Raw genomic sequence first — 42,737 nt, forward strand, 5'->3', positions numbered from 1 at the left:
CGACGACGACGCCGGCCGGGCGGGACGGAGGCGGGCGGGCGCNNNCACCGGAGAGATCCGCGGCGACCGGCGGGAGCGGGACGCGGCGCCGGGCGGTGACCTCCGCCCAGGGCTGCCCGCCGGCCGACAGGGCCAGCGCACCGGCGACCACGATCGCGAGGACGGCGGTCGTGAGCTCGCGCCGCGCGGAACCGCCGCTCACGGGAACTCCCGGAGCCCCTCCGCCGCGGCGATCGCCGAGAGCACCGCCCGCGCCTTGTGCCGCGTCTCGGCCTCCTCGGTGGCCGGGTCGCTGTCGGCGACGACGCCCGCACCCGCCTGCACGTAGGCGTGCCCGTCGTGCAGCACGGCGGTGCGGATCGCGATGGCCATGTCCATGTCGCCGCTGGCGTCGACGTAGCCGACCGTGCCCGCGTACAGCGCTCGCCGGGTGGGCTCGAGCGACTCGATGATCTCCATGGCCCGCGGCTTCGGGGCGCCGGAGACGGTGCCCGCCGGGAAGGTGGCGTCGAAGACGTCGAGGGCGTCGTGCTCCGGGGCGACCTCCCCGGAGACGGTCGACACCAGGTGCATGACGTGGCTGTAGTGCTCGACCCGCATGAAGTCCGGCACCTCGACCGAGCCGGGCAGGCAGACCCGCCCCAGGTCGTTGCGGGCCAGGTCGACCAGCATCACGTGCTCGGCGCGCTCCTTGGGATCGCCGAGCAGCCCCTCCGCCAGCCGGGCGTCCTCCTCGGGGGTGGCTCCGCGCGGGCGGGTGCCCGCGGGCGGGTGCACCACGGCCGAGGAGCCCGTCACCGTCACCAGCGCCTCGGGCGAGGAGCCGACGACGTCGAAGGGCGACTCCCGCCCCTCGAAGCGCAGCAGGTACATGTACGGCGAGGGGTTGGTGGCCCGGAGAACCCGATAGAGGTCCAGGGCGTCGGCAGTCGTCGGCACCGCGAAGCGCTGGGCGAGGACGACCTGGAAGGCGTCGCCGGCCCGGATGTGCTCGCGGATCCGCTCGACCCCCGCCTCGTACACCCCGGGCGCCATGTTGCTGGCGGCCGCCGGGACGACGGCCTCGTCCAGCACCGCGACGCCGGAGGGCACCGGCCGGGTGAGGTCCGTGGCCATCGCGTCGAGCCGGGCGACGGCGTCGTCGTAACCGTCGGGCCCCCCGCTCCCCCGTTCCCCGCCCACCACGTTGGCGATGAGCAGCACCGAGCCGTCGGCGTGGTCGAGCACGGCGAGGTCGGTGACCAGCATCATCGCGAGCTCGGGCATGCCGAGGTCGTCGCTGCTCGTCTCGGGGAGCCGCTCCAGGCGACGCACGACGTCGTACCCCAGGTAGCCGACCAGACCGCCGGTGAGCGGGGGCAGGCCGGGGGTGCGCGGCGAGCGCAGCCGGCGGGCCAGGGTGCGGACGGCGGCGAGCGGATCGGCCGGCAGGTCGTCGGTCAGGCCGGGGATCTCCTCCCCCAGCCACTGCGCGACCCCGCCGCGCTCGGTGAGGACGCCGGCGCTGCGGGCGCCCACGAAGCTGTAGCGGGCCCACCGCCGGCCCTGCTCGGCGGACTCGAGCAGCACGGTGCCGGGACGGTTGCCGGCCAGCTTGCGGTAGACGCCGACGGCGGTCTCGCTGTCGGCCAGGAGCTTGCGGACGACGGGCACCATCGGCCGGTCGAAGGCGAACTGCTCGCGGCTGGGGGAAGCGACGCCGGGCCTCATGCGCCCGTGCCCCCGTCCCCGTCGCGGGCACCCGGAACGGCCGGCAGCACGCGGTGGAAGCAGCTGCGCTCGCCGGTGTGGCAGGCGGGGCCCTCCTGGTCGACGAGCACCAGCAGCGCGTCGCCGTCGCAGTCCAGCCGGACCTCGCGGACCCACTGACGGTTCCCCGAGGTCTCGCCCTTGACCCAGTACTCCTGGCGGCTGCGCGACCAGTAGGTCCCGCGGCCCGTCGTCAGCGTGCGGCGCAGCGCCTCGTCGTCCATCCACGCGACGGTGAGCACCTCGCCGGTGTCGTGCTGCTGGACGACGGCGGCCACCAGGCCGGCCGGGTCGCGGCGGAGCAGCTCCGCGACCTCGGGGTCGAGCGCGGGCTCGGACGGGACAGCGGACATGCCCACCAGTCTGCCGTGCGGCCCGTTCAGGCCGGTGGGGCGGTGAACCAGTGCCGCGCCCTGGTGGTCAGCAGCAGCCCGAGGGCGACCGCCGGCCCGGCGAGGAAGAACAGCGAGAACGCCGCCAGCGCCCCCTCCCCGTTCTGACCGGGCAGGTCGCCGAGGACGTCGAGCAGGCGGCCGGCCCAGTACAGCGCGAGCAGAACCTGGACGATGTGCGCCCCCGCGAGCACCCGGTAGGAGGTGCTGGTGCGCTTGTTCAGGGCCAGCAGGCCTCCGGCGACCAGGAGGACGGCGGAGACCAGCTGGATGATCGCCAGGATCGTGCCCTCGGTCGCGAGCTGGCGCGCCGTCGCGGAGGTGTAGACGTCGGGCCGCCCGCTGGAGGCGATGTCCGCGATCGAGGCGAAGAACCAGACGTACAGGGAGGCGACGAGCACGACGACCGCCTGCACGAAGGCGAGCACGGCGGCGGCGATGACCTGGCCCGGCGTCCGGACCACCGCGCGTGGCGGGCCCCACGGTGCTCCGTACGGACCGGCACCCCACGCCGGCTGACCCCAGGGGGCCGGGGCGCCGTAGGGCTGCTGCCATCCGGGAGGCGGCCCACCGTACTGGGCCGGCGGGTACTGGGCCGGGTGCTGAGGCGGCGGGTACTGGGGCGGCGGGTACTGGGGCGGCGGTCCGGCGTACGGCTTGTCCGGGTCGGCCCAGGGGTCACGCCCCTGCCCCGGTGGCTGCTCCGTCACGGGACCCGTCGTCCGCTCACAGGGCCGCCGCGACGGCGCGGCCGGCCGTGCGGCCCGAGAAGAGGCACCCGCCCAGGAAGGTGCCCTCCAGCGAGCGGTACCCGTGCATGCCGCCGCCACCGAACCCGGCGACCTCGCCCGCGGCGTAGAGGCCCGGGAAGACGTCTCCGCCGGGGCGCAGCACCCGGCCGGAGAGGTCGGTCTCCAGCCCGCCCAGGGTCTTGCGCGTGATGATGTTCAGGCGGACGGCGATGAGCGGACCGGCCTCGGGGTCGAGGATGCGGTGCGGCTGGGCGACGCGGATCAGCTTGTCGCCCAGGTAGTTCCGGGCGCCGCGGATCGCGGTGATCTGCAGGTCCTTGGTGAACGGGTGGGCGATCTCCCGGTCCCGGGCGACGATCTCGCGCTCGAGCTGCGCGAGGTCCAGCGCGGGTGTGCCGCCGGTGATCCGGTTCATGCCGGCCACCAGCTCGGGCAGCGTGTCCGCGACGACGAAGTCCTCGCCCTTGTCGAGGAACGCCTGGACCGGGGCGGCGATGCCCGCGCGCGCCCGGTTGACCAGCAGTTTGACGTCCTTGCCGGTGAGGTCGGGGTTCTGCTCGGAACCGGAGAGCGCGAACTCCTTCTCGACGATCTTCTTCGTGGTGACGAACCAGGTGTGCTCGTACCCGGTGGTGCCGATGTGGGCGAGCGTGCCCAGGGTGTCGAAGCCCGGGAACAGCGGGACAGGCAAGCGCTGACCGGTCGCGTCGAACCACATCGAGGACGGGCCGGGGAGGATCCGGATCCCGTGCTGCGCCCAGACCGGCGAGTGGTTGGCGATGCCCTCGGTGTAGTGCCACATCCGGTCGTTGTTGACCACGCTGGCACCGGCCTCGGCCGTGGCCTCCAGCATGTGCCCGTCGACGTGGGCGGGCACCCCCGACAGCAGCCGCTCCGGCGCCGGACCGAGCCGTGCCGGCCAGTTCCGGCGGACCATCTCGTGGTTGCCCCCGATGCCACCGGAGGTGACGACGACGGCCTGGGCCCGGATCTCGAAGTCCCCGACCTCGGTGCGGGAGCTCGCCTCGCCCCGGGCGACGTCGCTCGGTTCCAGCACGGCACCGCGCACGCCGGTCACCGCGCCGTCGGTCACGACGAGCTCGGACACCCGGTGGCGGAACCGCAGCTCGACCGTGCCGGCCTCGACACCGGCACGCACGCGGCGCACGAACGGCTCGACGATGCCCGGGCCGGTGCCCCAGACGATGTGGAAGCGCGGCACGGAGTTGCCGTGACCGGTGGCCGTGTACCCACCCCGCTCGGCCCAGCCGACGACCGGGAAGAACCCGATGCCCTGTTCCTTGAGCCACGCCCGCTTCTCACCGGCGGCGAACTGCAGGTACGCCTCGGCCCACTGGCGCGGCCAGTGGTCCTCGGTGCGGTCGAAGGCAGCCGTGCCGAACCAGTCCTGGCGCGCCAGCTCCAGGGAGTCGTGCACCCGCAGCCGACGCTGCTCGGGCGAGTCGACGAGGAACAGCCCGCCGAAGGACCAGAACGCCTGCCCGCCCAGCGACGCCTCGGGCTCCTGGTCGACCAGCACGACCCGCTTGCCCGCGGAGGCCAGCTCGGCGGTGGCCACCAGCCCGGCGAGCCCCGCCCCCACGACGACGACGTCTGCCTCGGTGTTGTTCTCCACGATCGCGACGCTATCGGTCCACGGGCCTTCCGCGCCGCTGTCCCCGGCGCGACCCGCCCCGGACGGGTACCGGTCAGCCGAGGCAGCCGATGGGCTCCGCGGGATCCGCCGGGCCCTCCCGCTCGAACGCGTGCAGCACCCAACCGATCGCCTGCCGGTCCATCGGGATGAGGAGGTGCTCGGTGACCGCGAGCGGGCAGCGGTCCTGCAGCGTGATGTTCGTGCTGCGCGCGTCGGGCGCCAGGAACGCCGAGGTGTAGGGCACGACGACCTGGTCGTAGCGGGTGGTGACCTGGGTGTAGTCGACGTCGCCCGGGGTCTCGTCCGGCGAGTTGAGCGCGGTCAGGAACTCCGAGCCCGCCCGCTGCTGGTCGCACGAGACGCACCACGGCGAGCTGCTGAAGCCGTCGTTGATCGTGGTGCCGTGGTTGGAGGGCACGAGCCCGACCAGGTCCTCCACCAGGCCGTCGCCGCCGAGGTTCTTGATCCAGTACCGGGGCATCATGCCGCCCTGCGAGTGCCCGACGATCTGGACCCGGGCCGCCCCGGTCGAGGCCAGCACCTGGTCGACGAACGCGTCGAGCTGGGCGGCGGACTCCTCGATCGGCCCGGTGCCCCGGTTGCCGTAGTCCAGCGAGTAGACGCAGTAGCCGTCCTGCTTCAGCGCCCAGGACAGGGGGTCGAGCAGCGACTTCGAGTCCCCGAACGTGCCGTGCACGATCACGGCCGGGTGGGGGCGTTCCGCCGTCGGGAGGCAGGTCCAGTCGTTCGCGCCGGCCGGCGGCACGGGCCAGGTGAGCGAGGCACCCGACGTGCCCGACGACGCGGCGGGGGCCGTGGGCGCGGCGGCGGCCGTGCCACCGGTGAGGCAGACGACGGTCGCGACGACGGAGCTCACGAGCGCGGAACTGAGGAAGCGGCGGCGCATGACAGACCAACGAGCCGGCAGCCACGAGGTGACGCACGCCACATCACCCCGGCGCTCGGGCTCCTAGCCCGACGCCCGGCGCGCCGCGACCCAGCCGCGCACGCGGGGCAGCGACGCGAGCACCGCGCTCAGCGCCGGGAGCAGGCCGGTCGCCAGCCCGAAGCCCGCGGCACCCTCGGCCCACCCGCCGAAGAGGGTGCCGCCGATGATGCCCAGCCCCAGCAGGGCTGCCGGCACGGTGACGACGAGCCAGGACCGGCCGAGCACGAGCAGCACCGCCCCCACGAGCAGGCCGAGGGACAGCGCCAGCGGCACGAGCAGCACCAGCCACTCCTGCCCCGACGGCCGGCCCTCCGAGAACGCGAACGCGACCAGGAAGAACAACCCCGGCGCGAGTGCGCTGAGCACCGCCAGGAGCGCGGCCAGCACGGCCGGGAGCGGCGGCCGGAGCGATGCTCCGCCGGGTGCGGGAGAACTCACGCCGGGCAGCCTAGGGCCGCGGTCAGGACACCGGTTCCGGCTCGCCGGCCGAGGACCGGCGCCAGGAGGCGTGCAGCCGCGCGTAGGTGCCCTCGGCGTCGACCAGCTCGGCGTGCGAGCCCCGCTGCACCACGTGGCCGGCGTCGACGACGAGGATCTCGTCGGCCCGCTCGGCCGTGGAGAGGCGGTGGGCGATCGTCAGCGTCGTCCGTCCCGCGGTCAGGGTGTCCAGCGCCCGGGTCAGCCGCTGCTCGGTGGCCGGGTCGACGGCGCTGGTCGCCTCGTCGAGCACCAGCAGGTCGGGGTCCGCGACGTACGCGCGGGCCACCGCCACCAGCTGCCGCTCCCCCGCCGACAGCGAGTCGCCGCGCTGGCCGACGGCCGTGGCCACACCACGCTGCAGGCCCTGCACCCAGGCGGACAGCCCCAGCTCGTCGAAGGCGGCCGCGACCTCGTCGTCGGTCATCCCCGGCCGGCCGTAGCGCACGTTGTCGGCGACCGTGGCGTCGAAGAGGAACCCGTCCTGCGGCACCATCACCACTCGCTCCCGCAGGGAGTCGAAGGCGACGTCGGACAGCGGGACCCAGCCGGCGGCGTCGGAACCGAGCAGCACCTGACCCTCCACCGGGTCCATGAGCCGGGTGACCAGCTTGGCGAAGGTGGTCTTGCCCGAGCCGGTCTCGCCGACGATCGCCACCCGCCGGCGGGGCTCGATGGTGAGGTCGATGTCGTCGAGCGCCGCGCGGGCCCCCGGCGAGTAGCGGAACGTGACGTGCGCGAAGCGCACGCCGAGCACGCCCTCGGGCAGGTGCTGCACCCGGCCGGGGGTGGCGATGGCGGGGTCGCGCACGTCGGGCTCGGTGTCGAGGATGTCCAGCACGCGGCGGAACCCGGCGACGGCGTTCTGCGCCTCGTTGATCACCTCGCTCGCCATCTGGACCGGCGCGACGAAGAGCGTGACGAGGAAGAGGAACGCGATCAGCGTGCCGGCGGTGATGTCGCCGGCGAGCCCCAGGTAGACGCCGACGACGACGAGCGCGGCGTTGGCCAGGGCGGCGGCGAACTCGCCGCTGACGAACACCCCGACGGCCACCTTCTGGGCGTTCACGGCGGCCCGGTAGTGCCGGTCGATCGCCGCGTCGATCCGCTCGGCGGTGCGCGCCCGGATGCCGTAGGCGCGGACGGTCGGGGCCCCGACGACGGTCTCGGCGACGGCGGCCAGCAGGTCACCCACCCGCTCCCGCACCGTTCCGTAGGCCACCGCCAGCTTCTGCGCGAACCAGCGGAGTGCGATGCCGAGCGGCACGAAGCAGAGCAGCACGACCAGCGTCAGCTGCCAGGAGTAGTACGCCATGACCACGGTCGCGACGGCGAGCTGCCCCAGGCTGACCAGGCCGATGACCCCGCCCCACTGCATGAACTGGGACAGCTGGTCGACGTCGGCGGTGACCCGCGAGACCAGCGACCCGCGCCGCTCGCCCTGCTGGTGGAGGACCGAGAGGTCGTGCACGTGCCGGAAGGCCCGCACCCGGAGGTTCGCGAGCGCGGTCTCGGTCGTCTTGAACAGCCGCACGTTCATGCGGTAGACCGCCACGGCGGTGGCCAGCACGACGAGCGCGCAGATGATCACGGCCCAGGTGACCAGGTCGAGGTCCGGTCCGCCGGCGGCGTCCAGCCCGCGGTCGATGACCTGCTGGACGGCGATGGGCACGGCGACCCGGCCGAGCGTGGCCAGGAGCGCGAGCAGGACCGTCACGGGCAGCCCGCGGCGGAACTCCGGCATCATCCGCAGACCGCGGCGCATCGTCTGCAGCGCGCCCTCGCGCCGGTCCTCGTCGGGCAGCGTGACGGTCATGCCGGCACCCCCTCGGCCTGGGAGTAGGCGCGCACGAGCGCGACGTAGCCGGGCACCTCGGCGAGCAGTCGCTCGTGGCTGCCGCGGGCGACGGCGCGGCCCTGCTCGAACCAGACGACCTCGTCGGCCAGCGCGATGGTCGCCTGCCGGTAGGCCACCACGACGACCGTCGCCGGGGCCTCGCTGGCCCGCAGCGCGTCGAGGATCCGCGCCTCGACGGAGGGGTCGACGGCGCTGGTCGCGTCGTCGAGCACCAGCAGCCGGGGCCGGCGGACGATGGCGCGGGCCAGGGCCAGACGCTGCCGCTGGCCGCCGGAGAGCGAGGCGCCGCGCTCGCCGACCCGGGTGTCGAGCCCGTCCGGCAGCGCGCTGATGAAGTCGTCGGCCGCCGCCACGCGCAGCGCCGTCCAGACCTCGTCGTCGCTGTACGGGGCGCCGAGGGTGATGTTGCCGCGCACCGTGTCGTCGAAGAGGAACGCCTGCTGGGCCACGAAGGCGGCCTGGTCGCTGACCTCCCCCTCGCGCAGCCGCCGCAGGTCCAGCCCGTCGAGGAGGACGGCGCCGTCGGCGGGGTCGACCAGCCGGACCAGCAACCCGGCGAGGGTGGACTTGCCCGAGCCGGTCGGCCCGACGACCGCGACGGTCCGTCCGGCGGGGACGTCGAAGGTCACGTCGTGCACGGTCGGCCGGTCGGTGCCCTCGAAGCTGTAGCCGACCGCCTGCAGGCCGAGTCCGGCACCGCCGTCGCCCGCGGCCGCGGGGTCCGGCCCGTAGGGCGTCTCGCCGGTGGCCTCCAGCACCGGGGTGACCCGGTCGTAGCCGGCCAGCGCGCGCGGCAGCTCGGCGAGCACCCACCCGATGGCCCGGATGGGCAGCGCCAGGAGGGTGAACAGGTAGGCGATGGAGACCAGCTCGCCCACGTCGATGGCGCCGTCGACGACGCGGTGGGCGCCGACGAGCAGGACGGCGAGCGTGCCCAGGTTCGGCAGCGACTCGATCATCGGGTCGAACAGGCCGCGGACCCGGCCGACCGACACCAGCCCGTCGCGCAGCTCCTCGGCCCGCGCACCGAAGCGCTGCGTCTCGGAGTCCTCGCGGCCCAGGGTCTTGACCACCAGGGCGGCGTCGAAGCTCTCGTGGGCGATCTCGCTGACCTCGGCACGGAGCTGCTGGGCGCGCTGCTGCCGAGGGCCCATCACCTGCGAGTAGAAGGCGTTGATCGCGAACACCAGCGGGAAGACGACCAGCCCGATGAGCGCCAGCAGCGGGTCGGTCGCCACCATCGCGCCGCCGGTGATCAGGATGATGACGACCGCGCCGATCCCGAAGGGCAGCGGCGCGACGAAGAACCAGGCCGCCTCGACGTCGGAGTTGGCGTTGGACAGCAGCTGCCCGGTGGGGTGCCGCTGGTGCCAGGACAGCGGCAGCCGGAGGTACTGGCGGGTCACCTGGCGGCGGAGGTCGGCCTGCAGGCGGTACTGCATGATGCCGGCCAGCAGCCGCCGCCCGACGATGCCGATGATCCGCAGGATCGCGACGGCGACGATGGCGACGACCGCCAGGGTGAGCGCGGCGCCGGACGTGTCGCCGTCCTCGAACGAGGGCAGCACCACGCGTTCGGTGATCCCGCCGATGACGTAGGCGCTGGCCACCGTCATCACCGCGAAGAGGGAGCTCGCCGTCAGCGCGAGCGAGAAGATGCCCGGCTGGCGCGCGATCGCGCGGCCGACGTGCCGGATCCCCCGCCGCACCACGGCATCTCGACGGCGGCGCGGCACGGTTCTCCTCGGGGTCGTTCGGGGCGGCTCTCGCATCGTACGGGTGATGCGGGCGCGAACCGAACGCTATTCGGATCTTTCCGGTCCCGGCGGGGCCGCTACGGTCGGACCGTGACCGCTTCCTCCGCCGGTTCGCTCGCCGTCCTCGAGCGCCGCGCCCTCGCCGGCCTGCTCGCCGAGCTCGGGCCGGACGCCCCGACGTGCTGCGAGGGGTGGACGACCGCGCACCTGGCGGCACACCTCGTCGTGCGGGACCGGCGACCCGACGCGATGCCGGGCTACGCGCTGGAGATGCTGCCCGGGCTGGCGCGGCTGGGCGCCTGGGCACACCGCGTCGAAGACACGACCCGGGCGGGCTCGTCCTACGCCGACCTGGTCGAGCGGGTGCGCTGCGGTCCGCCCGCGTGGGCCCCGCTGTCCTGGCCCGGGCTCGACCGGCTGAACGTGCCCGAGTTCGCGATCCACCACGAGGACGTGCGGCGGGCGCAGCCGGGCTGGACGCCCCGGACCCTGCCGCCCGGCGCGCAGGACCAGCTGTGGGCCGGCGTCGGTCTGCACGCCCGGCGGGCGGCCGGCCGGCGCGGGCTGGTCCTGCGCCGCAGCGACGTCGACGGCGCCGAGAAGCGGTTCGGAGACGGCGGGCGCACGGTCACCGGCGAGCCGCTCGAACTGCTGCTCTGGGTGTCGGGCCGCCGCGACGTCGCCCGCGTGACCGTCAGCTGACGCCGGGGCGGGTGGACGCACGCGCGAACCTGCTCGTCCGGCGGACTGCCCGGCGCTACCGTGCCGCCATGTCCGTCGCCGACCAGCGGTCCGTCACCACGTCGCAGGCCACACCTCGGCTGCCTGCCGTGCCACCCCCGCCGGCGCAGCACGTCGCGCCCCCTCCGGCACCGCATCGACGCACGGGCCGTGACGGGAACCGGGCGCTCGCGATCGGGTTCGCCGTCGTCTGCCTGGCCGGCCCCTTCGTCGAGCCGATGCCGACCGGTGACATCCACATCCCGCTGTGGCAGATCCCGATCGAGCTCGCGACCTTCGCCTCGATCGTCGCCGCGACGATCGCTCTCTGGCGCGCCAGCCGGCATGCCCCGCGTCTGGTCCTGGCCGCGGGCGCCCTCCTGGCGGTCATGACGATGGTGTGCCCCCTCGCGGGACACACACCTGTGGGCTGGTGGACCTGGGTGCAGGCCGGGCTGTCGCTCGCGGTGATGGCCACGGGCGCCGCGCTGTACCGCCGCGGTCCGGCGACGCCTTCCGCCTGAGGTCAGCGCTCCGGGGTGTCGGCCCCGAGGCGCACGGGGATGCCGGCGGCGGCCAGTCCGGCCTTGACGTCGCCGACGCGCAGCTGACCGAAGTGGAAGACGCTCGCGGCCAGCACGGCGTCGGCGCCGGCCTCGACGGCCGGCGGGAAGTGCTCGACGGCGCCCGCTCCCCCGCTGGCGATCAGCGGCACGCGGACCTCCCGCCGCACCAGCCGGACCAGGTCGGTGTCGAAGCCCGCCTGGGTCCCGTCGGCGTCCATCGAGTTGAGCAGGATCTCCCCCACCCCGAGCTCCGCCGCTCGCACGCACCACTCGACGGCGTCCCGCCCGGTGCCCCGGCGGCCGCCGTGCGTGGTGATCTCGAACCCGGAGTCGGTCCTGGCCCCGTCGCGGACCCGCCGGGCGTCGAGCGAGAGCACGAGCACCTGGCTGCCGAAGCGGTGCGCGATCTCGGCGATGAGCTCCGGCCGCGCGACGGCGGCGGTGTTGACGGCGACCTTGTCCGCGCCGGCGCGCAGCAGCTTGTCGACGTCGTCGACGCCACGCACTCCACCGCCCACCGTCAGCGGGATGAACACGCTCTCCGCGGTGCGGCGGACGACGTCGTAGGTGGTCTCGCGGTCGCCGGAGCTCGCGGTGATGTCCAGGAACGTCAGCTCGTCGGCCCCCTCGGCGTCGTAGACGCGGGCCATCTCCACCGGGTCGCCGGCGTCGCGCAGGTCGACGAAGTTGACACCCTTGACCACCCGGCCGGCGTCGACGTCGAGGCACGGGATCACCCGCACGGAGAGGCTCATGCCGGCACCCCGCGGACCGCGTCGGCCTCGATCTCCACGACCATCGCCGGGTCGATGAGCGCCGCCACCTGCACCATCGAGGTGGCGGGGCGGACGTCGCCGAAGAACTCGCCGTGCACCCGGCCCACCTCCTCCCAGCGCGAGATGTCGGTGACGAACATCCGGGTGCGGACGACGTCGGCCAGCGTGAAGCCGGCCCGTTCGAGGGACTGCTCGATGATGCTCAGCGCCTGGCGCGTCTGGGCGGCGGCGTCACCCGGGTGCGCCACCTCGCCGTCCACCATGGACGTCGTCCCGCTGACCCAGGCGGTGTCGCCCCGGACGACGACCCGGCTGTAGCCGACGACGGACTCCCACGGGCTCCCCGAGCCGAGCCGGACGACGCTCACGCGAGCTCCTCGGTGATCCGCAGCGCCTCCGGCAGCGTGAAGGCGCCGGCGTACAGCGCCTTGCCGACGATCGCGCCCTCGACGCCGACGGCGGTCAGCCCGGCCAGCGCGCGGATGTCGTCCAGCGAGCTGACCCCGCCCGAGGCGACGACCGGCCGCGGGGTCGCGGCGCAGACCTCGCGCAGCAGGTCGAGGTTCGGGCCCTGGAGCGTGCCGTCCTTGGTGATGTCGGTGACCACGTAGCGGGCGCAGCCCTCGGCGTCCAGCCGGGCGAGGGTCTCGTAGAGCTCGCCGCCCTCCTGGGTCCAGCCGCGGGCGGCCAGCCGGGTGCCGCGCACGTCCAGGCCGACGGCGATCCGGTCGCCGTGCTCGGCGATCGCCCGGGCGCACCACTCGGGCGACTCCAGCGCGGCGGTGCCCAGGTTCACCCGGCGGCAGCCGGTGGCCAGGGCGGCGGCCAGCGACTCGTCGTCGCGGATGCCGCCGGAGAGCTCGACGTCGACGTCGAGCTCGCCGACCACGCGGGCCAGCAGCTCGCGGTTGGAACCACGGCCGAAGGCGGCGTCGAGGTCGACCAGGTGCACCCACTCGGCGCCGTCCCGCTGCCACTGCAGCGCGGCCTCGAGCGGGTCGCCGTAGGAGGTCTCGCTGCCGGCCTCCCCCTGCACGAGACGGACGGCCTGGCCGTCGGCGACGTCGACGGCGGGGAGCAGCTGCAGCGTGGGCACGACGACCAGCCTAGGAGCGCGGCGCCCGGAGCCTGCGGCAGGCTGTCGGCGTGGAGTTCGCAGAGGTGGTCCGCCGCCGCCGCATGGTCCGGGACTACGACGCCGAGAGACCGGTGCCGCCCGAGGTTCGGGAGCGGCTGCTGGAGCACGCGGTCCGCGCGCCGTCGGCGGGGTTCAGCCAGGGCTGGGCGTTCCTGGTCCTGGAGAGCGGCGAGGAGCGGGACCGCTTCTGGACCGCCACGACGGATGGGGGCACCCCCGACGCCTGGCTGACCCGGATGCGACGGGCGCCCCTGCTGATCGTGCCGTTCTCGAACAAGCAGGCCTATCTCGACCGGTACGCCGAGCCGGACAAGGGCTGGACCGACCGGGACGAGAGCCGCTGGCCGGTCCCCTACTGGGACGTCGACGCCGGCATGGCCTCGCTGCTGATCCTGCTGACCGCCGTCGACGAGGGGCTGGGCGCCTGCTTCTTCGGCGTCCCGCCGGACAAGGTGGCCGGGCTGCGCGAGGCCTTCGGCGTCCCCGAGGAGTACCGGCCCGTGGGCTGCCTCTCGCTCGGCTACCCCGGGGACGGCGACCGCCGCTCCCCCTCCCTGCGCCGCGGCCGTCGCCCGCTCGACGAGGTCGTGCACCGCGGTCGGTGGTGACCCGCGCCCCCAGGGTCGGCGGGTGACCGACGAGCTGTGGCGCCCCCACGACCGCATGGCCGACGAGTTCCTCGCCCACCCCGAGGACGGTGCCTACGCACGGTCCTGCTTCGACCGCGTCCTGGAGAGCGACGCCTGGTCGTCGCTGCCCACCGGCCTGAACGAGGTGCGCTACTGGCCGGAGCCGCTGTCGAATCCGTGCGCGGCGGCCACGGATGCCGGCTTCGTCATCCAGCGCCTGGAGCACGAGTTGCTCAGCCGTCCGGGGTTCCTCGCCCTGCGGCTGCTCGCGCCGGCCTGACCGGTTCAGCCGAGGGACGTCGTCCCCGAGACCAGCACGAGGTCCGAGCCCGGTGTCCCCGCCGCACCGACGCCGTCGGGCCGCGGCTGCAGACCGGGCAGGCCGGCGAGCCCGGTGCTGCCGTCCACGACCCGGAGCGACACGGGACCGCCGCCTTCGACGCTGAAGGACGCCTCCAGGCCGTCGGCCGGCGGCGCGTGGAAGGTGATCTCCAGGGAGCTCCCGCCCAGCGCCTCCTCCGGGACTCCGCGGCCCGCGACCCGCGCGCGGGCGACCGTGCCGCCCCCGGTGTCCAGGTCGAGGACGACGAGCCGGACGCCCGGGCGCTGCGGCGTCACCCGCACAGTGATCTCGCGGCGGCCCCCCACCACGGCGTCGGCCAGCGTCTCCACGCGGGCTCGTGGAAGGGCGGCCGGTTCGGCGGTGCCGAAGGCCACCTCGCCGTCCCCCAGGGAGGGGAAGTCGACGGGCAGGTCGCCGCGGGCGCTGAGGTGCCCGCCGGTCCAGTCGCCCGGGAGCGCCTCGGTGCTGACCCACCAGGCCTGCTGCCGGTCGCCGTCCAGTGCGTACGCGAGGTGGCTGGGAACGGGGGAAGCGGGGCCGAACCGGTCGACCTGCAGGCCGGCGAGCACGCACACCCCCGCCAGGGCCGCGGCGGCGAGGGGGACGGCAGCCGCGCGGCTCCGCGGGCCTCCGTCGTCGTCCGGGAACAGCAGCTCGAGGGCCGGGAGCAGCGCGAGGGCGAGCAGGGTGACGGCGAGCGCCGGCACGGCGGCCGAGGCGAGGCCGACGACCGGGAAGGAGAGCGCGACGGCGGGGGCGAGCACGACCACCGAGACCCCTCCGGCGAACAGCACGGCGGCGATCCGGACGCCGGCCTCGGTGGTCATGCAGCAGATCGCGACCGCGGCCGCACCGGCGAGCGCGGGCAGGGCGGCCAGGTGCGCGGCCCCGGGCGCGACCACCGCCAGCACCCCGGCGCCCAGCGCCGGCCAGACCAGCCCGCCCACGGCGAGCACCGTGTCGCCGAACCGGTCGCGCAGCAGCGCGTACCAGGCGAGCACCACGGCGAGGACCAGGGCGACCGCCGCCAGCCGGTACCACCCGGGCCGCCAGGGGTCGATCAGCTCGGCGTATCCGGGGCGGACGGCGACCAGCAGCGACCACAGCGCGGAGACGGCGAGGGGCCCGAGGACCAACGGCACCGCCGCCCACGCGGTGGCCGCTGTCCGCCGTCCCCAGCTCAGCCCCTGCCGGCCGACGAACCACACGAGGCCGCCGACGCCCAGCAGCGCGGCGGCCGCCAGGGGCCGGTCCAGCGACCCGGACCAGCTGACGGGTTCGCCGAGGACCGGGAGGACGGTCGGGTCGCCGTCGGAGGCGGCGGGCGCGGCCAGTTCCCGCAGGTCCCGGTCGCCCAGTGCCCTCGCCATGGCCAGCGTGCCGTCGCCCAGCGCCTGGAGCGTGGCCCGGTCGAACCGGTCGGGCACGTCCTGGGGCGTGTGGGTCCCGGTCGACCCGTCCAGAGAGGCTGCGCCCAGCCCGGTGAAGCGACCGTCCCCGAGCAGCACGTCGACACCGCGGTCGTCGTCCAGCGCGCGGTGGAGTTCCATGCTGCCGCTGCTGACCACGAGCGACGGCGCCACCTCGGCCAGGACGGCCAGGTCCGCGTCGCGCGGGGACGTCCCGAGGAGGACCGCCGGCCCGGCGCCGCCGCGGGGGTCGACGGCGAGGACGACGCCGCCCTCCTGGGCGAGCGGGTGCGATGCGGCGAACGCCTCGACACCGCACCGGCAGGCCTCGTCGGCGTCGGTCAGCACGACGACGACGTCGTTGCGCAGCGGCGGACCCGCGGTCAGCGCCCGCACCGACTCCAGGAGCGCCGCGACGCCCGCCGCGCCGGTCGCGCCGACGCCGGTCGCCGCGGAGTCGTGGTGGGCCAGGAGGAACAGCCGGCCGGTGGAGTCGGAGCCCGGGAGGACGCCGACGACGGTGCGGACCCGCGCCATCTCCGCCTCGCCGTCGGTGACGTGCCCGGTGCCGACGGCGCTCTGGACGCGGGTGTCCAGTCCCAGCGCTGCGAGCGTGGCGACCAGGTCGTCGACCACCCGGGCACTCGCCTCGCTGCCGGGGACGTGCACCTCGGCGGCGGTCTTCCGCACCTGCTCGAAGGCGCGGGCGGCGCTGAACTCGGTCGCCGGTGCGTCGGCCGGTCGTGGTGCGGGCGGCCCGAGCGCAGCCACGCTCCAGACGCCGAGTCCGAGCAGGAGCGCGCCCAGCACGGCGCCTGCCCCACGGCTGGGCCGCCGGGGGCCGCGCGCGGTGCGTCCGGCAGGCACGGCGCCCTCCTGGCTACGGGAAGGACGGACGCGGTCACCCTAGGTGGCGGCGCGCTGTTTTCCCGGGAGGCGCCTCAATTCAAACTGTTCAACCAGTTGGTGAGCAGCTGAGCGCCGGCGTCGCCGCTCTTCTCCGGGTGGAACTGGGTGGCCGACAGTGCCGCGTTCTCCACCCCGGCCACGAAGCGGTCGCCGTGCTCGGCCCAGGTGACCTTCGGCGGCGGCAGCGGGCTCGGCGCACCGCCCTGACCGAGCGGGAAGTCGCGGACGCCGTAGGAGTGCACGAAGTAGAAGCGCTCGTCCTCGATGCCGTCGAAGAGCACGCTGCCCTTCGCCACGTCGACCTGGTTCCAGCCCATGTGCGGCAGGACGGGGGCCTGGAGCTGCTCGACGACGCCGGGCCACTCGCCGCAGCCTTCCGCGTCGTGCCCGTGCTCGACGCCGCGGTCGAACAGGATCTGCATGCCGACGCAGATGCCGAGCACCGGGCGCCCGCCGGCCAGGCGGCGGCCGATGATGCGCGGCCCGTCGACGGCCTTGAGGCCCTCCATGCATGCGGCGAAGGCGCCCACGCCCGGGACGACGAGCCCGTCGGCGTCCAGGGCCGTCTGCGCGTCGGAGGTGACCGTGACGTCGGCCCCCACCCGCGCGAGCGCGCGCTCGGCCGAGCGCAGATTGCCCGACCCGTAGTCGAGGACCGCCACCTTCTTCACGCCTGCCACGCTACCGACCAGCGCACCGAGGGCCGCCGTGATTCCCGCCATGGGACGGGCGTCCGCTCCGCCCTTCCCGCGCGGTGCCATCGCTCGAGCGCCGGGCACCTCCTGCTGGCAGGGTCCCTCGCCCGATCCGGTCGCCGTCGTGGGCGCTGCCCTACCGGGCGCCTCCCCTCTCGCGCCCAACGCCCACCGCGTCAAGACCCCTGATGTATCTGTGGACAGGCTTCTGACCTGGGGATTCGCAGTGCCGGATGCCGCTTCCGGCGCTAGGATTCGTACATGTGTTCGACCGACTGCGCGACCCCTGTGGAGTGCCTGGAAGGTGCTCTGCAGGCGCTGGCCGGTCAGGACCTGAAGCCGTTGTTCGGGCCCGCGGTGCTGGAGCGGTGCGGGGCCCTGGTGGTTGCCCGGAACCGGCTGGGCGCCGAGGTGGCCCGCACCGTCCGTGAGGGTGAGCTGACCCAAGCGTCCGAGCACGACGGCGCGGCGTCGATGGGCGGCTGGCTGCGCGGGCACCACCGCCTGCCTCCTGGTGTCGCCAGCCGGCTGGTGCGCAACGGGCGGGCGCTGGAGCAGCTGCCGGTGCTGGCCGCAGCGGCTGCGGCCGGCGGGGTCAGCCCGGAGGCGGTGTCGGTGATCGCCCCGGTCGCCTCGGCGGAGAACGTGGCGGCGGCGGAGGCGCAGGGCGTGGAGCTGGCCGGGATCGATGCCGCCCTGACCAAGGTGGCGATCCTGCGGTCGCACTCGGAGCTGCGGCAGGTGGTCGCTCACTACCTGGCCCGCCTCGACCCCGACGGCCCCGAACCGGACCCGACGGAGTGCCGCAGCCTCACCATCGGCCGTGACGGCAACGGGATGGTGGTCGGGCGGTTCGTGCTGGACGCGGTCGGCGGGGAGAAGCTGCAGGCCGCGATCGAGTCCATCCTGCAGGCCACCCGCCCCGCCGGTGACCTGCGCAGCCGCGCCCAGCAGGCCGGCGACGCGCTCGTGCAGCTGTGCGACAACGCTCTGGCGTCCGGGAACCTGCCGATCCTGCGGACCGTGAAGCCGCACGTGGTGGTGCGCCTGGACATCGACGACCTCGTCGACCCGCACCCCGGCGCGGGTGCCGCCCGCACCGGGTTCGGCGGCATCATCTCCGCCGCCCGCGCCCGCTGGCTGGCCTGCGACGGCAACGTCAGCCGCGTCGTGTTCGGCCCCGACGGGCACCGCCTCGACCTCGGCCGCAGCCACAGGGTCGTGCCCCCCGCGCTGCGCAGAGCCGTGGAGCTGCGGGACGAGCACTGCGTGTTCGCCGGCTGCGACGCCCCGTCCTACTGGTGCGACGTCCACCATCTTCTGCACTGGATCGACGGCGGAGAGACGACGCTGGAGAATTCAGGCCTGCTGTGCGAACGGCACCACACCAAGGTCCACCACGGCTTCCAGATCGTGCGCGACACCGCCGGCCGATGGCACACCTACCGGCCCGACAGCACCGAGATCCAAATCTTCGAACCCTTCCTCGTCCCCGCCTGACCGCAATCCCAGCCCCTGCGCGGCCACGCCTCCCCGGCGTCGCCGCGCAGCGGCATGCCTTCATTCGGCCGGACGTCCCGGGTCGGTCCACGGCAGGACCGTCAGCTCGGGCCACTCCCCCAGCCAGCGGGCCGCGTTGGTCTCGGCCACCTCCCGCGGTGCGAGCCGACGATTCGGGCGCACGACCAGATCGAACAGGTCGTCGAAGCCGTGCGGCGCGTAGACCCGCGGCCGACCGGCGACGTCGACCGTGACGATGCGCAGGAACCGCTCCCCGTCGGCCGGTCGGCCGCTCACACCAGGTACAGGACCCCGGCCGCGCTGGCCAGCAGAGCCGCCGCGAGCAGCACCACCGCGAAGGCGATCTGCGGCGCCGAGCGAGGCTCGCCGTCGTCCTGACCGGCCTGCCAGACGCTCCAGGTGCCACCCAGCAGAAAGCCGCCGAGCAGCAGCAGGACGAGACCGAAGGTCATGCGGGGAACCGGAGCTCGGGCACGGCGGCTACAGCGCGCCCTTGGTCGAGGGCACGTCGGTGACCCGCGGGTCGATCGCCACCGCAGTGCGCAGCGCGCGGGCCAGCGCCTTGAACTGGCCCTCGACGATGTGGTGGGCGTCGCGGCCGGCGTAGAGCACCCGCACGTGCAGGCTGATCCGCGCGTTGAACGCGAACGACTCGAGCACGTGCTTGGTGAGCGACGTCGGGTAGTCCGGCCCGATCATCGGCGTCATGTTCTCCGGCTCGGCGTGCACGAAGTACGGCCGGCCGGACAGGTCGACGGCGGCCTGCGCCAGCACCTCGTCCATCGGGATCGTCGCGTCGCCGTAGCGCGTGATGCCGCGCTTGTCGCCCAGCGCCTGCGCGAACGCCTGCCCGAGCGCGATGGCGACGTCCTCGACGGTGTGGTGCGCGTCGATGTGCAGGTCACCGTCGGCCTGCACGGTGAGGTCGATCCCGCTGTGCTTGGACAGCGCGGTGAGCATGTGGTCGTAGAAGCCGACGCCCGTGCTGATCGAGCTCGTGCCGGTGCCGTCGAGGTCGAGCTCCACCACGAGCTTGGTCTCGCTGGTGGCGCGCTCCACCCGGGCGGTGCGGCGTGCAGGTGCGGTCATGGTCGTGAGTCTCCCAGAGTGGTGCGCTGTTCCGGCGCGATCTCACCCAGCGCGGTGAGGAACGCGTCGGTCTCCGCTGCCGTGCCGGCGGTGACCCGGAGCCATCCCGGCAGTCCGACGTCGCGGACGAGCACCCCGCGATCGAGCAGCGCCTGCCAGGCCTTCGCCTGGTCGCCGAACCGCCCGAACAGGACGAAGTTCGCGTCGCTCGGCACGCTGGTCAGCCCGAGACCCGGCAGGGCGGCGACGATCCGGTCCCGCTGGGCGCGCACCTCGTCGACGGTCGCCAGCAGCGCCTCGGTGTGCGCCAGGGCGGCCCGTGCGGCTGCCTGGGTGAGCGAGCTCAGGTGGTAGGGCAACCGGACCAGCTGCAGGGCGTCGACGACTGCGGGATCCGCGGCCAGGTAGCCCAGGCGCAGCCCGGCCATCCCGAATGCCTTGCTCATGGTGCGGCTGACGATCAGGCGCGGGCGCCCGGGCAGCAGGGTCAGCGCCGACGGCGTCCCGGTCCGGGCGAACTCCGCGTACGCCTCGTCCACGACCACCACCCCGGCCGTCGCCGCGTACAGCTCCTCGATCGTCGCCAGCGGCACCGCGGTGCCGGTCGGGTTGTTCGGGCTGGTCACGAAGACGACGTCCGGCGCGACCTCGCGCACCTGCGCCACCGCGGCCGCCGCGTCGATGGTGAAGTCCTCGCGCCGGTGCCCGTCGACCCACCCCGTGCCGGTGCCGGCCGCGATGATCGGGTGCATCGAGTACGACGGCGTGAAGCCCAGCGCCGTCCGCCCGGCACCGCCGAACGCCTGCAGGATCTGCTGCAGCACCTCGTTGGAGCCGTTCGCCGCCCACACCTGCGCCGGCTCCACGGTGGTCCCGGCGGACCCGGACAGGTAGGCGGCGAGGTCCGCGCGCAGCTCCCGGGCGTCGCGGTCGGGGTAGCGGTTGAGCTCCAGCGCCGCGTGCCCGAGCGCCGCGCCCAGGTCGGCGAGCAGCTCGTCGGGCAGCGGGTGCGGGTTCTCGTTGGTGTTCAGCCGGTGCGTCGCCGGCACCTGCGGCGCGCCGTAGGGCGTGCGGCCACGCAGCTCCGGCCGCAGCGGGAGCTCGTCCATCGAGGTCACGGGCGCTGCCGGATCCGGACCGCGGCAGCGTGCGCGGGCAGGTCCTCGGCCCCGGCGAGGGCGTCGATGTGCCCGGCGACCCCGGCCAGGGCCTGCTCGTCGTACTCGACGACGTGGATGCCGCGCAGGAACGACTGCACCGACAGTCCGCTGGAGAAGCGGGCGCAGCCGCCGGTCGGCAGGACGTGGTTGGAGCCGGCGCAGTAGTCGCCCAGCGAGACCGGCGACCAGGCGCCGACGAAGATCGCCCCGGCGTTGCGCACCCGCTGGGCCACCGCGCGGGCGTCCCGGGTCTGGATCTCCAGGTGCTCCGCGGCGTAGGCGTCGACGACGCGCAACCCAGCCTCGAGGTCGTCCACCAGGACGATCCCCGACTGGCTGCCGTCGAGTGCGGTGGTGATGCGGTCGGAGTGCTTGGTCGCCGTCACCTGCGCGGGCACGAGCGCCAGGACTGCGTCGGCCAGCGCCTCGCTGTCGGTCACCAGCACCGCACCCGCCAGCGGGTCGTGCTCGGCCTGGCTGATCAGGTCGGCGGCGACGTGGCCGGGGTCGGCCGTGTCGTCGGCCAGGATCGCCACCTCGGTGGGCCCGGCCTCGGAGTCGATGCCGATCAGACCGCGCAGCAGCCGCTTGGCGGCGGTGACGTAGACGTTCCCTGGTCCGGTCACCATGTCGACCGGCTCGCAGGAGCCCGCGCCGTAGCCGAAGACGGCCACGGCCTGCGCACCGCCGACGGCGTAGACCTCGGTGATGCCCAGGAGCGCGCACGCCGCCAGGACACCCGGGTCGGGCAGCCCGCCGTGGTCCCGCTGGGGTGGCGAGGCGACGGCGATCGACTCGACGCCGGCGATCTGAGCGGGCACCACGTTCATCACCACGCTGGACAGCAGCGGCGCCAGCCCGCCGGGCACGTACAGCCCGACCCGGCGCACCGGGACCCAGCGCTCCGTGACCAGTCCGCCGGGCACCACCTCGGTGGTGACGTCGGTGCGGCGCTGATCGGCGTGCACCTTCTGGACCCGGGCGATCGCCTCCTCCAGCGCCGCGCGCAGAGTCGGGTCGCACTCGGCCAGCGCTCGGTCCAGGGCCTCCTGCGGGACGGCGAAGTCCTCGTTGTCCACGCCGTCGAGGCGCGCGGTGATCTCGCGGACCGCCTCCGCGCCGCGGATGCGCACGTCCTCGCAGAGTGGGCGCACCGTGGCCAGGACCGAGTCGATGTCGGTGGCGGCGCGCGGCAGGAGGCCGGCGAGCTCGCGGTTCCCCGGCAGCGCGGATCCGCGCAGGTCGATGCGGGCGAGCACGGGATGGCCTCCGGGATGGTGGGCGGGTGGACGGCTCAGCATGGTGGGCGGGTGGACGGCTCAGCATGGTGGACGGCGGAGCGGTGGCGTGGAGCGGAGTTCCAGCGTAGCCAGCGGCCCGTAGGCTGCCGGGATGGGTGAGCTGATCCCGCTGTTCCCGCTCGGGACTCCCCTGTTCCCCGGCGTCGTCCTCCCACTGCACGTCTTCGAGCCGCGCTACCGCCGCCTGGTGCTCGACCTGCTCGCGCTGCCCGAGGAGAGCGAGCGCCGCTTCTTCGGCGTCGTCGCCATCCGGCAGGGCTGGGAGGTGGAACGGATCGCGCCGGCCGAGGCCCTGTACGACGTCGGCTGCACGGCCAGGCTGCAGCTGGTGCGGCCGCAGTCGGACGGGGGCTTCCGGGTGGTGACCGTGGGCGGCGAGCGCTTCCGGCTGCACGACGTGGTCGTCGGCGAGGACCCGCCCTACCTGCAGGGCGAGGTGGAGTGGCTCGCGGAGGAGGAGGCCGCCGAGGAGGCCGCGGGCGACGCCGAGGGCCTCGTCCTCCCGGGTACCGGCGCGCGACCCGCCGGGGACGACCCGGCGGGCGACGGCGCCTCCCCTCCCTGCGACGACGCGCTCGACGAGGTGGTCGCCGCGGTCGCCCGGGAGTCGCTGGCGCTGCTGACCGGCGGCGTGCAGCAGCTGTTCACCGACTACGTGGGCGAGGTGGCCGAGCTCGGCGCGGGCAGCGGCGGCGAGGACGCCGAGCGCGCCGCGTTGCTCGGCGCGGTGGCCGACGATCCCGCGGGCCTGTCCTGGCTGGTCGCCTCCGCGGCACTGCTGACCACCGAGGACCGGCAGGCGCTGCTCGCCGAGTCGGCGACCCGCCGCCGGCTGGCCGCCGAGACGAGGCTGCTGCGACGGGAGCTCACCCTGCTCCGGGAGCTCGGAGCGGTGCCCGCCCCGCTGCAGCGGTTCGCCACCCCGATGACGGTCAACTAGCCGGGCGTCAGCCGGCGACCGCTCCGCGCGTCGCGGCGACCTCCGCCTCGCTGCGCAGGATGCAGAACTCGTTGCCCTCCGGATCGGCGAGCACGACCCAGCCGGTGCCGTCGGCGTTGCGGCGGTCGTCGAGTGTGGTCGCGCCGAGTTCCTGGAGACGCGCGAACTCGTCGTCCCGGGAGCCCTCGCGCGGGCGCAGATCGAGGTGCACCCGGTTCTTCCCCTGCTTGGTCTCGGGGACCTCGATGAACAGCAGGCGGTGGTGCCCGTCGCGGGAGCTGATGAGGCACTCGTCGTCGCCGGGTTCGTTCGGGTCGTCCGGGTCTTCGACGTAGTCGAGCACGGCCTGCCACCAGCGTGACAGCGCCTGCGCATCGGAGCAGTCGATGCTGGTGTGTGACACGAAGGACGCCATCGCCGGATGGTGGCACGACCCACCTGCCCGGGGGGCGCCGTCGGGGCCCGCGTCAGTGCCGAGCGGGCGGGGTCTCCACCAGCGGGGGCAGCACCGGCGCGTCCGCCGCCGGGGCGGGGCTCGCGTCGGAGTTGGCGTCGGGGACTGGGACGGGGCGGCCGAGGCCGTCGTCGGCGTTGAGGATCACGCCGAGCAGGTAGACCAGCACCGCCACGAACGGCGCGACCGCGAGCGCCGCCGTGGACCCGAGGTCGAGCCGGGTGGTGACCACGCCGCCCACCTCGGCGAGTTGGGCGTCGGTCGGTCCCTCGCCGAGCAGCACGCCGACCCACCAGGCGACGGCGCCGGCCAGCACCGTGCCCACGGCGAGCGTGACGACCAGGGTGACGCCGCGCGCCTTCCGCATCGCCCAGGCGGCCAGGCCGGCGAACAGCCCCAGCGTGGCGAGTACCAGCACGAAGACGCCGTCGTCGGCGATCAGCAGTTCGGCCGAGGGCACCCCGATCGGCGCCGGCCCATCCTCGGTAATGCGGAACTCGGCGCGCGGCGCGAGGGCCCACCAGATCACCCCGGCCGGAACCCCGGCGAGCGTCACGGCGAGCAGGAACCAGCCGGCCCGCGGCAGGTCCTCGCGGGTCTCCGCCCAGCCCCGCCAGTAGTCCGACGGAGCAGGCATGGGAGTTCCTGGAGCGCGACCACCGGGCGCTGCGGGAGGCGTGCTCACCGGCCCAGTGAACATCGGTCGCCCACGATGCGCTCGTCGCCCGTCGCCGGACCGCGTCTCACAGCAGCGCCACGCTGGTGGGGCCGAGCAGGGCCTTGATGTCGCCCATGAGCGCCGTGCTCGGACGGACCCGCAGCCCCTGGTCGAGCCGCAGCACGGTCTCCCGGCCGCCGTTGATCAGCTTGAGCTGCACCTCGGTCGTGCCGGGGTGGCTGCCCAGGACCTCGCGGAGCCGCTCCACGACCGGCGGGGTGCAGCGCGCGGCGGCCATCGACACGAGCACCGGCCCGCGCGGGCCGTCGGTGAGCTCGGGCAGCGTCACCTCGGAGCCGAACAGCGAGGGCTGGTCGTCGCGCCGGCTGATCCGCCCCTTGACCACCACGATCTGGTCGCGGACGACCTTCTCCGAGACCTCCGCCCAAGTCTTGGGGAAGAAGAGCACCTCGATGCCGGACTCGAGGTCCTCCAGCGTGGCGATCGCCCAGGGCGCGCCCTGCTTGTTGGTCCGCGGCGAGACCGCGGTGAGGATGCCGGCGATCGTGACGTTCGCGCCGTCCTCGACTCCCCCGGCGTTGATCTCGGCGATCGGGGTGTCGGCGTTCTGCGCCAGCACGTGCTCGACGCCGTGCAGGGGGTGGTCGGAGACGTAGAGGCCGAGCATGTCGCGCTCGAAGACCAGCCGCTCGCTCTTCGACCAGTCGGCCGTCGGGATGACGATGTCCAGCGCGCTGCCGAACGGGTCCTCGGCGGCCCCGTCGCCGTCACCGCCGAAGCTGCCGAACAGGTCGAACTGGCCCTCGGCCTCCTTGCGCTTGAGCCCCATCGCAGAATCCACGGCCTGCGCGTGGATGGCGACGATGCCCTGCCGCGAGTGACCGAGCGAGTCGAAGCCGCCGGCCTTGGCCAGGGACTCGATGACCTTCTTGTTGCAGGCCACCGTGTCGATCTTCTTCATGAAGTCGGGGAAGTCCTTGAACGCCCCCTTCTCCTCGCGCGCCTTGACGATCGACTCGACGACGTTGTGCCCGACGTTGCGCACCGAGGCGAGCCCGAAGCGGATGTCGGTGCCGACGGCGGTGAAGTCCCACGACGACTCGTTGACGTCCGGCGGCAGCACCTTGATGCCCATCCGGCGGCACTCGGCCAGGTAGATCGGCCGCCGGTCCTTGTCGTCCTGGACGCTGGTGAGCAGGCCGGCCATGTACTCGGCCGGGTAGTTGGCCTTGAGGTAGGCCGTCCAGTAGGAGATCAGCCCGTAGGCCGCCGAGTGCGCCTTGTTGAACGCGTAGTCGGCGAACGGGACGAGGATGTCCCACAGCGTCTTGATCGCCGCGTCGGAGAAGCCGTTGGCCTTCATCCCGGCCTCGAAGCCGACGAACTCCGCGTCCAGGACCGACTTCTTCTTCTTGCCCATGGCGCGCCGCAGCAGGTCGGCCTTGCCGAGCGAGTACCCGGCGACCTTCTGCGCGATCGCCATGACCTGCTCCTGGTAGACGATCAGGCCGTAGGTCTGGCCGAGGATCTCCTCGAGCGGCTCGGCCAGCTCGGGGTGGATCGGCGTGATCTCCTGCTGGCCGTTCTTGCGCAGCGCGTAGTTGGTGTGCGAGTTCGCACCCATCGGCCCGGGGCGGTAGAGCGCGCCGACGGCGGAGATGTCCTCGAAGTTGTCCGGCCGCATGAGCCGCAGCAGAGAACGCATCGGGCCGCCGTCGAACTGGAAGACGCCGAGGGTGTCTCCCCGGCCCAGCAGCTCGTAGGTCGCCTTGTCGGTGAGGTCCTTGCTGATCTCGTCGAGGTCGACGGGCTCCTTGCCGTTGAGCACGATGTTGCGCAGCGCGTCGTCGAGGACGGTCAGGTTGCGCAGGCCCAGGAAGTCCATCTTGAGCAGCCCGAGCGTCTCGCAGGTCGGGTAGTCGAACTGCGTGATCATCGCGCCGTCGGCCTCGCGGCGCATGAGCGGGATGCTGTCGATCAGCGGGTACCGGCCGATGATCACGCCGGCGGCGTGCACGCCCCACTGCCGCTTCAGGCCCTCGAGCTTGCGGGCCTGGTCGACGACCTCGGCGGCGCCGGGGTCGGACTCGTACCGCGCCCGGAACTCGGCGGCCTCCTTGTAGCGCGGGTGCGACGGGTCGAAGATCCCCGACAGCGGGATGTCCTTGCCCATCACGCCCGGGGGCATGAGCTTGGTCAGCTCGTCACCGACGGAATACGGCCGGTCGAGCACCCGGGCGGCGTCCTTGATCGCGGCCTTCGCCTTGATCGTCCCGTAGGTGACGATCTGGCTGACCCGCTCCTCGCCGTACTTCTCCGACACGTACCGGATGACCTCGCCGCGGCGGCGGTCGTCGAAGTCGATGTCGACATCGGGCATCGAAACCCGCTCGGGGTTGAGGAACCGCTCGAAGATCAGCCCGTGCTGCAGCGGGTCGAGGTCGGTGATGCCCATGGCGAAGGCGGCCAGCGAGCCGGCCGCGGACCCACGGCCCGGGCCGACACGGATGCCGTTGTCCTTGGCCCAGTTGATGAAGTCGGCGACCACGAGGAAGTACCCCGGGAAGCCCATCTGGCAGATGATCCCGACCTCGTAGTCGGCCTGCTTGCGCACGTGGTCGGGGATGCCGTTCGGGTACCGCTTGTGCAGCCCGCGCTCGACCTCCTTCACGAACCACGAGGTCTCGTCCTCCCCCGGCGGCAGCGGGAAGCGCGGCATGAGGTCGGCGCCCTCGGTGAAGCTGACCTCGCACTGCTCGGCGACCAGCAGCGTGTTGTCGCAGGCGACGGCCAGGTCACCGGGGAACAGCGCCCGCATCTCGGCGGCGCTCTTCAGGTAGTAGCCGTCGCCGTTGAACTTGAAGCGGTTGGGCTCGTTGAGCCGCGAGCCGGTCTGGATGCACAGCAGGGCGTCGTGGGCGGCGGCGTCCTCCTTGTGCGTGTAGTGCAGGTCGTTGGTGGCCAGCAGCGGGATGCCGAGGTCCTTGGCGATGGCCAGCAGCGCGGGGCGGGTCTTCTTCTCGATGGCGAGCCCGTGGTCCATCAGTTCGGCGTAGAAGTTCTCCCGCCCGAAGATGTCCTGGAAGTCGGCCGCGGCCTGCTTGGCCTTGTCCTCCTTGCCGGCGCGCAGCCACATGTTCACCTCGCCCGAGGGGCAGCCGGTGGTGGCGATCAGACCCCTGCCGTAGCGCTCGAGCAGGTCGCGGTCGAAGCGCGGCTTGCGGTACTGGCCCTCCAGGCTGGCCAGCGAGGAGATGCGGAAGAGGTTGTGCATCCCCTCGGTGGTGCGGGCCAGCAGCGTCATGTGGGTGTAGGCCGCCTTGCCCCTGTTGGAGCCGCCGTCGCCCTCCTCGTCGAGGAGCTTGTCGCCGAAGTCGAACGGGGCGCGGTCGAAGCGGGAGCCCGGGGTGTAGTAGCCCTCCATGCCGATGATCGGCTTCACCCCGGCCCCGGTGGCCTGCTTGTAGAAGTCGTAGGCGCCGAAGACGTTGCCGTGGTCGGTCATCGCCAGCGCCGGCATCCCCTGCTCGGCGGCCGCCTTCGTCACCTCGGGCAGCTTCGCCGCGCCGTCGAGCATCGAGTACTCGGTGTGCACGTGGAGGTGCGCGAAGGAATCGGACGACGTACTGCTCACGGGCGGTCGAGCTCCTCAACTGGTCGTGCCTGCCGGCCGGCGAGGACCGCGGCCTGCGACCGGCGGGGAAGACCGGTGGCGCGAGGGTGTGGGCGGGCCCTGCGGGGGTGCCTCGATCCTCGCACTGGAACGTGTCTACGCCGAGGGTCTGACAGGACGTGTCTGCTCACACCGGACCGATCAGTCACACCGGGCTCAGGACAGCTCCCGCCGCATCGTGACGTGGGAGATGCCGGCCTCGAGGTATTCGTCCCCGACCGCGGTGTACCCGGCCCGCTCGTAGAACCGCCGGGCGGCGAGCTGCGCGTGCAGTTCGATCTCGGCGACCCCGCGCAGCGCGGCCTGACGGTGCAGTTCGTCGAGGACCGCGGCGCCGTGCCCGCGCCCGCGCACCGACGCGTCCGCGGCCATCCGGCCGATGCCCGCGGTGCGCGAGCCGTCGTCCGGCAGGAGCAGCCGCCCGGTGGCGACGACGCGGCCGGCCGCCTCCCCGGAGAGGCCGCGGCTGAGCACGTGCACGGCGGTGGCGTCCCGGTCGTCCTGCTCGATCTCCGGCGGCACGCCCTGCTCGTGGACGAAGACCCGGGTCCGCAGTTCGACGATCTCGGGCCAGTCCTCGGGAGTGGCCAGGCGAGCGGTGGGACCGGTCACCACGCCGGTCGTCCGGCGGGCAGCACGCGGGTCGGCACGAGGAGGAAGCGTAGGTCGATGGCCGCGTGCAGCAGGACGGGGAGCAGCAGCGACCCGGTGCCGACGTACAGCGCGGCCATCACGCCACCGAGCACGCCGGTGAGGACGACGCCGGCCCGGCCCTGGTAGGCGTGGGCCAGGCCGAAGGCCACGGCAGCGACGACCACCAGCACCCAGGAGGGCAGGTCGCCGGCGACGGCGGCCACCACGGCGAGGAAGAAGCCCCGGTAGAGCCACTCCTCGCAGACGCCGGCCGTGATCCCCACGACGGTGAACAGCCGGCGCTCCTCCGCCGTCCGCGGCAGCAGGGCCAGCGTGGCGTGGCCCGGCGGTTCCGCGTGCCGCCCCTCGCCGGGCCGGCGCACCGGCGCGGGGGCATCTACGAGGGCACCGCCGCGCAGGGCCCGGGTCGAGGCGACGACGAAGATCAGCACCAGGACGACGAGCAACCAGGTCAGCGGCCCGGGCCAGGACCGCGGCCACACCAGCCCGACCGCCGCGGCGTCGACACCGGGGGCGGACAGCCAGACGATCAGGGCGAGCAGCGCCAGACCCCACTCGAGCACGAGCAGCCGGCCGTAGAACGAGCGGCGGGCGCCCGGGTCGGTGCGCAGCCGGCCCTCGAAGCGGCGGTGCAGCACGTGCCCGGCCACGGGCTCGCCGACGACCAGGTAGACCGCGACGACGACCGCGGCGAAGGCCGCCGGGCCGAAGGCGTCCAGTGACGTCGGCAGCCCCGTCACGGCAGCCACGTCACAGCTGCCCCGTCATGCCTCGGCGCGCAGGAGGGCCAGCGCGCCGGCGAGGTCGGGCGGGTACTCGCTGGTGACCTCCACCCAGCTGCCGTCGGCCGGGTGGGGGAAGCCGAGCCGCATCGCGTGCAGCCACTGGCGGGAGACGCCCAGGCGGGCGGCGAGCGTCGGGTCGGCGCCGTACGTCGTGTCCCCGACGCACGGGTGCCGCAGGGCAGAGAAGTGCACCCGGATCTGGTGGGTGCGCCCCGTCTCCAGCCGGATGTCGACCAGGCTGGCCGCCGGGAAGGCCTCCATGACCTCGTAGTGGGTCACGGACGGGCGGCCGCCCTGGACCACCGCGAACCGCCAGTCGTGCCTGGGATGCCGGTCGATCGGCGCGTCGATGGTGCCGCGCGAGGGATCGGGGTGCCCCTGCACGAGGGCGTGGTAGCCCTTCTCGACGGTGCGCTCCTTGAACGCGGCCTTCAGCGCGGTGTAGGCGCGCTCGCTCTTGGCCACGACCATCACGCCGGTGGTCGCGGCGTCGAGGCGGTGCACCACCCCCTGGCGCTCGGCCGCGCCGGAGGTGGACACCCGGTAGCCGGCGGCGGCGAGCCCGCCGATGACGGTCGGCCCGTCCCAGCCGGGGCTCGGGTGGGCGGCCACCCCCACGGGCTTGTCCACCACGACGAGGTCGTCGTCGTCGTGCAGGATCGTCATGCCCTCGACCGGCCTGGGCGGCGCGGGTTCCCCCGGGGGTGCCGGCAGCTCGACCTCCAGCCAGCTGCCTCCGCTGACCCGGTCGCCCTTGCCGCGCACCCGGCCGTCGACGACGACGTTGCCGGCGTCGGCCACCTCGGCCGCCACGGTGCGGGTCAGCCCGAACATGCGGGACAGCGCCTGGTCGACCCGCTGCCCCTCGAGGCCGTCGGGCACCGGGAGGGCGCGGTGCATGCCGGGAGTGCTCGTCACGTCCCCATTCTGACCGTCTCTCCTCGAGAAGCGGTTCAGGCGGCCTCGGCGGGCTCCTCGTCGCCGGCCCGCGAGCCGTCGAAGTCGATGCCGCGCAGGGCCAGGCCGGCGCCGAGCACGCCGCCGCAGACGATCGCCGAGTCGGCGACGTTGAACACCGGCCACACCTCGCCGTCGGGACCGAACACCGACAGGAAGTCGACGACGCCACCGCGCAGGAAACCCGGCTCGCGGAAGATCCGGTCGATCAGGTTGCCGACCGCTCCCCCGAGCACCAGTCCGAGGGCCACCGCCCAGCCGGTCGAGAACAGCCGGCGGGCGGTGCGCACGATGACGGCGACGACGGCCAGCGCGACGACCGTGAACACGATCGTGAAGCCCTCGGCGAAGGAGAACGCCGCGCCGGTGTTGCGCAGGTGGGTGAGGTAGAGCGCCCCGCCCAGCACGCGGATGTCCTCACCCCGCTCGACGGTGGCGACGACCACCAGCTTCGAGACCAGGTCGAGGGCCAGCACGGCCGCGGCCAGCACCAGCAGGAGGCGGGTGCGCGGACGGGGCGCCGGTGCGCCCGCGGGGTCGGGCTGCTCGGTCACACCGACGACGATAGCCGCGCCGCCCCGACACCCCCCGGCGGCGCCAACCCCGCGCCCCGTCCTACGCCGCCCCGACCGACGACTCGCGTACCTGCTCCAGCTGCTCCTCCCGGTCCTGGGTGGCCATCCGGGTGAGCTCGGCACCGGCCTCCGCGTCCCGGGTGAGGTTCTCGCCGGACTCCGGATCGAAGACGTGCACCTTCCGGCTGTCCAGCCAGAACTCCGCCTCGCGACCTTCCCGGATCCGGCTGGTGGCGTCGATCGAGACGATCGCCTGGGTGCGCAGCTCCTCGGCGTCGAGCTCGCGGGACAGGTCCCGCAGCTGCTTCTGGATCGACTCGGGTGCCTCGTAGGGGATGTAGGCGAACTGCGAGTCGCCCAGCCACTCGGTGACGTCGACCCGCGCCCGGAAGATCGAGCCGACCGGGCGCTTGGCCTCGTCGACCAGCGAGGCGTCCTCGAAGTACTCCGGCCGGATGCCGACCAGCAGCAGGTCGTGCCCGGCGACAGCGGCGGCCCGCTTCTCGTCGAGCTCGATGTCGCCGAAGGGGGTCTTGAGCCGGTTGCCCTCGGGCGTGGCCGGCAGGAAGTTCATCGGCGGGGAGCCGATGAACCCCGCGACGAACAGGTTGACCGGCTGCTCGTAGAGCTCCCGCGGCGAGGCGACCTGCTGGATCTTGCCCTTGCGCAGCACGCAGACCCGGTCGCCGAGGGTCATGGCCTCGGTCTGGTCATGGGTGACGTAGACGGTGGTGATGCCCAGCCGGCGCTGCAGCCGGGAGATCTCGGTGCGCATCTGGCCGCGCAGCTTGGCGTCGAGGTTGGACAGCGGCTCGTCGAAGAGGAACGCCTCGGCCTGCCGGACGATGGCGCGGCCCATGGCCACGCGCTGGCGCTGACCACCGGAGAGGTTGGCCGGCTTGCGCTCGAGGTGGTCCTTGAGCTCCAGGACGTCGGACGCCTCGGTGACGCGGCGGCGCACCTCGTCGTCGGGCATCTTGGCCAGCCGCAGCGGGAACGCGATGTTCTCGAAGACGGTCATGTGCGGGTACAGGGCGTAGTTCTGGAAGACCATCGACAGGTTGCGGTCGCGGGGGGCGAGGTCGTTGACCTTCTTGCCGCCGATGACCATGTCGCCGCTGGTGATGTCCTCCAGCCCGACGATCATCCGGAGCAGCGTCGACTTCCCGCACCCGGAGGGCCCGACCAGGATCATGAACTCGCCGTCGGCGATGTCCAGGCTGACGTCGTTCACCGCCGGGAACCCGTCTCCGTACTGCTTGACGATGTTCTTCATCTCGATGGAGGCCATCAGGAGTCCCCTCGCTGGGTGGGTGGGGTGGTGGGGAGCGGCAAGGACGTGGTGGGGAGCGGCAAGGACGTGGTGGGGAGCGGCAAGGACGTGGTGGGAAGGAGCGTCACGGGGGTCATCCCTTGACCGCGCCGTTGGTGAGGCCGGCGACGATGCGCCGCTGGAAGAGCAGGACCAGGACGACGACGGGGATCGTGACGATGACCGCGGCGGCCGCGATCGCGCCGGTCGGCTCGACGAACTGGGACTCGCCGGAGAACAGACCGATCGCCGCGGGCACCGGCCGGGCGCGGTCGGTCGAGGTCAGGGAGATGCCGTAGAGGAAGTCGTTCCACGCGATGAAGAAGGCGATGATCGCGGTGGTGAACACCCCGGGCGCGGCCAGCGGCACGATCACCTTGCGGAAGGCCTGCCACGTGGTCGCGCCGTCGACCTGAGCGGCCTGCTCCATCTCCCACGGGATCTCGCGGAAGAACGCCGACATGGTCCAGATCGAGATCGGCAGGGTGAGCGACAGGTACGGGATGATCAGGCCCGGCCAGGTGTCGTACAGGCCGATGTTGCGCCACAGGTTGAACAGCGGGGTGACGATCGAGATGATCGGGAAGATCGCCACGATCAGCGCCGTGGAGAGGATCACCTTCTTGCCCGGGAAGTCCAGTCGGGCGATCGCGTAGGCCGCGAACATCGCCAGCAGGCACGAGATCGCGGTGGCGATCAGGCAGATCGCGAACGAGTTGCGCAGCGCCGGCAGGAACAGGTCACTGGCCCCACCGGTGAGGATCAGCTCGTAGTTCTCCCACGACACCGCAGACGGCAGGAAGCCGCCGGTGTTGAGGTCGCTGGGCGCCTTGAACGACAGCGAGACGATCCACGCGATGGGGAACAGGCAGTAGACGATGATCAGCGCGCCGCCGACCCACCACCAGGTCTTCTCCCGCCGGGACATCAGCCCTCACCCCTCGCCTGTGACAGGTCGACCTTGAAGCCCTTGATGAAGATCATCGCGATGACGATCACCGAGAGGAACAGCAGCACCGACAGCGCCGAGCCCAGGCCGATCTCGAGGCGGGAGATGGTCTGCCGGTAGGCCAGGAACGACACCGACTCGGTGCCGTTGGCGCCCGCGGTCATCACGAAGATGCTGTCGAAGATCCGGAACGCGTCCAGCGTGCGGAACAGCAGGGCGACCATGATCGCCGCCTTCATGTTCGGCAGCGTCACCCTCCACAGCCGCTGCCACCACGTGGCGCCGTCTACCTTGGCGGCCTCCTGCAGCACCTCGGGCACCTGGGCCAGGCCGGCCAGCAGGAGCAGCGAGATGAACGGGGTGGTCTTCCAGATCTCCGCGAGGCAGATGACGAAGATCGACGTCCCGAAGTCACCGAACCAGTCGGTGTCGGTGCCGACGCCGGGAATCCAGGCGAACCACGAGTTCACGAACCCGGTGTTGATGTCGAAGGCGAACTGCCAGGCGTAGGCCGACACCACGGTGATCACCGCGTACGGGATGAGGATCGCCGCCCGGGCGATGGGCCGGATCGTGCTGAGCGCCTTCGCCATCACCATCGCCAGCGCGAACCCGAGCACCAGCTCGACGAGCACGGTGATGAAGGTGATCAGCGCCGTCACCCAGAGGGACTGCCACCAGAGCGGGTCGCTGAGGATGACCCCGTAGTTCTGCAGCCCGACGAACGACCGGTTGTCCGGGTCGGTGAGCCGGTAGGAGAACAACGACTCGTAGGTCGCCTGCAGGATCGGATAGGCGGTGACCGCGAGCATCACCAGGAAGGCCGGCCCGGCCAGCAACCAGCCGAGCTTGCGCTCGCTCTTGGCCCGGTCGCTGGTCGTCGCGTCCGGCGCCGACTTGGGCGCGGTCTTCTTGGTCGGCGGAAGCGTCGTCGTACTCACAGCAGCTGCTCCCCTCGCAGCACGGCGGCGATGAGCTCGGCCGCCTGCGGACCCGTCTCGCCCGGCTGCACCGAGCCCGGCGGGTGGTACTCGCGCTGGAGGCCTCCGGTGACCTCGTTGTAGTAGGCGGTCTGCGGCCGCGGGGCGGCCTGCTCGAGGGACTGCCGGATGGTGTCGGCCATCGGGAACTCCTCGATGACCTCGGGGTCGTCGAACACCGCGGCCGAGGACGCCGGGTTGCCCTCGTTGATCATGTAGTACGCCTGGTTCTCGTCCGTGGTGATGCACTCGGCGGCCTCGTAGGCGAAGTCGACGTTCTCCGAGTACGCGCCGACCCCCAGGTCGATGCCACCCAGCGGCGGAGCGCTGGGCTCCCCCTCGACGACCGACGGCCACAGCGTCCAGCCGTAGTCGTCCAGGACCGCCTGGTCGAGGGTGCCGCCCTCCACGCCGGACACGGCCTGGGCGTAGACGAACGGCCAGTTGACCATGAAGCCGCCGCGCTCCCCCTCGAACTCCGCGGCCGACGCCGACTCGTTCTCGGTGGAGAACGCGGCGCCGGCCTGACCGGAGTCGGCGACCATGCGCATGACCTCGGCGGCCGCCACGGCCGCCTCAGAGTCCAGCCCCAGCTCCAGGTTCTGGGGGTCCTCCGCGTTGCCCTCGATGACCGAGCCGCCGGCGGACTCGATGAGCGAGTTGAACCACACCGTCAGGGACTCCGCCCGGATGCCCTGCACGCCGAGGTCGACGTCCTGCTCCTGGGCGGCGGTGACGATCTGCTCCCAGGTGACCGGCTGCTCCATGTCGAGCCCGGCGGCCTCGGCGACCGACTTGCGGTACCAGAGCAGCTGCGTGTTGCCCCAGAAGGGGACGGCGACGAGCTCCTCCTCCCACGTCGCGCCCTCGATGGCGCTCTGGACGACGCCCTCGGTGACCCGCTCGGCGACGTCCTCGGGCACCGGGGCGAGGAAGCCGGCCTGCGCGAACTCCGGGACGTAGATCGGGTCGAGGCTCATCAGGTCGATCGAGGAGTCCTTGGCCGCCAGCCGGCGCACCAGCTGCTCGCGCTGGGAGGAGGCGTCCCGGGGCAGGATCGCGGTGTCGATCCGGTAGCGGCCGTCGGCCTCCTCGGTGCAGCGCTTCGCGAGCTCGACCTGGCCCCCGTTGTCCGGGTTGTAGTACCAGGTGAGCGTCGGCGTCCCCCCGTCGTCGCCCCCGCAGGCGGCCAGCGTGCCGGCCGCGACCAGCACGGCGGCGGCGCCGGCCAGCCCCCGTCGGTGCGGCCTGCGCCGGGCGCGCACGGGCGTCCTCCGGCGCTCGTCGGATCGGGACTGGCCTCGAGCCATGGGCATCGGTCATCGCCTCCGTCGGCGCGCCTCGAGCTGATCAACAAGCGCCGTCTGGAGCGTGGTGCAGGCCACATTCGGTGTCAATTCGAACCGGGACCGGACCGCGGCGCCGTGACCTCGCCGAGACCCGGGCCCCTCCGCCGGGCGGCGACGGCGGGGTCAGCGGCGGCCCCGGCCGGCGATGACCGACGGGGTGGTGACCTCCGCGGGTGTCCGCGGAAGCACGTGGGCGAAGTAGGACTCGGCCGCCTCCGCCGTCCCGACGTCGCTCTGCGCCTGCTCGGACAGGAACCAGCGGTGCTCCAGGACCTCGTGGAACACCTCGGCCGGAGCGAGCCGGCCGGCGAGGTCGGCGGGGATCGCATCCACCACCAGCTGGTAGACCTCCGCGTGCCACCGGTGCGCGGCGTAGGACTCCGGCACCGGCCCCCCGGTCTGCTGCTCCAGGTAGGCCCGGAAGGCTCGGATGTCGTTGAGCAGCCGCTGCGCCTGGCGCTCGTGCACCTCCAGGCCCGTCAGCCGGAACAGCTCCCGCCGGTTCTGCCCGGGCTCCGAGACCCGGGTGTCGACGCGCAGGCGGGCGCCCTCGTCCGAGGTGATGATCTCGACCTCGCCCACGTCGAACCCCAGCTCGTTGAGCCGCCGGAGCCGCTCGGCGACGCGGTACTGCTGCTCCTCGGGCGAGAAGGTCTGCTCGTGCGTGACCTCCTCCCAGAGCGACTCGTAGCGGGGCGGCAGGCTGTCCGCCACGTCGATGGGGTCGATCCCCTCGGGCAGCAGCCCGCCGAAGCGGAGGTCGAGCAGTTCCGCGCCGACCCGCTCACGGGCGAGGTCGACGTCGTGGTTGCGCTGGCCGGGCGACAGGGACGGGTAGCGCTCCACGGTCTCGGCGTCGACGAGGTAGGCGGCGAGCGTGCCGGCGTCGAGCCGGAAAAGGGTGTTGGACAGCGAGCAGTCCCCCCAGAAGACACCCGCCAGGTGCAGCCGGACGAGCAGCACCACCATCGTGTCGAGCAGTTGCTCGGCGGAGTGCTCGCCCTGTGGCCGGGAGAACAGCCAGCGGTAGGACATGGAGTACTCGAGGTACCGGGTGACCAGGATCGCCTCCTGGTCGCCGGGGCGGTCCACGCAGATGCCGAGCACGTTGACCGCCGGCAGCCCCTCTTCCTCGAACTGGGCGAGCAGCGCGTACTCGTGGCGCGCCAGCCGCTCGCCGATCTCCTTGAGCGCGTAGACGTGCCCGCCGGTGGCGACGAACCGGACGACGTGCCGGGAGATGCCCCGCTGCGGCACGTCCAGCAGGATCGCCGGATCCCACTGCTCGAGCGGCTGGTCCCAGGGGAGGCTGAGCAGGCCGGCCGCCTCGGTGGCCGGCGGCCGGAAGAGGTAGCGCATACGGCCTCCTCCCAGGAACGTCGTCCTCTCGTCGATGGTAGGGGCAGCGGCGCCCGTCGGCCCTGCTGCAGGGGCCCGCCCCCGAGCCCGCGAGGGGTATGGCAGCAGGGGCCTCTGTCAATCCGCGCCGGTCGCCGTGCCCGCCTCACCGCGCCAGGACGCCAGCCGACCGGCGCGGCTGACCGCCCGCAGCCGACGCTCTGCCTCCCGCCGGGACCTCCGGGCGGAGACCAGCAGCGCCTGGTCGCCGCGCATGAGCCGGGTGTCGTCGTCGGGGACGAACGACCGTCCGCCGCGGACGATCAGCACCACCGCGGCGTCCTCGGGCAGGCGTAGCTCGGGGAGGTACACCCCGTGCAGCCGCGAGCCCTCGGGCACGGTCAGCTGCAGCAGTTCGGCGTCCAGCTCCTCCAGGGGCGCGGACTCGACGTCGATGTCGCGCGGGGTGACCGGCGCGGCGATCCCCAGCCGTCGCGTCACCAGCGGCAGCAACCCGCCCTGCACCACGGTGAACACGACCACGAGGACGAACACCGTGTCGAAGATCATCGCGGCGTCGGGCACCCGCCCGGTCAGCGGGAAGGTGGCCAGCACGATCGGTACCGCGCCGCGCAGGCCGGCCCACGAGACGAACACCTGGTGCCGCAGCGGCCAGCGGAACCACACCAGGCTGGCCAGCACCGACAGCGGCCGGGCGACCAGCAGCAGGGCGGCCCCGACGAGCAGCGCGGGGAGCAGCGCATCGGGCAGCCGGCTCGGCGACACGAGCAGCCCCAGCAGCACGAACAGGCCGATCTGGGCCAGCGACGCCGTTCCCTCGGCGAAGCCGATGCTGGCCGAGCGGTGCGGCATCCGGACGTTGCCCAGGACGACCCCGCACAGGTAGACCGCGACGATCCCGGACGTGGCGCCGAGCGTGGCCACCGAGTAGGCGAGCACGCAGATGGCCAGCGTGGCCAGCGGGTAGAGACCCGCCACGGGCAGCGCGACCCGCCGCAGGACCCAGCCCCCGCCGAAGCCGATGGCCAGCCCGACGACGGCGCCCCCGGCGAGCTGCCCGACCACCTGGAGTGCCACGACGTACCAGGCGGCGGTCGCGTCCCCGTTGAGCTGACTGATCAGCGCCGCGGCGAGCAGGATGACCGGGGCGTCGTTGAGCCCGCTCTCCGCCTCGACGGCGGCCACCAGCCGGCGCGGCAGCGGCAGCCGCCGGAGCACGGCGAAGACCGCGGCCGCGTCGGTCGAGCCGATCACCGCCGCGAGCAGCAGGGCGAATCCCCACTCCAGGTCCAGCAGCCAGACGGCGAACGACGCGGTGACGACGACGCTGACACCCACGCCGACGGTGGCCAGGGTGACTCCCGGCCCCAGTGCGCGCCGCATGTCGTCCCACCTCGTGGTCAGCCCACCCTCGGCCAGGATGATCACGAGCGCGGCGATGCTGAGGTTGGCCGCCAGCTCGAAGTCCTCGAACTCGATGCCCAGGCCGCTCTCCCCCAGCGCGACGCCGAGCGCGAGGTAGAGGAGCAGGCTGGGCATGCCGAGCCGGTCGGCCAGGCGCAGGGCGACCGCGGCCACGAGCACGACGACGGCGCCGATGCCCAGCGCGAGGGTCACGGTGGTGCTCACCGGCCGCCGTCCCCCATGGGGGCAGTCTTCCGTACGCCGGTGGGGACAGCGGTCCCCGCCGGTAGGCACGGGTCGGCCGCCGCAGAACCCGTTTGCCGGTTCGGGGAGAATGGACGACGTGAGTTCACCCTCGGCCTCCGGCCCGTTCGCCGCGCTGCCCCCGCAGGTCGACCTGCCGGCCCTGGAGCAGCAGATCCTGGAGCGCTGGGAGGCCGACAAGGTTTTCGCCCGCAGCCTCGAGGGCTCGGCCGGCAAGCCGCAGTGGAACTTCTACGAGGGCCCGCCGACCGCCAACGGCCGGCCGGGCACGCACCACATCGAGGCGCGTGCGTTCAAGGACGTCTTCCCGCGCTTCAAGACGATGCAGGGCTGGCACGTGCCCCGGCGGGCCGGCTGGGACTGCCACGGCCTGCCCGTGGAGATCGCCGTGGAGCAGGAACTCGGTTTCGCGGGCAAGCCCGACATCGAGCGCTTCGGCATCGCCGAGTTCAACGCCAAGTGCCGGGAGTCGGTCGAGCGGCACGTCGACGCCTTCACCGGTCTGACCCGGCGCATGGGCTACTGGGTGGACATGTCCACGGCCTACTGGACGATGGACGCCGGCTACATCCAGAGCGTCTGGTGGTCGCTCAAGCAGATCTTCGACAAGGGCCTGCTGGTCGAGGACCACCGTGTCGCCCCGTACTGCCCCCGCTGCGGGACCGGCCTGTCCGACCACGAGGTGGCCCAGGGCTACGAGACGATCACCGACCCGTCGGTGTACGTGCGGATGCCGGTCACCAGCGGCGAGTGGGCCGGCCGGGCCGACCTGCTGATCTGGACGACGACGCCGTGGACGCTGCCCTCGAACACCGCGGTCGCGATGCACCCGGACGTCACCTACGTGGTCGCGAAGCGGGGCGGGGACACGCTCGTCGTCGCCGAGCCGCTGCTGGGCGCCGTGTTCGGGGACACCGACGACGTCGAGGTCCTGGCCCGCACCTCGGGCCGCGACTGGGAGCGGGTGCACTACCAGCGCCCGTTCGAGCTGGTCGAGTTCCCCGAGGGCCCCGACGGCCGGCCGGTCGACGCGCACTTCGTCGTCCTCGCCGACTACGTGACGACCGAGGACGGCACCGGCCTGGTGCACCAGTCCCCCGCCTTCGGCGCCGACGACCTCGCCGTCTGCCGCGGGTACGGGCTGCCCGTGGTCGTCCCGATCGACTCCACCGGCCACTTCCTGCCGGAGGTCCCGCTGGTCGGCGGGCACTTCTTCAAGGCCGCCGACCCGGCCCTGGTGGAGGACCTGAAGGCCCGCGGCGTCCTCTGGCGCGAGCAGCGCTACGAGCACAGCTATCCGCACTGCTGGCGCTGCCACACGCCGCTCATGTACTACGCGCAGCCGTCCTGGTACATCCGGACCAGCGCGATCAAGGACCAGCTGCTCGCCGAGAACGCGACGACCAACTGGTTCCCCGAGAACATCAAGAACGGCCGCTACGGCGACTGGCTGAACAACAACGTCGACTGGGCGCTGTCCCGGGACCGGTACTGGGGCACTCCGCTGCCGATCTGGCGCAACGACGCCGACCCGGGCCGGATGGTCGTCGTCGGCTCGCTGGCCGAGCTCTCGGAGCTGACCGGCCGCGACCTGTCCGACCTGGACCCGCACCGGCCGTTCATCGACGAGGTCACCTTCACCCTGCCCGGCGAGGAGGGCACCTTCCGCCGGGTGCCGCAGGTGATCGACGCCTGGTACGACTCGGGCTCGATGCCGTTCGCCCAGTGGGGCGCGCCGCACCGCAACCAGGAGCAGTTCGAGGCCGCCTACCCGGCGCAGTTCATCTGCGAGGCGATCGACCAGACCCGCGGCTGGTTCTACTCGCTGATGGCCGTCGGGACGCTCGTGTTCGAGCAGAGCTCCTACGAGAACGTGCTGTGCCTGGGCCACATCCTGGCCGAGGACGGCCGCAAGATGAGCAAGCACCTGGGCAACATCCTCGAGCCGATCCCGCTCATGGACCGGCACGGCGCCGACGCCGTGCGCTGGTTCATGCTCGCCGGCGGCTCGCCGTGGTCGGCCCGCCGGGTGGGGCACGAGACGCTGTCCGAGGTCGTCCGCAAGGTGCTGCTCACCTACTGGAACACCGCCAGCTTCTTCACCCTGTACGCCGAGGCGAACGGTTGGGGTGGGCCGGGTGGTGACGGAGCCTCCCCCGCTCCGCCGCGCACCGAGCGCTCGCTGCTGGACCGCTGGGCGCTGGCCCAGCTGGCCGCCGTGACCCGCGGCGTCACCGACGCCCTGGAGGACTTCGACACCCAGGGCGCCGGCAGGCTGCTCGCCGGCTTCGTCGACGACCTCTCCAACTGGTACGTGCGCCGTTCCCGGCGGCGGTTCTGGGACGGCGACCCGGCCGCGCTGGGGACGCTGCACGAGGTCCTCGACGCGCTCACCCGGCTGATGGCGCCCTTCACCCCGTTCGTCACCGAGGAGGTCTGGAGCCGGGCGGTGCTGCCCGGTCGCGAAGACGACGCACCGGACTCCGTGCACCTGGCCAGCTGGCCCACGGTCGACGAGGACGCCCGCGACGACGCGCTGGTGGCTCAGGTGGACCTGGTCCGCCGGCTGGTGGAACTCGGCCGCTCGGCGCGGACCTCGGGAAAGGCGCGCACACGGCAGCCGCTGGCCGCGGCCCTGATCTCCGCCCCGGGCTGGTCAGACCTGCCGACGGAACTGAAGACCGAGCTCGCCTACGAGCTCAACGTGGAGTCGACCACCGAGCTGGCAGCGGTGGGTCGCGCCCTGGTCGACGTGAGCGTGAAGGTCGACTTCCGCGCGGTTGGCCGGCGGCTGGGCAAGCAGGTGCAGGCGGTGGCCAAGGCGGTGGCCGCCACCGACGCCGCGGCACTTGTGGCGGACTACCGGGCCGGGACGGCGACCGTCGAGGTCGACGGCGCACCCGTCGCGCTGGAAGAGGGCGACCTGATCGTCACCGAGACCCCCCGCGAGGGCTGGACGGTGGCCAGCGCAGGCGGGCTGACCGTCGCACTGGATCTGACGCTCACCCCCGAGCTGGAGCGGGCCGGTGTGTTCCGCGAGGTCGTACGACTGGTGCAGGACGCCCGGAAGAGCGCTGGCCTCGAGGTCAGCGACCGGATCGAGCTCACCTGGTCGGCCGAGGGCAGAGTCGCCCAGGCGATCGAGGAGCACGCCGAGGCGCTGGCCGAGGAGGTTCTCGCGGTGCGGGTGCAGCGCGGAACCGGGGCCGGCGAGGGCGTCGAGGGCCCCGAGGGCTCCCGCTTCTGGGTCACCCGCGCCTGAGCCCTCCGGACGGACCGGGGTCCTTCACCTCCGTGCGCGGGCCCGGTCGGCGATCGTCGCGTCGGGGCGGCAGATGCCGCAGGGCGTGAAGCCGTCGGTCTTCGCCTCGTCCAGCGGGATCGGGATCGTCTCCTGACCGGCCAGGTGGGGGCAGCCGCTGAGGTGGTACCGGGGGTGCTCGTCGACGACGAGCACCTCGTCCTTGAGGTCCACGACCAGCAGGAGGTCGGTCACCTCGACCTCCTCGACCGGGGGCTCTCCCCCGTCCGCCGAGGGCGTCGCGGCGGGTCCGTCGTCGGCCCGGGACGAGGCGGCCGTCGACGCCGCTGATCCGGTCGCTACTGCCTCGTCGGGAGCAGCGGCTCCCGCGTCGGCGGCCTCTGCCGGCTGGGCGGCAGCCAGACCGGCGGCGGTGGCCCCGGTGGCCGTGGTCCCGGCGGCTGCGGCGGGCGCCTTCGTCGTCGCCGGCTTCGTCGTCGTGTTCGTCGTCGTCGCCTCGTCGGCCGACGCGGCCCGACCGGAGGCGGGAGCCTTCCCGGCGCTGGGGCTCATCCGCAGGCGTGCGACGACGAGCAGCACCGCTGCCACCACGCAGGCGCCGACGCATGCCCAGTAGAAGGGCGTCTCGCCGGTCAGCACCCCGGCGACGAACAGCCCGAGCCCGACGAGCACCAACAGGCCGGCAGCCACGATCACGCTCCGGACTCTAGGGCCACCGCCGCCCGCTCGCGCCCGCCGACGCGGCGATCAGCGCCACCGGGACGCGACAGGGCCCCCGGACGCAGTGTCCGGGGGCCCTGTCGGGTGGCTGTCAGGCCGTGGCGTGCTGGTTCTGCCGGGCGTTGGAGGCCGGCTCGGCCGATCCTCGGCTGTCCAGGTCGCGCAGGTTCGACTCGAGGAACGACCGGAGGCGGGTGCGGTACTCGCGCTCCATCGTCCGGAGCTCCTCGATCTTGCGCTCGAGGCTGGAGCGCTTCTCCTCGAGGCTGCCCATGACCTCGACGTGGCGCCGCTCGGCGTCCTGGTCGAGGGCGGCGGCCTTGGCGCGGGCCTCTCGCTCCATCGTCTCGGCACGCGTGCGGGCGTCACCGATCATCGAGTCCGCGCGGTGCTTGGCCTCGGCGACCATCTGCTCGCTCTTGGTGCGCGCCTCGGTCATCAGCCGCTCGCTGTTGGCCTTGGCCCCGCTGAGCATCTGCTCGGCCTGGGTCTTGGCCTCGTTGACGTAGCGGTCCGCGGTCTCGGTGGCGAGGGCCAGCATCCGGGAGGCCCGGGCGCTGTCGTCCTCGCGCGG

40 protein-coding genes are annotated in these 42,737 nt (G+C 73.3%); 7 read left to right on the plus strand and 33 right to left on the minus strand.

Annotated features, from left to right (window positions below; all coding sequences use genetic code 11):
- Positions 1–198 precede the first annotated feature (198 nt).
- The 8 genes from BN344_RS00910 to BN344_RS00945 all read right to left on the minus strand — a co-directional run bounded on the left by BN344_RS00910 (position 199) and on the right by BN344_RS00945 (position 9,543).
- Complete coding sequence (locus BN344_RS00910; RefSeq protein ID WP_040336658.1) at positions 199–1,710, minus strand: anthranilate synthase component I; 1,512 nt, start codon at positions 1,708–1,710, stop codon at positions 199–201.
- Positions 1,707–2,102, minus strand: coding sequence for a phosphoribosyl-AMP cyclohydrolase (hisI, locus tag BN344_RS00915; RefSeq protein ID WP_040336659.1), 396 nt, complete (start codon positions 2,100–2,102; stop codon positions 1,707–1,709). The genes BN344_RS00910 and hisI overlap by 4 nt, the downstream gene beginning before the upstream one ends.
- A 26-nt stretch (positions 2,103–2,128) precedes the next feature.
- Positions 2,129–2,851: a hypothetical protein gene (locus tag BN344_RS00920; protein WP_155858696.1), complete on the minus strand. Its 723-nt coding sequence runs from the start codon at positions 2,849–2,851 to the stop codon at positions 2,129–2,131.
- A gap of 16 nt (positions 2,852–2,867) precedes the next feature.
- Positions 2,868–4,529, minus strand: coding sequence for an FAD-binding dehydrogenase (locus BN344_RS00925; protein WP_197022205.1), 1,662 nt, complete (start codon positions 4,527–4,529; stop codon positions 2,868–2,870).
- Between the two features lie 73 nt (positions 4,530–4,602).
- Complete coding sequence (locus BN344_RS00930) at positions 4,603–5,427, minus strand: esterase/lipase family protein (protein WP_197022206.1); 825 nt, start codon at positions 5,425–5,427, stop codon at positions 4,603–4,605.
- Positions 5,428–5,520: 93 nt separating this feature from the next.
- Positions 5,521–5,937, minus strand: a complete 417-nt coding sequence (locus tag BN344_RS00935) for a hypothetical protein (RefSeq protein ID WP_155858697.1) — start codon at positions 5,935–5,937, stop codon at positions 5,521–5,523.
- Positions 5,938–5,959: 22 nt separating this feature from the next.
- On the minus strand, positions 5,960–7,792 hold the full coding sequence (locus BN344_RS00940; RefSeq protein WP_040336664.1) for an ABC transporter ATP-binding protein: 1,833 nt from the start codon (positions 7,790–7,792) through the stop codon (positions 5,960–5,962).
- Positions 7,789–9,543 (minus strand): ABC transporter ATP-binding protein, encoded by a 1,755-nt coding sequence (locus BN344_RS00945; RefSeq protein ID WP_231486393.1) that lies wholly within the window; start codon positions 9,541–9,543, stop codon positions 7,789–7,791. The genes BN344_RS00940 and BN344_RS00945 overlap by 4 nt, the downstream gene beginning before the upstream one ends.
- Before the next feature lie 138 nt (positions 9,544–9,681).
- On the opposite strand from BN344_RS00945, the gene BN344_RS00950 reads away from it, so the two are divergent.
- Positions 9,682–10,293, plus strand: a complete 612-nt coding sequence (locus tag BN344_RS00950; protein ID WP_040336666.1) for a TIGR03085 family metal-binding protein — start codon at positions 9,682–9,684, stop codon at positions 10,291–10,293.
- Positions 10,294–10,361: 68 nt separating this feature from the next.
- A complete protein-coding gene (locus tag BN344_RS00955; protein WP_155858698.1) occupies positions 10,362–10,835 on the plus strand; it encodes a hypothetical protein in 474 nt (157 codons plus the stop codon).
- A gap of 2 nt (positions 10,836–10,837) precedes the next feature.
- Here BN344_RS00955 and hisF read toward each other — a convergent pair whose 3' ends face one another.
- Genes hisF through priA form a run of 3 tightly spaced genes read right to left on the minus strand, consistent with a single transcriptional unit; the run spans position 10,838 to position 12,749 of the window.
- Positions 10,838–11,632: an imidazole glycerol phosphate synthase subunit HisF gene (gene hisF / locus BN344_RS00960; RefSeq protein ID WP_040336668.1), complete on the minus strand. Its 795-nt coding sequence runs from the start codon at positions 11,630–11,632 to the stop codon at positions 10,838–10,840.
- The gene (locus BN344_RS00965; RefSeq protein ID WP_040336669.1) at positions 11,629–12,021 is read right to left on the minus strand and encodes a RidA family protein; all 393 of its coding nucleotides are present in this window, start codon (positions 12,019–12,021) and stop codon (positions 11,629–11,631) included. Before BN344_RS00965 ends, hisF begins: the two co-directional genes overlap by 4 nt.
- Positions 12,018–12,749, minus strand: coding sequence for a bifunctional 1-(5-phosphoribosyl)-5-((5-phosphoribosylamino)methylideneamino)imidazole-4-carboxamide isomerase/phosphoribosylanthranilate isomerase PriA (gene priA / locus BN344_RS00970; RefSeq protein ID WP_040336670.1), 732 nt, complete (start codon positions 12,747–12,749; stop codon positions 12,018–12,020). Before priA ends, BN344_RS00965 begins: the two co-directional genes overlap by 4 nt.
- A 50-nt stretch (positions 12,750–12,799) precedes the next feature.
- On the opposite strand from priA, the gene BN344_RS00975 reads away from it, so the two are divergent.
- The gene (locus BN344_RS00975) at positions 12,800–13,399 is read left to right on the plus strand and encodes a nitroreductase family protein (RefSeq protein ID WP_040336671.1); all 600 of its coding nucleotides are present in this window, start codon (positions 12,800–12,802) and stop codon (positions 13,397–13,399) included.
- Between the two features lie 22 nt (positions 13,400–13,421).
- Positions 13,422–13,700 carry a hypothetical protein gene (locus tag BN344_RS00980; RefSeq protein ID WP_040336672.1) on the plus strand — a complete coding sequence of 93 codons (279 nt, stop codon included), beginning with the start codon at positions 13,422–13,424 and terminating at the stop codon, positions 13,698–13,700.
- Between the two features lie 5 nt (positions 13,701–13,705).
- Here BN344_RS00980 and BN344_RS00985 read toward each other — a convergent pair whose 3' ends face one another.
- On the minus strand, positions 13,706–16,039 hold the full coding sequence (locus tag BN344_RS00985; RefSeq protein WP_040336673.1) for a M28 family peptidase: 2,334 nt from the start codon (positions 16,037–16,039) through the stop codon (positions 13,706–13,708).
- A 74-nt stretch (positions 16,040–16,113) separates the two neighbouring features.
- Positions 16,114–16,803 (minus strand): imidazole glycerol phosphate synthase subunit HisH, encoded by a 690-nt coding sequence (gene hisH, locus BN344_RS00990; protein WP_051515390.1) that lies wholly within the window; start codon positions 16,801–16,803, stop codon positions 16,114–16,116.
- Positions 16,804–17,037: 234 nt separating this feature from the next.
- Here hisH and BN344_RS00995 point away from each other — a divergent pair, with 234 nt between their 5' ends.
- Positions 17,038–18,276, plus strand: coding sequence for an HNH endonuclease signature motif containing protein (locus tag BN344_RS00995; protein ID WP_051515391.1), 1,239 nt, complete (start codon positions 17,038–17,040; stop codon positions 18,274–18,276).
- 60 nt (positions 18,277–18,336) lie between these two features.
- On the opposite strand, the gene BN344_RS01000 is transcribed toward BN344_RS00995, so the two are convergent.
- From BN344_RS01000 to hisD, 5 genes are read right to left on the minus strand one after another with little or no spacing between them, the layout of a single operon-like run.
- Positions 18,337–18,573: a nucleotidyltransferase family protein gene (locus BN344_RS01000; RefSeq protein WP_040336675.1), complete on the minus strand. Its 237-nt coding sequence runs from the start codon at positions 18,571–18,573 to the stop codon at positions 18,337–18,339.
- Positions 18,570–18,749 (minus strand): hypothetical protein, encoded by a 180-nt coding sequence (locus BN344_RS01005; protein WP_040336676.1) that lies wholly within the window; start codon positions 18,747–18,749, stop codon positions 18,570–18,572. Before BN344_RS01005 ends, BN344_RS01000 begins: the two co-directional genes overlap by 4 nt.
- 28 nt (positions 18,750–18,777) lie before the next feature.
- Positions 18,778–19,386, minus strand: a complete 609-nt coding sequence (gene hisB, locus BN344_RS01010; protein ID WP_040336677.1) for an imidazoleglycerol-phosphate dehydratase HisB — start codon at positions 19,384–19,386, stop codon at positions 18,778–18,780.
- Positions 19,383–20,495: a histidinol-phosphate transaminase gene (locus BN344_RS01015; protein ID WP_231486605.1), complete on the minus strand. Its 1,113-nt coding sequence runs from the start codon at positions 20,493–20,495 to the stop codon at positions 19,383–19,385. The genes hisB and BN344_RS01015 overlap by 4 nt, the downstream gene beginning before the upstream one ends.
- A 5-nt stretch (positions 20,496–20,500) precedes the next feature.
- Entirely contained in the window at positions 20,501–21,805 is a 1,305-nt protein-coding gene (gene hisD / locus BN344_RS01020; protein ID WP_040336679.1) for a histidinol dehydrogenase, read from the minus strand.
- A 133-nt stretch (positions 21,806–21,938) separates the two neighbouring features.
- Here hisD and BN344_RS01025 point away from each other — a divergent pair, with 133 nt between their 5' ends.
- On the plus strand, positions 21,939–22,787 hold the full coding sequence (locus tag BN344_RS01025; protein ID WP_040336680.1) for an LON peptidase substrate-binding domain-containing protein: 849 nt from the start codon (positions 21,939–21,941) through the stop codon (positions 22,785–22,787).
- 7 nt (positions 22,788–22,794) lie between these two features.
- On the opposite strand, the gene BN344_RS01030 is transcribed toward BN344_RS01025, so the two are convergent.
- The 13 genes from BN344_RS01030 to BN344_RS01090 all read right to left on the minus strand — a co-directional run bounded on the left by BN344_RS01030 (position 22,795) and on the right by BN344_RS01090 (position 38,142).
- Positions 22,795–23,202 carry a VOC family protein gene (locus tag BN344_RS01030; protein WP_040336681.1) on the minus strand — a complete coding sequence of 136 codons (408 nt, stop codon included), beginning with the start codon at positions 23,200–23,202 and terminating at the stop codon, positions 22,795–22,797.
- A gap of 52 nt (positions 23,203–23,254) precedes the next feature.
- The gene (locus BN344_RS01035) at positions 23,255–23,878 is read right to left on the minus strand and encodes a DUF2567 domain-containing protein (protein ID WP_051515392.1); all 624 of its coding nucleotides are present in this window, start codon (positions 23,876–23,878) and stop codon (positions 23,255–23,257) included.
- Between the two features lie 106 nt (positions 23,879–23,984).
- Positions 23,985–27,554, minus strand: a complete 3,570-nt coding sequence (gene dnaE, locus BN344_RS01040) for a DNA polymerase III subunit alpha (RefSeq protein WP_040336682.1) — start codon at positions 27,552–27,554, stop codon at positions 23,985–23,987.
- Positions 27,555–27,749: 195 nt separating this feature from the next.
- Positions 27,750–28,205, minus strand: a complete 456-nt coding sequence (locus BN344_RS01045; protein WP_040337732.1) for a GNAT family N-acetyltransferase — start codon at positions 28,203–28,205, stop codon at positions 27,750–27,752.
- A complete protein-coding gene (locus BN344_RS01050; RefSeq protein WP_231486395.1) occupies positions 28,202–28,996 on the minus strand; it encodes a CPBP family intramembrane glutamic endopeptidase in 795 nt (264 codons plus the stop codon). The genes BN344_RS01045 and BN344_RS01050 overlap by 4 nt, the downstream gene beginning before the upstream one ends.
- A 15-nt stretch (positions 28,997–29,011) precedes the next feature.
- Positions 29,012–29,950, minus strand: coding sequence for an RluA family pseudouridine synthase (locus tag BN344_RS01055; RefSeq protein ID WP_231486397.1), 939 nt, complete (start codon positions 29,948–29,950; stop codon positions 29,012–29,014).
- Between the two features lie 35 nt (positions 29,951–29,985).
- Positions 29,986–30,543 carry a signal peptidase II gene (lspA, locus tag BN344_RS01060; protein ID WP_051515394.1) on the minus strand — a complete coding sequence of 186 codons (558 nt, stop codon included), beginning with the start codon at positions 30,541–30,543 and terminating at the stop codon, positions 29,986–29,988.
- A gap of 61 nt (positions 30,544–30,604) precedes the next feature.
- A complete protein-coding gene (locus BN344_RS01065; RefSeq protein WP_040336684.1) occupies positions 30,605–31,855 on the minus strand; it encodes an ABC transporter ATP-binding protein in 1,251 nt (416 codons plus the stop codon).
- 115 nt (positions 31,856–31,970) lie between these two features.
- The gene (locus BN344_RS01070) at positions 31,971–32,804 is read right to left on the minus strand and encodes a carbohydrate ABC transporter permease (protein WP_040336685.1); all 834 of its coding nucleotides are present in this window, start codon (positions 32,802–32,804) and stop codon (positions 31,971–31,973) included.
- Positions 32,804–33,766 carry a carbohydrate ABC transporter permease gene (locus tag BN344_RS01075; RefSeq protein ID WP_040336686.1) on the minus strand — a complete coding sequence of 321 codons (963 nt, stop codon included), beginning with the start codon at positions 33,764–33,766 and terminating at the stop codon, positions 32,804–32,806. Before BN344_RS01075 ends, BN344_RS01070 begins: the two co-directional genes overlap by 1 nt.
- Positions 33,763–35,070 (minus strand): extracellular solute-binding protein, encoded by a 1,308-nt coding sequence (locus BN344_RS01080; protein ID WP_040336687.1) that lies wholly within the window; start codon positions 35,068–35,070, stop codon positions 33,763–33,765. The genes BN344_RS01075 and BN344_RS01080 overlap by 4 nt, the downstream gene beginning before the upstream one ends.
- 207 nt (positions 35,071–35,277) lie before the next feature.
- A complete protein-coding gene (locus BN344_RS01085; protein WP_040336688.1) occupies positions 35,278–36,513 on the minus strand; it encodes a DUF4032 domain-containing protein in 1,236 nt (411 codons plus the stop codon).
- 117 nt (positions 36,514–36,630) lie between these two features.
- Positions 36,631–38,142: a potassium/proton antiporter gene (locus BN344_RS01090; protein ID WP_040336689.1), complete on the minus strand. Its 1,512-nt coding sequence runs from the start codon at positions 38,140–38,142 to the stop codon at positions 36,631–36,633.
- Between the two features lie 109 nt (positions 38,143–38,251).
- On the opposite strand from BN344_RS01090, the gene ileS reads away from it, so the two are divergent.
- Complete coding sequence (gene ileS / locus BN344_RS01095) at positions 38,252–41,443, plus strand: isoleucine--tRNA ligase (RefSeq protein ID WP_081788291.1); 3,192 nt, start codon at positions 38,252–38,254, stop codon at positions 41,441–41,443.
- A 24-nt stretch (positions 41,444–41,467) separates the two neighbouring features.
- On the opposite strand, the gene BN344_RS01100 is transcribed toward ileS, so the two are convergent.
- Together BN344_RS01100 and BN344_RS01105 are read right to left on the minus strand one after the other, a co-directional pair.
- On the minus strand, positions 41,468–42,139 hold the full coding sequence (locus tag BN344_RS01100; RefSeq protein WP_040336690.1) for a hypothetical protein: 672 nt from the start codon (positions 42,137–42,139) through the stop codon (positions 41,468–41,470).
- 115 nt (positions 42,140–42,254) lie between these two features.
- Positions 42,255–42,737 (minus strand): SPFH domain-containing protein (locus BN344_RS01105; RefSeq protein WP_040336691.1); only part of this gene is annotated, 483 nt, incomplete at its 5' end.

Source organism: Candidatus Blastococcus massiliensis AP3, assembly GCF_000582785.1.
In the GTDB taxonomy this organism is placed as follows: domain Bacteria; phylum Actinomycetota; class Actinomycetes; order Mycobacteriales; family Geodermatophilaceae; genus Blastococcus; species Blastococcus massiliensis.

Bases quoted from the DNA above. Each gene is read 5' to 3' on its own strand.
- ileS (WP_081788291.1), top strand. From the start codon at position 38,252: ATGGACGACGTGAGTTCACCCTCGGCCTCCGGCCCGTTCGCCGCGCTG.
- BN344_RS00995 (WP_051515391.1), top strand. From the start codon at position 17,038: ATGTGTTCGACCGACTGCGCGACCCCTGTGGAGTGCCTGGAAGGTGCT.
- hisI (WP_040336659.1), bottom strand. From the start codon at position 2,102: ATGTCCGCTGTCCCGTCCGAGCCCGCGCTCGACCCCGAGGTCGCGGAG.
- BN344_RS01035 (WP_051515392.1), bottom strand. From the start codon at position 23,878: ATGCCTGCTCCGTCGGACTACTGGCGGGGCTGGGCGGAGACCCGCGAG.
- hisB (WP_040336677.1), bottom strand. From the start codon at position 19,386: ATGACCGCACCTGCACGCCGCACCGCCCGGGTGGAGCGCGCCACCAGC.
- BN344_RS01015 (WP_231486605.1), bottom strand. From the start codon at position 20,495: ATGGACGAGCTCCCGCTGCGGCCGGAGCTGCGTGGCCGCACGCCCTAC.
- BN344_RS01085 (WP_040336688.1), bottom strand. From the start codon at position 36,513: ATGCGCTACCTCTTCCGGCCGCCGGCCACCGAGGCGGCCGGCCTGCTC.
- BN344_RS01030 (WP_040336681.1), bottom strand. From the start codon at position 23,202: ATGGCGTCCTTCGTGTCACACACCAGCATCGACTGCTCCGATGCGCAG.
- BN344_RS01065 (WP_040336684.1), bottom strand. From the start codon at position 31,855: ATGGCCTCCATCGAGATGAAGAACATCGTCAAGCAGTACGGAGACGGG.
- BN344_RS00910 (WP_040336658.1), bottom strand. From the start codon at position 1,710: ATGAGGCCCGGCGTCGCTTCCCCCAGCCGCGAGCAGTTCGCCTTCGAC.
- BN344_RS00955 (WP_155858698.1), top strand. From the start codon at position 10,362: ATGTCCGTCGCCGACCAGCGGTCCGTCACCACGTCGCAGGCCACACCT.
- hisF (WP_040336668.1), bottom strand. From the start codon at position 11,632: ATGAGCCTCTCCGTGCGGGTGATCCCGTGCCTCGACGTCGACGCCGGC.
- BN344_RS01070 (WP_040336685.1), bottom strand. From the start codon at position 32,804: ATGTCCCGGCGGGAGAAGACCTGGTGGTGGGTCGGCGGCGCGCTGATC.
- BN344_RS00940 (WP_040336664.1), bottom strand. From the start codon at position 7,792: ATGACCGTCACGCTGCCCGACGAGGACCGGCGCGAGGGCGCGCTGCAG.
- BN344_RS01025 (WP_040336680.1), top strand. From the start codon at position 21,939: ATGGGTGAGCTGATCCCGCTGTTCCCGCTCGGGACTCCCCTGTTCCCC.
- BN344_RS01005 (WP_040336676.1), bottom strand. From the start codon at position 18,749: ATGACCTTCGGTCTCGTCCTGCTGCTGCTCGGCGGCTTTCTGCTGGGT.
- hisH (WP_051515390.1), bottom strand. From the start codon at position 16,803: ATGGCGGGAATCACGGCGGCCCTCGGTGCGCTGGTCGGTAGCGTGGCA.